Genomic DNA, 57,671 nt, shown 5'->3' on the forward strand with positions numbered 1-57,671 from the left:
GGGCTGACGCCGAGCTTCAGGTACAGCGGCAGCAGTGCGGCCGTCGTGATGATGAAGGTCGTGGAACCATCGCCGTCGAGCGACACGACGCCGGCGAGCACCGCGGTTCCGACCACCAGGCGTGCCGGGTCGTCGTGCACCGCGCGGACGACCGCCCGGACCACCGGATCGAAGAGTCCGACGTCGATCATGATGCCGAAGAAGATGATCGCGAAGAACAGCATCGCCGCGGTGGGTGCGAGGTCTTTGATGCCGTCGGTGATCATGTCGCTGATGCCGAGGCCGGCACCGGCGAAGATCATGAACAGCACCGGGATGGCGACGATGTCGGCACCGAGGATGGCCAGCAGGGCCACGGTGAGTCCGGCATTCACCCAGAAGAGCTTGGGGCGCAGGGTTTCCCGATTGGGGTCGAGGACGCCCGAGAAGGATGCGTCGCGGTCGTCGTCATCGGCGCCCGCCACGGGGCGGCTGAGATCGTGATCGCCGGTGGGAGCGTCGTCGTAGGCGCCCGGGCCCGTTCCCCTCGAACCCGAACTGCTTGCCCGACGACCCTTCGGCGGCAGGCCGGTTCCGCCACCGGCGCCGACCAGCACCTCTTCCTTCGGAGCGAGGATCGAATCCCGGATCTCCAGCTTGCCGATTCGCCGGCGTTCGAGCACACCGAGGTGATAGGCGAAGAGCAGCACGACGACCAGCGCCGCCACCAGCGCGGGGACCATCGGGACGAAGACGTCGTTGGTGTCGATGTTCAGCGCACTTGCGGCGCGGGCGGTGGGACCGCCCCACGGCAGGATGTTCATCGTGCCGTTGGTGAGTCCGGCGACGACCGTGAGGACGACCGGGCTGACGCCGAGCTTCAGGTACAGCGGCAGCAGTGCGGCCGTCGTGATGATGAAGGTCGTGGAACCATCGCCGTCGAGCGACACGACGCCGGCGAGCACCGCGGTTCCGACCACCAGGCGTGCCGGGTCGTCGTGCACCGCGCGGACGACCGCCCGGACCACCGGATCGAAGAGTCCGACGTCGATCATGATGCCGAAGAAGATGATCGCGAAGAACAGCATCGCCGCGGTGGGTGCGAGGTCTTTGATGCCGTCGGTGATCATGTCGCTGATGCCGAGGCCGGCACCGGCGAAGAATCGTCGCGTCGAGTTCGTGGGCATGGTCGGTGTCGAAGGGAAGCGTCAGCTGGATGCTGTCGTGGTCGTCGAGGTTGGTCAGCGACAACCCGACCAGGGTGCATCCCCGTTCGCGAATGATCGGCATCGCGTCGGCGAGGAGGCCGCGTGCCGACGCCATGATGAGGTCGGTGCGGTCGGTGGACTCCAGCAGGGTGCGGGACCGGGTGGCGCGGGTGAAGTCGTCGAAGCGCAACCGCAGAACGATTGTCCGACAGACCCGTTCGGCCGTTCGGAGTCGTTTGCCCAATCGTTCGACGATCGCGGTGATGGTCGCCTCGAGGTCGGCCTCGGACTTCGGGCGTCGGCCGAGCGCGCGTTGTGAACCGATCGAGCTGCGTCGTTTGCCGGTCTCCACCCGACGCGGGTCCTGGGCGAGTGACAGCGCGAAGAGGTGCCGGCCGGCACCCGACCCGACGATGCCGCGCAACGACCGCTCCCCGAGGGCGGCCAGCTGGCCGACGGTCTCGACTCCTGCGTCGTGCAGCTTGGCCTCGGTGACCGGACCGACCCCCCAGAGTCGACGGACCGGGAGCGGATGCAGGAAGTCGAGTTCGGTTCCCGGCTCGACGATGAGCAGGCCGTCCGGCTTGCCGACGGCGCTGGCGACCTTGGCGAGGAACTTGCTGCGTGCTCCGCCGACCGTGATGGGGAGACCGACCTCCTCGCGGACGCGGCGTCGGATCGTCGATGCGACGTCGTGCGGCGTACCGCTGATCCGGCCGAGCCCCCCGACGTCGAGGAAGGCCTCGTCGACCGAGATCCCCTCGACCACCGGAGTGGTGTCGTGGAAGATGTCGAAGACCTCCCGACTCGCCTCCATGTAGGCCTCGAACCGCGGCCGGACGACGATCGCGTCGGGACAGAGTGCCCGCGCCTCGTGGCCCGGCATCGGCGATCGCACCCCGCGGGCCTTGGCCTCATAGCTCGCCGCGAGGACGACGCCGCCGCCGACGAGAACCGGACGGCCGCGAAGCGAAGGGTCGTCCCGCTGCTCGACCGAGGCATAGAATGAGTCGAGATCGGCATGCAGGATCGACGGATCCCGCCGTTCCCGCCGCTCGATGCGCATAGAACACATGTTCGCATGAGGGTCGGACATGCACCAGCGCGTCCGAGGCAGCCGACGCGAGCTATGGGCCCATCGGCTTGGTGGGGTCGTCGATGCCCGCCAGGCGGCGCACCGCGACCAGACCGTCGTCGCTGCCGGGCCAGTGGCGCCGGAGCGCATCTTGGCCGGCACGGCGGACGACCGAGCGCAGCGCCAACACCACGATGATCGCGTCGTCGGCGTAACCGAGGACAGGGATGAAGTCGGGAATCAGGTCGATGGGAAGCACCAAGTAGACCAAAAGCAGCACCAACCGGACGCGGACACCGCGGGGGAGTTCTCGGTCAGCGGCCAGCCGTCGCAGCAGTACGACGGTGTCGGGCAGTAGACGAAGGAGGTCTTTGGCCCGCAAACCGGGTGGGCGAGTGACGAGGAGAACGATCACCAGGATCACCCACAGCAACAGCACCCCACCTGCGACGGAGATCCCGACGGCGACGAGGCGTTCCATCAGGACGGCTCCGTTCTCTAGGCGAAGGGTGAGACGTCCGCCACTTTATCGGGAACCGTTGTCAACACGTCTACGCTGAATCCATGCCAGGACCGAGCATCGCCGAGATCTTCAATTCGACCAGTCCCGATTTCGACCTGGTGACTCCCCTCGTCTGGGGTCCGGCGGGCGAGACCCTCGTTGCTCGGGCACGGGTTTCGCTGGGCGATGAGGTTCTCGACATCTGTTCCGGCACCGGTGCCAGCGCGCTCGCCGCCGCGCGGGTCGTCGGACCCGACGGGCATGTCACGGCAGTCGACTTCGCCGCCGATCTGGTGGAGCGTGGCCGAACCAGCGCCTATGCGGCCGGTCTGCGCAACATCGACTTCCGGGTCGACGACGTGACCGCGCTACCCGGCCGAGGGCACGGCGAATACGACGTGATCACATGCGGTTTCGGCGTGTTCTTCCTGCCGGACATGGACGACTCGGTGCGCAATCTGCTGCCCCTGCTGCGCCCGGGGGGCCGTCTCGCCGTCGCGGTGTGGCACGACGACGCACTCTACGACTTCACCGGCGCCTACTTCGCCGAGGTCGCCCGCGTGACGAACACGCCGCCGCCTCCCGGCCCGCGCGCCCCGTCCGACGGATCGCCTCACCCCATCACGCGGATCGACACCGAGGAGAAGATCGTCAGGTGGCTCGAATCGCTTGGCGCAGAAGAGGTGTCCGCATCGGTTCTCGACCTGCGCGTACCACGGACCGACGAGTTCTCCTGGTCGATGGTCCTCGGCAGCGGGTTGCGCGGCGCACTCGCCGAGCTTGACGCCGACGCCGTCGAGGACGTGCGAGTCGGGTTCCTGCAGCGGCTGGCGAACGAGGGGATCACCGAAGTCGACTGCGACACATTGATTGCCGTGGGCGAACGACCGGCCGACTGATCTCGCGGCGCTTCCACCGCCGGGCGTCGACGGCTTCGCGCGATTGGGCTGCAGACGCCCAATCCGTGGTGTGACCGCGGGTACAGTCGCATTCGCGCTACGCGATCCCGCGGTCAGCGGAAGCGGATCAGGCCTGGCTCATCAGCCGGTGCGGTCCATCCGTCTCGCGCGAAGTCGGCCCAGATCCGGCGCAACGTGCGGCCGTCCTCGGCAGCCCGATCGGCGTCGTGGCCGGCAAGGATCGGGGCACCGGCCCAGATCTCCGGGGTTCCGAACAGCAACGGGATGTCGACGGTGTGCACGGCGCGCAGCGGGTGATCTGCTGCACCCCAGTCGATGACGTACTGCGCGGCCTTTCCTCCGGCGCGTCGGTGGCGTCGGGCGAAACGGTCGGCGGCCGACGTGTAGATGGCACGGGTGAGTTGCTGGACAAGACATTCGTACAGGCGGGTGCCGACCACCGGAACCGCGGGGAGCGACGACACCCCGTCGATCGCCGCGGTGAAGAACGCGGCCTCGCGGCTGCACCAGCCGATGAGGACCTCGACGTCCCGCGCTCGACTCGCCCAGACCCCGTCCACCTCGTTGTCGGGTGGCAGCGGGTGGTGACCATACTGTGGCCCAAAGGACATGAAGGCCGGAAAGCCATGTTGCAGAACCGCTTTGAGTCCCATCATCGACTCCTGGACGGCCAGGACCTCGTCGACGGTCGCCGACGCCGACACCTGGTGCGACGCAGCGAACATGTCCGCATGCAACCGCTCGCGACGTCGGGTGATGCCGAGCGGCGCACTCTGGATGATGGCGCGGCGGAACAGGCCCGTCACGCCGTCGGCCGCCATCAACTGTGCAACCGCGTCGCCGCCGGCTGACTCGCCGAAGACGGTGACGGCGTCGGGATCGCCGCCGAAGGACGCGATGTTCCGCTGAACCCACCGCAGGGCTTCGATCATGTCGAGGAGGCCGAGATTCGCCGGCCGACTGACACCGTCGCCGAGAAATCCGAACAATCCCAGTCGGTAGGTCACTGACACGACGATCACCCGTTGCTCGGCGACCAGCGCCGCCGGATCGTGGCAGGGCGCGTCGGCGGCGCCGATGATGTACGACCCGCCGTGAATCCAGACCATCACCGGGAGAGCCTCGTCGGGTCGACGGTCGACCGGCACCGTGACCGACACGTACTGGGCGTGCTCGTCGCCGACCATCTCGCCCAGCGCGGCATCGCCGAAGGTGTCGTGGACGATCCCCTCGCCGTTGCGCTGAGGACAGGCGGGCGACCACGAGGTCGCATCGATCGGCTCGTCGGCCGGCGGCTGCGGGGACGGAACCTCGAAGCGCGCCGCCTGCGCATAGCGGATACCGGTGGCGCGCACGACCTGTCCGTCGGTGCGAGCGATGATCGTCCCGGCCGGACACTCGAAGGTCGCGGTCGTCGTGGGTACCTCGGTCATGAGCGGGCGTCCCCGGCGGGCGCTGACGAAGCCGGTTCGACCTGATACCGGATGAGCCGAGAACTGTTGAGCACCACGGCAACCGACGAGGCGTTGTGCAACACGGCGGCGAGGACCGGTGAGAGCGCGCCGCCCGCACCGATCACCAGCCCCAGGGCGTTGACGGCGATCGACATCCCGTAGTTCTGGCGTATCACCTCGACGGTGTGCGAACCCAGATCCCGGATGTCGAGCAGCTTGCGCAGATCGTCCCCGGCCAGGGCGACGTCCGCGGTCTCGACGGCGACATCCGTGCCGGCCAGCCCCATCGCGATGCCGATGTCCGCGGCGGCCAGCGCAGGGGCGTCGTTCACACCGTCACCGACCACCGCGACGACGTGACCGAGGGCCTGCAACTCACGGACCACCGCGAGCTTGTCGTCCGGGGTGACCTCTGCGGCCCACCGCTCGATGCCGAGTTCGGCGGCGATGGTCGTCGCGGTGACCGGGTGATCGCCGGTGAGCATGGCGATCTCGGTGACCCCGTCGGCACGCAGCGCGTCGAGCACCTCACGCGCCTCGGGACGCAGCTCGTCGGACAGACTCACCAGACCGACGAGCGTGCCGTCGACGGCCAGCAGCAGCGGTGTCTCGCTCACCTGCCGCAAGCGGTCCACCCAGCCGATGACGTCGTCGGAGATCGCGACGCCGTGCCGGTCGAGGAGCGACGGATTACCCAGCAGGAGCACGCGCCCGTCTTCGGCGCGGGTGCGCATGCCGAGTCCGACGATGACTTCGCATTCCGCATGCGTCGGGATCTCGATGCGGCGTTCCTCCGTGGACCGGATGACCGCTTCGGCGAGCGGATGACGCGAATGGATCTCGGAGCTGGCCGCGTAGGCGAGGATCTGTTCGGGCTGCCAGTCGTCGGAGAAGGACACGACGTTGGTCACGACCGGGCGCCCGACGGTCAGCGTGCCGGTCTTGTCGAACACCACCGCCGAGATCCGTCCCGAAGCCTCGAGATGCGATCCGCCCTTGATGAGGATTCCGCGTCGCGCGCCGTTCCCGATGGCGCCGCTGATCGCGGTCGGTGTGGACAGTCCGACGGCACATGGACACGCGATCAGCAGCATCGTCATCGCTCGACGGAGGTCGCGCGTCACCAGCAGCGTCAGCGCCGACAACGCGAACGACGCGGGTACGAACCGCCGGGAGAAGTTCTCCCCGACCGTCTGGATGGGAGCGCGGTCGCGCTGAGCCTCCTCGACCCGGCCGATGATCCGACCGATCGAGGTGTCGTCGCCGACCGCGTGGGCCTCGATGACGATCCGGCCGGTGAGTACCACCGAGCCGGCCTGCACGCGGTCGCCGACGTGCTTGGTCACCGGGAGGTTCTCGCCGGTGAGCGCGGACTGGTCGACCACCGCTTCACCGTCGACGACCACCCCGTCGACCGCGACGGCGACCTGTTCGTGCACGATCACCGCGTCCCCGACGTGGAGCGCGTCGATGGCCACCTGCACCTCGGTGCCGTCGGCGAGGCGGACCCACGCCGTGTCCTGGGTGCCGCGGAGGAGGTCGGCGATGGCGCGGCGGGTGCGTCGTAGCGTGAGGTCCTGGAGGGACTCACCGATGTTGAGCAGCCACAGCACGGTCAGCGCGACCACGTTCTCGCGAAGGAGCAGGCTCGCGATCGTGGCGGCCGAGACCAGCGCATCGGTCCCGGCCCGGCCACCACGGAGCGAGCGGAGCGCGCCGCGGAGGAACGGGTAACCGGAGAAGATGGTGACACCGGTGGCGACGGTGCGCGAGGCCGGCCCGAGCAGCGGCGGGCGGCGGAACCCGTACCGTCGGAAACCCAGCAGGACCAGGGCTCCCGCGCCTATCCCCATGCGCAGCAGGTCGGCATTGGTGACGTCGGCCGAATGCGGTGCGCGGTCAGGAAGATTCGCGGGGTCGGCGTGAGTGGCCGCCGCGATCGCATGATCGATGGCATCCCGGTCGGTGTCGGCCCGAAACCATACGACGACCGAGGCGGTCCGCGGGTAGGCGTGCACGGCGCGCACACCGGTCACCCGGGCAACGCTCTCCTCGACGGCCACGGCACGACGTTCTGCGACAACCCGATTCGTTACCCGCAGCCACGGAACAGTCATGCGGACCCGGCCCGCCGCCGACGACCGGACGACGATGTCGGTCGGTGGCAGCTCGGGAGAGTACGTCGGCGCGGACGTGCTCACGATTCAGTGATCGTGGTCGTGGTCGTGTGCGACGGCGGTTCCCGGCGGTGTCGACTCCTCGCCCAGCCGTTCCTTCGCCTCGGCGACGATGTCGGCGGTGTTGAGTCGCACCGACTCGGCGACCTCCTCGGCCTTGCGTGTGCCACGGATACCCCACGTGGTCGCCACGACGGCTCCCTCACGCAGCGGGGCGCGTCGGGCGACGGTGCGTACGGCGTCGTAGGCGACGGCTCCGACGAAGCCGGTGGCGACCGTCGCGCCGGCCTTGGCGAGCAGTGCATGAAGTGCCATGTGGGGTCCTCGCTATCCGATGTGCTTGCACACGTGGTGACAGGACACCACGCTACAGGCGTACCGCAACTCACATGGTGTGGCCGCGGGTGCGGTTGTCGGACATGCGGTCCCGCTTATGTTCACGCCGGCAACGCTCCCCGCGCGGAATGTTCCTCCGCCCACCGGAGCGCGTGGTCGGCGACCTTCTCCCACCCCGGCTCACCGCAGGTCCAGTGCGACCGCCCGGAGAACTCGTGGTACTCGGTCAGCGCCTTGGACCGGCGGTACTTCTTCGCGTTCGACTTGTTCACCGCGGGCGGCATGATGTGGTCGGCCCCGCCGGCGATGAACAGCAGCGGTGCACGGTCGTTGCGCCGGTAATCCACCCAGGTCTCCTGATATCCCGGGGTGAGGTTTGCGAACACGCCGTACTTCCAGACCCACGATCCGGGCGCGGCGATCGCGTACCGGTCGTACACCGCGCGCGAGTCGTCGTCGTTCAGGGTGTTGGTGAAGGCGTAGTGCCACTCCTTCGGTGTGAAACCGGCCGCCTTGTGGCGGTTCGAGAAGCGCTTGAGGATCGGAAACAACGACTTCACCTGCGAAAGGGGCTGCGTCCGTACACCTTCGGTCGGCGCGGAGTTGATGGCGACCGCAGCCGCGCCGAGCCCGCGGTCGACCAGCAGCTGCGTGAGCACGCCACCGAAGGAATGCCCCATGATGATCGGCGGCGACGGCAGTTCGCGGATGATCCCGGCGAGGTGCTCGACCGTCGCGGGTACCGTCAGATCCGCGATCACGTCTGAGTTCTCCCTCAGGGACTCGACTTCCACCTCGAAGCCGGGGTAGGCCGGGGCGATGACCCGATACCCCTTGTCTTGGTAGTAGGTGATCCAGTCTTCCCAGGACCGGGGCGTCACCCACAGGCCGTGGACGAGGACGATGGTGTCGGGCGGCGGTGTGGTCATGTGCAGTCTCCGATTGTCAGGGCCCGGCGTGGGCTCAGGGGGCGGTGTAGGTGTCGAGGAAGGCGAGCAGATCGTCGTTGAGCTCGCCCCTGTGCGTGTCGGTGATCCCGTGGGGTGCACCGGGGTAGACCTTCAGCTCGGCGCCGTAGACCAGTTCGGCGGACGCCTTGCCGCCCACCTCGAACGGCACCACCTGGTCGTCGTCGCCGTGGATGACGAGGGTGGGGACGTCCACGCGTGCGAGGTCGCTCCGGAAGTCGGTGGCCGAGAACGCGGCGGTGCTTTCGTAGGTGTTGTGTGCGCCCGCCTGCGGGCCCTGTCGCCAGAAGGCATCGCGCATGCCCCGCGACGCATTCTGGCCGTCCCGGTTGTTGCCGAAGAAGGGCCCGTCGGCGAGATCGCGATAGGCCTGCGAGCGATCGGCGGTGGGTGCCGACCGGATGCCGTCGAACACCTCGATCGGGACCCCACCGGGGTTGTCGTCGGTCTGGAGCATGAACGGGGGTACCGCGGAGACCAACACGAGTTGCGCCACGCGATCGGTACCGTGCCGCCCGATGTACCGGGTGACCTCATCGCCACCCGTGGAGAACCCGACGAGCGTGAGCTCCTGCAGATCGAGATGCCGGATCAGCTCCGCGAGATCGTCGGCATACGTGTCCATCTCGTTGCCCGACCACGTCTGCGACGAACGGCCGTGTCCGCGACGGTCGTGCGCGATCGCCCGATACCCGTTGTGCGCCAGGAAGAGCTGCTGAGCTTCCCAGCTGTCGGCGTTGAGCGGCCACCCGTGGCTGAGCACGACCGGACGTCCGTCGCCCCAGTCCTTGTAATAGATCTCGGTTCCGTCGAGCGTGGTGACGTAGGGCATGGGTCCTCCGGTGTCGATGTGGGATCACCGTAGGAGGAAACCGGATCGCCGATCGTGTCGAGGCTGCACGGTTCTGTGCTGTCCGTGACGCGGACCGGTTGTGAAGGCGGTAATGGCTCGGCGCCGTGTGCCCGCGCAACGTCTCTCAGTGTGGGGCGAGCGAGCTCCGCAGACTCCGCCGGACCGCGGCCCGGACGTCGGCGTCCGGGTCGTCGGCGGCGCCCTCGAGGATCCGCCGGACCTCCGGATCGTCGCTCCACTCCGCGAGGGTGAGTGCGGCCGCCCGCCGGACGTCGTTGTGGACATCTGCGATCGCCTTCTCCAGCGCCGAGACCGTCGCCTCGTCGCGCGCGATCGCGAGCCCCCGCGCCGCACCGACGCGCACCTGCCATGCGGTCTCGCGTAACGCACGGACGAGGACCGGGCCGTCGACAGCGCCGTCACCCACGACCGCCATCGCGGAGAAGGCCGCGGCCCGGACGAGGGGATCGCGGTCGGCTCCGAGTGTCCGCACGACCTCCACACCACCGCCGTCGACCGTCGCGAGCCCGTCGGCCACCGCGATCCGGACCTCACGATCGGGATCCGTTGCCAGGCCGGCGATCAGCTCGGACTCGTCCCGTGACACCAGCGCGCGGATGGCCTCGATCCGGACGCGGTGGTCGGAATCCTCTGTGGCGGAAGCGAACAGGTCGACCCGATCGGCGCGCACGGCCCGCAGCAGGTCGACGACGGTCGCACGCACGACCGGGTCCGGGGACTCGGCGTGATTGGCGAGCGCGGACACGAACTCCGCGGTCGGATCGATGATCTCCACGAGTTCCCGCAGCCCCTGCGTCGCCGCTCCGCGGACCGGTGCCGCGGCGTCGGCCAACGCCCGGACCACGGCCATCTCGAACCCGTCCGGGGTGTTCTCGGTCAGCACCGCGATCGCGGTCCGGCGGACCGTCGGATCCGGGTCTGCCAGATAGCCGGCGAGATCGGCGGCGTGGGTCACCGCGGTTCCGAGCAGTTCGACGATCCTCGGTGACGCCGTTGCCGTGGACTCGTCCTTCCTCGTGGTCTCGCGCACCGGGCTCTCGACACCGCGGTAGCCCGGGCCCGTCCACAGGACAGGTTGCTCGATCGCGATCACCGTCCGGTCGGCCGGCGGGATGTGGTCCAGCCCCTCGACATAGACCAGGAAGGGTTCGACCGGCCGACCGAGGAACTCCATCGTGCCGTCGGCGGCCTTGCGGACGTTCAGGTGGTAGCCCCACTCGTCGTCCCGGCGCTCGGGCAGATCGGCACGCTCGTGATAGAGACCCCAACGACTCTCTGTGCGCGTCAACGAGCTCCGGGCCGCCAGTTCGGCGCAGTCGCGGATGAACGACACCTCCGCACACCGCATCAGTTCGTGCGGGGTCCGCCCGCCCATCTGCTCGATCTCCGAGCGCATGCGCTCGAAGGTCTCGATGGCGATGGCGAGCTTGTTCGACGTCTTCGGCGGCGCCACATAGTCGTTGACGAATCGGCGCAGCTTGTACTCCACCTGTGGCTGGGGTGGGCCGTCGGGGTGGGTCAGCGGTCGGTAGATCAGCTCGTGGGCGGCGCGCAGCTGGTCCATCGGCAGTTCCGCGGGCGCGGCCAGGTCGCGGGCGGTGTCGCTGGCGTGCTGACCGGTGAGCTCCCCGTAGACGAATGCGCCGATCATGTAGTTGTGCGGCACGCACGCGAGGTCGCCGGCCGCATACAGGCCGTCGACGGTGGTGCGTCCGTGCTCGTCGACCCAGACGCCGGAAGCGGAATGTCCACTGCACAGACCGATCTCGGAGATGTGCATCTCGATGTCGTGGGTCCGGTAGTCGTGTCCCCGGTTGCTGTGGAACGTTCCCCGCGTGGGTCGTTCGGTGGTGTGCAGGATCGACTCGAGCGAATCCAGCGTCTCGTCGGGAAGGTGACTGACCTTGAGATAGATCGGGCCGCGCGCCGACTCGATCTCGGACTTCACCTCCGCCATCATGTCGCCCGACCAGTAGTCGGAATCGACGAACCGCTCGCCGTCGGCGTTCACCTGATACCCGCCGAACGGGTTCGCCACATACGCACACGCGGGGCCGTTGTAGTCCTTGATCAGCGGGTTGATCTGGAAGCACTCGATGCCGCTGAGCTCCGCGCCCGCGTGGTAGGCCATCGAGTAACCGTCGCCGACGTTCGTCGGGTTCTCGTAGGTGCCGTAGAGGTATCCGGAGGCGGGCAGGCCCAGGCGACCGCACGGGCCGGTGGCGAGAATGACCGTCTTGGCTCCGATCTCGACGAACTCGCCGGTGCGCGTGTGCAACGCGGCCGCACCCACCGCGCGCCCGCCCGCGGTCAGGACCCGGACGGGCATCAGCCGGTTCTCGATCGTGATCTTCTCGCGCATGTCCCGCTTGCGCAGGACGCGGTACAGCGCCTTCTTCACGTCTTTGCCCTCGGGCATCGGCAGGACGTACGACCCCGACCGGTGCACCCGGCGGACCGCGTACTCGCCGTACTCGTCCTTCTCGAACTTCACGCCGTAGCGTTCCAGACGACCGATCATTGCAAAGCCGCGAGTCGCTGTCTGATACACCGTCTTCTGGTTCACGATGCCGTCATTGGCTCGAGTGATCTCGGCGACGTAACTCTCGGGGGTGGCCTTGCCGGGGATGACCGCGTTGTTCACCCCGTCCATCCCCATGGCGAGGGCCCCGGAGTGGCGGACATGCGCCTTGTCGAGCAGCAAGACCGACGCGCCGTTCTCGGCGGCGGTGAGAGCGGCCATCGTCCCGGCTGTCCCGCCGCCGATGACCAGCACGTCACAGTCGAGCCGACTCCGGTCGGCGATGTCTGGGATATCCACTGCCGGTTCACTTCTCCAATGCATCGAGGATGGTGCGGCGAAGCCGCCGGGTGGCGTCGTCCCCGCGGCGTTCCGGGTCGCGAGGGTGCGGGACGTCGACGGTGGCGCGGACGGTCTCGCCCGCACGGCCCAGTACGACGACCCGGTCGCCCAACAGCAGCGCCTCGTCGACGTCGTGGGTCACGAAGACCACGGTCGACGGGTGCGCCGACAGGGTCTGCAGCAGCAACCGCTGCATGGCGGTCCGTGTCTGCGCGTCGAGCGCCCCGAAGGGTTCGTCCATCAGAACCGCTCTCGGCGACCCGGCGAGGCCACGGGCGAGCTGCACGCGCTGACGCATGCCGCCGGACAACGACTTCGGCAGGTGGTCGGCGAAGCCGTCCAGGCCGATCTCGGTGATCCACTGCTCGGCCTGATCCCGGCGGTGTCGCCGCGGGACGCCGCGTAATGTCAGCGCCAGCAGTATGTTTCCGCGTACCGTCCGCCAGGGGTGCAGCGCATCGTCCTGGAACACCATGGCCCGATCCCGCGACGTGGTGACGACCGGGTCGCCGTCTGCGAGGATTCGACCGCCTCGGACCGGCAGGAGACCCGCGATGGCGCGGAGGATCGTGGACTTCCCGCACCCGGACGGTCCCGTCAGGACGACGATCTCGCCGGCGCCGACGACGAGGTCGAAACCGTCGATCACCGTCGAGTCCCCGTAACCGATCCGGATGTCCTCGAGATCGAGTCGCATCGCGGCGACCGAGTCCGCCGTCAATGCCGTTGTCGTGGGGGGCATCGTCGCTCCTGCCGTCGTCGGGGTCATCGTTGCTCCTGCCCTCGCGGCAGCCAGCGGGTGACCCGCCGACCGATCACCTCGATCAGCCCCGACGTCAGTGCGCCGAGCACGCCGATGGTCAGCATGCCGACGAACACCTGCGGGTAGTCGACCACCGTGTACGCCTGCCACGTCCGGTATCCGACCCCGAGCCGGCCGGAGATCATCTCGGCGGAGATGAGGCAGATCCAGGCGACGCCGACCCCGACCGACAGCCCGCTGAACACACCCGGCGCGATGCCGGGCAGGATCACCCGGAGGACGACGTCTCGACGGGTGCCGCCCATCGTCCGCACCGAGTCCTCCCAGATCGTGGGCAGCGCCCGGACGGCATGGCGGGTCGCAACGAGGATGGGGAAGAACGCCGCGGCGAAGGTGATGAAGACCATGCCGGCCTCGTCGGTCGGCAACACCAGGATCGCGACCGGTACCAGGGCGATCGCTGGGATCGGACGGAGCACCTCGGTGAGGGTGCCGACCGTGAGTCGCGCTGTCCCGGAGCGGCCGAGGGCGATTCCCACCGGGATGCCGACGCAGACCGCCAGCGCGAATCCCGTACCGATCCGGATCAGCGACTGGCCGAGATCCAGGTAGTACTGCTCGGTGCCGAGAGCTGCCCAGAACGCATGGCCGACGTCGGTGAGCGAGGGAATGGTGTCGAACCTGGCCCACAGAACCACATCGTGCGTGGTCAGCAGCTGCCAGACGACACCGGCCACCACCAGGACCAGTATCCGGACTCCCCAGTGCCAGTATCGGTTCGACCCGTCCGGGGTCCGGGCCGGCACCGAATCGGTGGCCGTGTCGTCGACGGCGACCGATCCGATCGTCGCGGTGGTCATGACACGACTCCGGCAAGTGCCTGCTCGTACGTCACGTCGACGGCACCGGGATGCGTCGCGCGGTACTGTCGCGCGCTGTCGGTCGTGGTGAACGCGACGTACCGGTCACCCTCCCGCAGCCACACCGCCTTGTCGGCGAACCAGCGGGTCCCGAGCTGCGGGTCCGAGATGTAGGCGGCCCGGACTTCCTGCCCTTGTCGTCGAGCCTGTGCGACCCCGCGCAGCAAGCAGGTCGGATCAGCGGCGGGCTGGGTCCGCTCCTGTCCGCGCAACCAGATCTCACCGGCGGTCGCCGGGTCGACCGCGACCCCGCAGACCGGGTCGTCACCACGAGTGACGGAAGCATTGCCGCTGCGGCTCAGGGCTTCCGAGTAGTCGACGCCGGCCGCGGCGAAGGTCTCCTGCAGCGGCCCCGGATCGACGAAGGTGTCCAGGTCGATCTCGTGGGGGAAGCTGCCGATGGACTTCAGGTAGGGGACGTCGTTGCGCAGCGCCTCGACGAGGCCCGACTTGATGGCCGGATTGAAGTCCGTTCCGCCCGGGCCGTTGTAGAGGTAGACGACCTCGGCCGGGAGACCGCTGTTCTCCGCGACGAGTTCGGCGGCGGCGAGCGGGTCGCGGGTCAGGGACTCGGTCGAATCGAGCTGCGCGCGCAGGAAGGCCTGGACCACGTCCGGGTTCTCCTGCGCGTAGGCAGATCTCGCGACGACGCCGTGCAGGGTCGGAACCCCGAGCTGGGCTCCGTCATAGAGCAACCGAGCCTTGTCCTGGAAGACCAGGAGTCCGGGCCAGGCCACGAACTGGGCCAGGGCATCCGCCTTGCCCGACTCGAGCGCCGACGCGCCCACCTGCGGCTGTTGGTTCTGCACCTGCACCCCGGTGGTGGGGTCGATCCCAACGCGGTCGAGGGCCTGCACGAGCGTCCCGTGACCGGCCGATCCGACGCTGGCCGAGATTGACTTCCCGCGTAGATCGGCGATCGTCGTGGCCGGTGAATTCTGCGGGACCACAACCATGTTCAGCGAACCCCGCGGGCTGGATCCCGTGACCGACAGCATCTCGGTGCGGGTCTTCTCCTCGGCACCGGCACGGGATCCGTTGATCAGCAACGGATAGTCACCCATCGACCCGATGTCGATCTTGCCCGCGATCATCCCGGTCGTGATCGGCGCGCCGGTGTCGAAGTCCTGCCACTCGACCGTGTACTCCTGGCCGGTCCGCTCGGTGACCGCGGCGAGCCGCTTCTCGAACTGACCTTCCGCGCGTAGCAGGGTCCCGGCGGTCACCGTGTTGATCGTCTTCGACTGATAACCGACGACGACCCGGATGGCGTCGGTGTCACCGGTGTCCTCCAGCGAGCAGGCGGCACTGCCGAGGGCGACGGCGAGCGTGACGGTGATCGCCGCCAGTTGTCGGGATCGGAGACGTGTTCTCATCGGACGTCCTTTGGGCTGGGACCATGGGCATGGGTGATCGCCGCCGGTTGCGTTGCAGTACCGGCGTTGTGGGGCAGGAGATTTCAGCGGAGCAGATAGGGCATGTTGACGGTGACCGCACCCGTCGGGCATCGGACCGCGCACGGCCCGCAGTACCAACACTCGTCGACATGCATGAAGGCCTTGCCCGATTCCGGGTTGATCGCCAGCGAGTCGAGAGGACAGACCTCGACGCAGAGGGTGCAGCCCTCGATGCACAGCGATTCGTCGATGGTGACCGGCACGTCGACCCGGTTGTTGACCTGACTCATGAGCCGGCCGCCTCGCGTCGGGCGGTGCTCCGCAGACAGACTCGGTCACTGCGCATCCGGATGTACTCGAGATCGACGGGGCGGCTCTCGTGCGCGAGATGGGTCAGTCGTTCGAGCAGCAGCAGCGAGGTACCCGAACCGATCTCGAGATGCGCCGCCGAATGCGGGTCGGCGTCGACGGCCTCCACCGTCATCGTCGCGTGTCCGAGGGGGCCGTCGGCGATCTGCTCGAGAAGCGTGAACACGTCGTTGTTCTCGAGGTCGTGCTCGAGCAGGGGGATGCCGAGGTCCGGCACGAGATACGTGATGTCCAGGCTGATCGGCTCGTCGTCGAGGTAGCGCAGCCGTTCGATGTAGACGGCCTGCGCGTCGGCGAGTTGCAGCCGTCTCGCGACGGCGCGGGGGGCATCGACGAGGGTGGCGATCTTGACCGTGTTGCGCACCTCGCCGTGCATGCGGAATGTCTCTTTCAGTCCCTGCAGTGCATCGAGTCCATGATCGAGTTTGCGAGCCACGACATGGGTGCCGACCCGGGGCGCGCGCTCGATCAGTCGTTCCTCGGTGAGGATCGCGAGTGCATCGCGGATGGTGTTGCGGGAGACGTTGAAGTCGGCGATGAGGGTGCGTTCGTCGAGCGAATCGGCGAGGTCGCCGTCGTGGATCTGTCGCCGGAGCACGTCGGCGACCATACGGGCGTTGTCCGCCCGGAGCCGTCCGGCTGCTGTGGTCCTGAGCTGCATGAATGGCACGATAACGCGATCGGGCCGACCCCGGAATGCCTGTGGGCGGCGCTGCTCGCGGCCCGGGGCGAATGCGCCACCGGCGGTACGCCGTGACCTGCGGCCCGCGCTCGGCCGCAGGTCATTGCGCCACCCTCGTCGGCCTCGGTCCGATTAGAATCACCGCGCTCACAATGCGGGGACGGACACCCGGGGGTCAGCGCGGTTGCGTCGCGTCGACCGCTCGGAGCACCATCCGCGAGACCGCGTCGGGGCGAGAGACCAGTGAGGCGTGCGAGGCGTTGACCTCCGCGGTGCGCCCGGGTGCGGCTCGTCCGGCCAGGAATCGCTGCAGCGCCGGTGGGATCACCCGATCCTGCTGCGAGACGAGGTACCAGCTGGGCACCCGTGCCCACGACGGCGGTCCGGACGGTTCCAGGTTGGCGCGGAGCGCGGCGGATTTCTGGTGGGCGAACATGTCGGCGGCGACCGCGGGCGACACGTCCTGCGCGAAGATCTCCCGGAAGTACGGGCGCGCGATGTAACCGTCGACGTTGCGTCCGGCCACGCCGGTCGGGTCGTTCTCGACCACCGTCAGCTGCAGGGCCGGCGGAAGGAGCCGGCTACCGGGATAGGTGATCGGGTTCAGCAGCCCCTGGACGAACTCGCCCGTGGTGCATCGGGTGTTCCGACCACTCGCCGGCGATGACCACTACTCTTGCCCTCATGACCAAGCGAACCGAACCGGACGCCGAGATCGACATCAAACCGCGTAGTCGCGACGTCACGGACGGCTTGGAGAAGACCGCGGCCCGCGGCATGCTCCGCGCGGTGGGCATGGGCGACGACGACTGGGTGAAACCGCAGATCGGCGTCGGGTCGTCGTGGAACGAGATCACGCCCTGCAACCTGTCGCTCGACCGGCTGGCCAAGGCGGTCAAAGAAGGCGTGCACGAGGGCGGCGGGTACCCGCTCGAGTTCGGCACCATCTCGGTCTCCGACGGCATCTCGATGGGTCACGAGGGCATGCACTTCTCGCTGGTGTCCCGCGAGGTGATCGCCGACAGCGTCGAAACCGTCATGAGCGCCGAGCGCCTGGACGGTTCGGTCCTGCTGGCCGGTTGCGACAAGTCCCTGCCCGGCATGCTGATGGCCGCGGCCCGACTCGACCTCGCGTCGGTGTTCCTCTACGCCGGGTCGACACTGCCCGGATACGCGACGCTGTCGGACGGCAAAGAGCGTCAGGTGACCATCATCGACGCCTTCGAGGCGGTCGGGGCGTGCTCGCGCGGACTTATGAGCCGGGAGGACGTCGACACCATCGAGCGCGCGATCTGCCCGGGTGAGGGTGCGTGCGGCGGCATGTACACCGCCAACACGATGGCCAGCGCGGCCGAGGCACTGGGGATGTCCATCCCGGGCAGTGCCGCACCCCCGGCCCCGGACAAGCGTCGCGACCAGTTCGCCCGCCAGAGCGGGGTCGCCGTCGTCGAGATGCTGCGCCGCGGGATCACCGCGCGCGACATCATGACCCGCGAGGCCTTCGAGAACGCGATCGCCGTGGTGATGGCGTTCGGCGGCTCGACCAATGCGGTGCTCCACCTCCTCGCCATCGCCAACGAGGCCGAGGTCGAACTGTCGCTCGACGACTTCATCAGCGTCGGCAGCCGGGTTCCGCACCTGGCCGACGTCAAGCCGTTCGGCCGGCACGTGATGACCGACGTCGATCGCATCGGCGGTGTGCCGGTGGTGATGAAGGCACTCCTCGACGCGGGCCTCCTGCACGGCGACTGCCTGACGGTGACCGGATCGACGGTCGCCGAGAACCTGGCGCACATCGCGCCGCCGGACCCGGACGGCCAGGTCCTGCGGGCCACGAAGTCGCCCATCCATCCCACCGGCGGCATCACCATCCTCAAGGGATCGCTGGCCCCGGAGGGCGCGGTGGTGAAGTCCGCAGGCTTCGACTCCGATGTGTTCGAGGGCACGGCACGGGTTTTCGACCGCGAACGCGCCGCGATGGACGCGCTCGAGGACGGCACGATCACCGCCGGGGACGTCGTCGTCATCCGGTACGAAGGCCCGAAGGGCGGACCGGGCATGCGGGAGATGCTCGCGATCACCGGCGCCATCAAGGGCGCGGGTCTCGGCAAGGACGTGCTCCTGATGACCGACGGCCGGTTCTCCGGCGGCACCACCGGTCTGTGCGTGGGTCACATCGCGCCGGAGGCCGTCGACGGCGGACCGATCGCTCTGGTCCGCGACGGCGACCGGATTCGGCTCGACGTCGGCCGCGGTCTCCTCGACCTCCTCGTCGACGACGACGAACTCGCTTCGCGCGCACAGGAGTTCACTCCCCTGCCCCCGCGGTACACGCGCGGCGTGCTGGCGAAGTACTCCAAGCTCGTCACCTCGGCGTCGCAAGGGGCGGTCTGCCGCTGAGCGCGGTACCGGTCCCGCTGGACCCCTTGAACCCCGGTGCCGGCGTCAGGTTGCGGTTTGTCCCGGATTGCGGGACAAATCGCAACCGGATCTCCGGTGACCGCCGTCGAATGCGCCTACAGTCTCTGGCATGGCCAAAGACCGTGGCACCCCGAAACCCACCACTGGGAAATCGTCCGCGCTGTCGAAGGTGTCTCTGCCGCAATGGATTGCGCTTGGACTGACCGTTCTCGCGGTGGTCTTCATCGTGCAGAACCGGACCACGGTGCGCATCGACCTGTTCTGGGTGAGTGTCGAGTCCCCGCTGTGGTTCATCCTGGCCGTGGTCTTTCTCGTCGGATGGGTCGTCGGCGTACTCGCCGCGCGCGGACGTTACCGGCAGCGCCGTCCGCACTGAGTTCGACGCCGCTTCGTCGGCGAAACCCGCGCGGTCTCACGACGATCGCCCGGGCGGCAGCTCCTTTCGCGGGATGAGGTGGCCGAGCAGCCACTCGTAGATCGCGTCGTCGTTCAGCAGGGTGAAATGGTGTGCGTTGCCGATGTGGAACCCCTCCTGGAACTTCAGCCCGCGACGCTGCCGCGTGTGCTGCCCGCGCCCACTCGGCGCGAGCACCAGGCCGTCACCCAGCAGACGCCCGACCGGGTGGTCGGGGTCGCGGGTGATCGTCGCGGTGACGAAGAGATGGCGAGCGCCCGCCAGCAGCGGCACGTCGGCGCCGGGCGGCTGCGACCACGCGTCCGGGTCGTGACCTATCCAGTCGTCGTCGGTCAGGCTGCCGTGGAACAGGTCCCGCACCCCGGCACTCCGACGACGCAACAATGAGCCGATCGGGCGGGTGACCGGCGTCCGGTTCAGCGCATTCGTGGCCAGGTGGACACCGCGGGCGAGTGGAGCCCCGAGGTGCGGCGTGCCGAGGCACACTGTCTCCGACACCAGGCCCGTCCAGTAGTCGCCGCGCTGATCGGCTGCGTGGCAAGCACTTCGGACGACCAGCCCACCCATCGAATGGCCGATGAGGGTCAGTCGTGTCACCGGCGTCGGCCAGAGCAGGACGAGTGCGTCGAGAAGGTCGGCGAGGGCGCGGCCGTTCTCGCTGATGTGGCGACCGGTGTTGTAGCGGACCTGGACCTCGGTGGCGCCGATGTCGTCGGTCAGCCGCTCGCCGTATGTGGGTTGCTCACCTAGAGACCACGCGAACTCCGACTCCATCAGGCCGTGCAGGAACACGACGACGTGTCCACCCGCGTCGGGGAAGCCATCGCGGAGCGACTCGGCGTCGAGGGAGACCGGCCAGCCGTCGACGCGGATCGACATGTCGGCCGTGAGGGGCGAGTGCACGGTGTCCAGTTCATCGCCGATGAGACCGTTGAGAATGCCGAGGAGCACCGCGCCTCGAGTAGTATGCGAGGGCGCGCGGCCCTCCGACCAGGGCACATGGTCCGCAGCCGACCGGCCGGCGTCGAGGGCAGCGGTGATCGAGTTGTACGTCCCCTCGCTGACGGCGTCATGCACCATCCGCGCGGTGTCGACGGAACTCCCCAGGACAGGCCGGAGCATCCGGAAGACGCCCCCGGCGATGACGCGGTGCATCGCTCCGACGCCGCGCGTCGCAGCGCCGGCCTCGTACAGCCCGAGGTCGGTGAGCGCCCGCAGCTCGGACTCACGCGTGGTCGTGGCGGTCATGCCCCGAGTGTACAGATGTGCACTCAATCTGGGCGGAGCGGAAGTCACGACCGCCACCCGTCAGATCAGGTTGCGCCTTGTCCCGGCTACCGGGACAAAACGCAAGGGGATCTCAGGCGGCCCGGCGTCGCGCCCGGAACACCACGTCGTGGGTGTGGTGGCCGCCTCCCGCGGCCTTGCCGCGTTCCCGCGTCTCGTCGGTGACGATTTCCCAACCGTCGCCGAGCAAGGCCACGAAGTCCTTGGGCTGCACATAGGCATCCGGGTTGAAGCCATGTGCACGCACACCCTCGGGGGCGTGTGCCACGACGAGCAGGGACCCGCCGGGGCCGACGGCATCGACCAGCCGGCGGGCCGCGTCGACATTCTCCTTCGGGATCGGGAAGTAATGCATGGTCACAAGGTCGACGTCGGTCGCCGGCACGTCCTCGGCGATCACGTCGGCACGCAACCACGTGATCGACGGCCGCGGGTCGATCTCACGAGCCCGATCCACCGCGACCTGCGAGATGTCGAGGGCCGTGACCTGCCATCCGCGGTCGGCGAGCCATCGGGCGTCGGCCCCCTCGCCCGACCCGACGTCGAGCGCGGTGCCCGGCTCGATGTCCGACACCTCGGCGACGAGCGCAGGGTTGACGTCGGAGGTCCACAAACGGTCCGCGCTGCGGTACCGCTCGTCCCAGCCTTCGGCGGTTCCCGGATCGTTGCTCCCCCGGGACTCGGTGGCGGCCTCGGGGCGGTGGCTGTTCTCGGTGGTCATGTCTTCGACTGTGGCACGCACCGTCGTGAGCGGCAAGGACGGTTGCCGATCCGGCAAGAAGTGATGGTGGAGCGGAGACCCCGGGTCAGTGCACCACGCCCGCGATCCGCCGGATGGCCTCGGTCAGCACGTCGGCGGAGCAGGCGGCGTTGAGTCGAACGAAACCGGCACCCGGATTCCCGAAGGCGTGTCCGTAATGCAGGGCGACGCGGGCTTTGTCGAGAATGACGAGCCCGGGGTCGTCGCCCAGCCCGGTCTCGCGGAAGTCGAGCCAGGCGAGATACGACGCCTCCGGCCGCGTGTACCGAACCGTCGGAAGATGCTGCGCGAGCAGCTGTTCGAGGAGATCGAAGCTCTCCCCGATGACCTCGAGGGTGGCGTCGAGCCACTCGTCACCGTGCGCCAATGCCGCTTCGGCCGCAGCGCGGCCCAGAATGATGCTCGTGCGATAGCGCACCTCGTCGGGTTGCCGCGCGATCAGAGCCCGGCCCCGATCCGACGCGACAACCGTGAGCGCGCACTTGGCACCGGCGAGATTGAAGGCCTTGCTCGCCGAATGTGCGGCCACGCCGACGTCGCGCGCCGTGTCGCTCACCGCGAGGAACGGGACGAACTCCACGCCGGGGTGGACCAGCGGCGCATGGATCTCGTCACTGACAACGGTCGCCCGCGGCCAAGTCGGCCAGTCGCGCGAGGTCGGTGGCGTCGTGGACGAGACCGAGCGGATTGTGCGGGTGACACAGTAAAACCGCGCGGGCCCCGGCGGCGAGGGCGCGTTCGATGCCCGCCAGATCCATCCGCCAGGTCGTCGACGACGACCCGCGTTCCTCGAGAAGGGGCACCTCGACGACGCGACCTCCGGCCTCCGGGATGAGTTCGAAGAACGGCGGATAGACCGGGGGCATCAGCACGACACCGTCGCCGGGACTGATCGCGACACGCAGACTCTCGACGATGACGACGCTCACGTCGGTCGTCGAGTTGACGTCAGCCGGATCCACCCGCCACCCCCACCGACGGTCGGCGAACCCGGCGAAGGCCTCCCCTGCCGAACCCGAGGTCGCCGCGTAACCGATGTCGGACGCACGTACCCGGTCGATGATGGCGTCGGCGACCACCGGTGCGAGCGGATAGTCCATCTCCGCGATGAACAGCGGTAGTACGTCGTCGGGGTGCGTGTTCCACTTCGCGCTGGTACGACGGCGTAGTTCGTCGAGCGGCGGCGCGACCGGTCTGATGCTCACCGCTACTTCGTACCGCCGATGCCAACGCCGCACCACCACTGCGCGGCCACCATGTCCGTCGACGATTCCGCCGTCAGCGGGCAGACTGGTCGGCATGGCCTCCCCCATTCGCATCGGTGTCCAGATCCAGCCCCAGCACGCACCCGAGTACTCGCTGATCCGTGACGCGGTCCGCCGCGCCGAGGACACGGGCGTCGACATCGCGTTCAACTGGGATCACTTCTATCCGCTGTACGGCGCCCCCGAGGGCGAACACTTCGAATGCTGGACGATGCTCGGCGCCTGGGCCGAGCAGACCTCCCGGGTGGAGATCGGCGCGCTCGTGACCTGCAACTCTTACCGGAATCCGGAGTTACTCGCCGACATGGCCCGCACCGTCGACCACATCAGCAACGGCCGTCTGATCCTGGGCGTCGGGGCCGGCTGGTTCCAGAAGGACTACGACGAGTACGGGTACGACTTCGGCACCGTCGGTTCCCGGTTGAACGATTTCGGTGCCGCCCTCCCGCGGATCAAGTCGCGGCTGGCCAAGCTGAATCCGGCTCCCACCCGCGACATCCCGATCCTCATCGGCGGCAGCGGCGAGAAGAAGACGCTGCGCTACATCGCCGAGCACGGCGACGTCTGGCACGGCTTCAACGACGTCGAGCAGTACCGGCACAAGTCCAAGGTGCTGGCCGAGCACTGCGCCGCCGTGGGTCGCGATCCCGAGACCATCGAGCGGTCGTCGGGCGTGCAGTTCGACGGGGACACCGACGCGCTGCTGCGCGATGCCGATGCGCTCGCCGACGAGGGCGTCACGCTGCTGACCGTCGGCGTCACCGGCCCCGACTACGACCTCACCGCACTCGAGGCGCTGTGTCGGTGGCGCGACTCGCGGAACTGACCGCGTAGCACCCGGGCGCACCCGCGCCCGGGTGCCGACACTCCCCCGAAGGCGTCGACGACACCGCACGCCCGCACGGCTAGGTTTGTGATCATGCATCGAGTGCCGGCACTTCGGGAACTGCTGACACGCGCGGCTTCGGCGGTCGCGCTGACGGGACTGCTGGGCGTCCTCATGGCCCTGGCGTCCCCCGGCGCGGCGTCGGCGGAGCCGCCCACCCGGCTGCCGAACTACGTCGTCGACTCCGCCGACGCGATCTCCCCGGCGCAACGCACCGAGCTAGAGACCGCGATCGACTCGCTCTACAACGCCCACGCGGTCCAGATGTGGGTCGTGTACGTCCGCGATTTCGACGGTCTGACCAGCGAGGAATGGGCGGATCGCACCGCCGCCGCCAGCGAGCTGGGTGACCATGACGCCCTGCTCGCCGTCGCCACCGAGGACCGGGCGTATCGGTTCTTCGCACCCGACAGCGTGGGCGGCCTCGATCAATCGACACTCGAAGAAGTCGCGAACGACGACGTCGTCCCGCAGTTGCGCGACGAGAACTGGGCAGGTGCGGGCCTGGCGGCGGTCAACGGACTCTCCGGCGCACTAGATCCGAACCACACCGGCCTCATCGCAGCCGGCGTCGCCGGCGGCGTGGCCGTCCTCGGCGGCGGCGGCGCGTACCTCTACTCCCGACGCCGCAGGCAGCGTCGTATCGACGACAGCGTCGAGACCCTGCGCGAGCAGGAACTGACCGTCGACCAGTTGGCCGCGCAACCCGTCGAGGTGCTCGACCCGTGGTCGCGTGAGGTGCTCACCGACCTCGACAACGCCATCCGTACCAGCAAGGAGGAGCTGCAGCTGGCGGTCGGCGAGTTCGGTGAGGCCGAGACGGCTCCGTTCACCGACACCGTGCGGCACGCCGAGCAGGCGCTCGGACGGGCGTTCGCGCTGCGCCAGCGTCTCGATGACAACGTTCCCGAGACCGACGACGAACGACGCTCGATGCTCGTCCAGATCATCACCACCTGCACCGAGATCGACAGCACACTGGACGACCACGTCGAGAACTTCGACGCGATGCGCAACCTCCTCATCAATGCGGACTCGCGATTCGACGCCATCACCCAGCAACTCATCGGTCTACGCGCCCGTCTGGAGACGGCGTCGCAGCAGCTGACCGAGCTCATCGGCAAGCACGGCGAGGCCACGTTGACCTCCATCCTCGACAACGTCGATCTCGCCCGAGCCCAGATCGACTTCGCCGAGGCGACCGCGGATCAGGGGCGCGCCGCCATCGCCGCACCGGTGGGTCAGCAGGGACCGGCCGTCGCTGCGATCAGGTCGGCCGAGGGATCGATCGAGCAGGCGACCACGCTGCTCGACGCCATCGATCACGCAGATGCGAACATCGCCGTCGCCCGCTCGCGAATGCCGGCGCTCATCGCCGAGGTGGACGACGAACTGGCCGAGGCCAACGCCCTGGCACAGACCGGCGGGACCTCGCTGGTGACTGCGATCGAGGTCGCGAGCGCCGCGGTCGCCAATGCCCGCAGCAACTTCGACGCCGATCCGCTGGGTACCTTCACGGCGCTCGTCGACGCCGATGCCGATCTCGACGACGCACTCGCCGCGGCCCGGGACGCCGCGGCCGAGCGCATCCGTCGAGCACAGGTCCTCACCGCGGCACTCGAATCGGCGGAGGCCAAGGTGACGGCGGCGGCCGACTTCATCGGCACCCGGCGGGGGGCCGTGCAGTCCACGGCACGTACCCGACTGGCGGAGGCGCAGCGCCTTCTGCAGTCCGCGATGGACGCCGCAGCCACCGATGCCCCGGTGGCGACCGCGACCGCACGTCGCGCCGGTTCCCTGGCCAACCAGGCGCTCATGGCTGCTCAGACCGACGTCGTCGACTGGCAGTCGCAACAGCGACATCCGGGCGGCTCGTCCACCGCCGGTGCGGTCCTCGGCGGAATCCTCGTCGACAGCTTTCTACGCGGCACCGTCGCGGGACGCGGGGGCGGCTTCGGTGGCGGCGGTTTCGGCGGGGGTTTCGGCGGGGGCGGTTTCGGAAGCGGCGGACGCAGCCCCGGTTCCTTCGGCGGCTCCGGGTCCTCGGGCCGGATCGGAACCGGCGGGCGCTTTTAGGCCCCGGCGCCGGGAGCGCAGCGAGCGGGCCGGATCAGCACGGCCGCGTGATGTTCCACGTGGAACCAACAGGGGTGTTGGGCTGCCGTTAACGCTCGGGTAGCCATCGGTTCGTTTCATCCTCCTAACGTGCTCCTCGTCGTGCGCCGGCCCCGTGGCGCGACCATGTTTTCAGAGGAGCCCGTGTGCGTATTCCGTTGCAGCTGTTCATGTCCACCGGTGAGGATGCCGGACGTTCGTCCCGCGCCAACGTGACCTGCCGCTACAAGTGCGGCGACGCGTGCCGCCACGATCCCGGGAACACCAGCGACAACAACTACTTCCGGGACGTCGTCCGCACCGCGGTCTCGCGTCGAAGCGTTCTCAAGACCTCGGCCGGTGCAGCGGTGGCCGTCGGTGCGACCTCGCTCCTCGCGGCGTGCGGTGATTCCGGGTCGTCAGGGTCGGCCTCGTCGTCCAGCGGTGCGGCATCCGGAGATGCGATGCCGGGCATGAACTTCGCCGCCGTCGCGCCGAACACCGAGGACGCCGTGGTGATCCCGGACGGGTACCGCCAGGAGGTGGTGATCAGGTGGGGCGACCCGATCCTGCCCGGCGCTCCCGAGTTCGACTTCGCCAATCAGACGCCCGAGGCGCAGGCCGGGCAGTTCGGCTTCAACAACGACTTCGCCGGCCTGATCCCGGTCGACGGCGTCGCCGATCACCACTACCTGGTCGCCAACCTGGAGTATCCGACCGAGCCCTTCATGTTCGCCGGCTACAAGGAAGGCGAACCCACCGAGCAGCAGGCCCGCATCGCCATGGCGTCGGTCGGCATCGCAGTCGTCGAGGTCACCGCGCAACCCGGCAGCGGAGCTCTCAAAACCGTTGTGGGCCCCCGGAACCGACGTCTGACTGCCTCGAGCCCGTTCCGCCTCACCGGCCCGGCCGCGGGCAGCGAGTTCGTCAAGACGGCCGCGGACCCGGCCGGCACCACTGTCCTGGGCACCTTCGCCAACTGTTCCGGAGGTCTCACCCCGTGGGGCACGATGCTCTCCGGGGAGGAGAACTTCAACAACTACTTCGCGAACCCGAGCGCCGTCACCGACGCCAAGGCCAAGGAGCGGCTCGAGCGCTACTCCTTCGAGGACGACGGCGACGAGCACTACTGGGGACGGTTCGACAAGCGCTTCGACCTGGCCGTCGAGCCGAATGAGGGGAATCGCTTCGGTTACATCGTCGAGGTGGATCCGCACGACCCGAATTCTGTTCCGGTGAAGCACAGTTCGATGGGCCGGTTCAAGCACGAATCGGCGAACATCTACGTGGTCGGGAGCGGGCCGGACAAGGACACCGTCGTCGCCTACAGCGGTGACGACGAGAGGTTCGAGTACATCTACAAGTTCGTCTCCAGCCGCAAGATGAAGTCCGGCCTGTCGAAGACGGCCCGCGACCACAACATGGGCATCCTCGACGAAGGCACGCTCTACGTCGCCACCTTCACCGGGGACTCCCCCGACCCGGTGGACGGCACCGGAACCCCGCCCGCCTCAGGCAAATTCGCCGGGAAGGGGTCCTGGAAGCCGCTGCTGACGGTCAATGCCGACGGTTCGGCACGCTCGTACATCCCCGGCATGTCCCCCGCCGAGGTCGCGGTGTTCACCCGGCAGGCCGCCGACACCGTCGGCGCGACCAAGATGGACCGACCCGAGGACATCGAACCGAATCCGAAGTCCGGCAAGGTCTACTGCGCGCTGACGAACAACGATGATCGCGGCACCGATGGAGAAGCCCCTGCCGATGCGGTGAACCCCCGCAACGAGAACAAGAACGGTCAGGTCCTGGAGATGACCGACGACCACACCGGCACCGAGTTCACCTGGGAACTCCTGCTGGTGTGCGGCGACCCGGCTGCTGCCGACACCTACTACGGCGGGTTCGACAAGACCAAGGTCAGTCCGATCTCCTGCCCCGACAACGTCGCGTTCGATCCCCATGGCAATCTGTGGATCTCCACGGACGGCAATGCACTCGACAGCAACGACGGGTTGTTCGCGGTCGCCCTGGACGGCGATCGACGCGGGGAGACCAAGCAGTTCCTGACCGTGCCCAAGGGTGGCGAGACCTGCGGCCCGATCATCGACACCAATCGTGTCCTGATCGCGGTTCAGCACCCCGGTGAACTCGACGACCACTCCGCGGACAACCCGGCGTCGCACTGGCCCGACGGCGGACAGTCGCAGCCCCGGCCCTCCGTCGTCGCCGTGTGGCGGGACAACGGAGGCGAGATCGGCGTCTGACCGCGCCCCTTCATCCGAGCACCCTCGAGCCCCGGCCCTGCGGCCCGGCTCGGGGGTGTTCTGCATCTCCCACCAGGACTGTCCAGCGGTACCGCGCCGTTGAGCTGGATCTTTCATGGACCGCACCCCGATCGTGACAGTCGTCAAGGTTTTTCTTGACGACTGTCAAGACTCACGCTTAGTGTGGCGTGCAGCACATGTCGTCCCGACTGTGTCTTGCTTCTCCGCCTCGGCCGAGGCGGTCTCACGGAGGTGGAACGATGACGAGTTATGACCTGACCGGGCGGACGGCACTGGTCACCGGTGGCGCGCAGGGCCTCGGCGCCGGGATGGCCGAGGCGCTCGCCGCAGCGGGCGCGTCCGTCGCGATCGGCGACGTGAACTCCGACGGCGGTCGGCAGACGGTCGAAACGCTTCGGGCACAAGGCGCGAAGGCCGAGTTCGTCGCGCTCGACGTGACCGACGACGCGGCCTGGGAGTCGGCCGTGGCGTCGACTGTCGAGTCGCTGGGCGGCCTCGACATCGTCGTGAACAACGCCGGCATCGAGGTGACGAACCTCCTGGTCGATCTCGACGCCGGCGAGGCGTCGAAGATGCTGGACGTCAACGTGCTCGGTACTGCCCTCGGCACCAAGCACGCGTTCCGCGCGATGCGTCCCGGCGGCATCGCGGGCAAGGGCGGAGCCGTCGTGAACATCGCATCCGTCGCTGCGACAATCGCATTCCCCGGCATCAGCGTCTACTCCGCGACGAAGTCGGGTATCGACCGCCTCACCCGGGTGGCGGCCGCCGAATCCGGCAAGCTCGGCTACGGAGTGCGCGTCAACTCGATCTATCCCGCCCTCACCCCGACCGCGATGGGCAACAAACTCGCCGTCGAGACCGCGGCACTGGGCCTGTTCGAATCCCCGGAGGCCGCTGCCCAGGCGGTCGCGGAGCTGACACCCCTGGGCCGACTCGGACAGGTCGACGACATGGCCGACGCCGTGGTCTTCCTCGTCTCCGACGCCGCGAAGTTCATCACCGGTGCCGGACTGCCGGTCGACGGCGGCATGGGGATGTGATCCCGCCGACGTCCACTGCCGCAACGCTTTTCCGAACACCCGCATCGAACACCAGAACCAGACACGAGGAGTCCCACCATGCCCACTGACAAACGCGTCGTCGTCTACGGAGCGTCCGGATACACCGGCCGACTGATCTGTGAGTACCTGCGCGAGTACAACATCCCGTTCCTGGCCGCGGGCCGCGACCACGCCCGGCTGAAGAGCGCCGTCGAGGCGGTGCCGGGCATCGACACGGTCGCGTACGACATCGTCGAGGTCGAGCACACGGTCGAGGCGCTGACCGAGGCCTTCCGCGGCGCCGACGTCGTACTGAACACGGTCGGGCCGTTCGCCCGCTACGGTCACGAGGTCGTCCAGGCGTGCCTGGAGATCGGGGCCCACTACACCGACACCAACGGTGAGCAGAACTGGATGATCGATGCCGAGGCGCAGTACGGAGCCGAATTCGCCTCTCGCGAACTGGTGTTGACGCCGGGCCTGGCGCAGATGTACTCCATCGGCGAGATCGCCGCGAACATCTGCCTGGAGAACCCCGGACTGGACACCCTCGACATCCAGGTGTTCTGGAAGGGCCACCCGACCGTCGCGTCGACCAACACGATCCTCACCAATGCCGCATTCGCGAAGGCGTACTACCTCGAGGAGAACGAGTACGTCGAATGGCCGGCGGACGCGGGTCTGTACACGGTCAGCGTGCCCGGTCAGCACGACCTCGGTCTCGCTCTGCCCTGGGGCGGTACGTCACACCCGGTGTGGTTCAAGAACGACCCGCGCGTGGCCACCGCCAAGGCACTCGGCGGCGTCTTCAATCGGCCACTGATGCAGGGCGTTCCGGTTCTGGTGGCCGCCGCGCTCGAACAGATGGAGGGCAAGTCCGAGGAGGAGAAGTACCGGATCATCGACGAGCAGTCGGCCGCCATCCGCAGCGAGATGCCCCCGCGTGAGAACCCGCGCCTGAACACCTCGCTGGACTCGGTCTACGCCTCCGGTCCGCTCGGCCGCGCGCACTGCGTGATCCATGGCAACTCCAACTACAAGCAGACCGCCCTGCTCAACGCGCACGCCGCGAACGAACTGCTCCAGGCCCGCCCCCGCCGTGTCGGCTTCGTCTCGAGCTGCCAGGCGTTCGGCCATCGCGAATTGCTCGGCACCCTTCGCGCTTTCGGTCTGGTCCTGGACCCGATCGTCACCGTGCACCGCTGAGGACGACATGCGACTTTCGGAGTACCTCGACAAGGGCGCCTCGCTGGGGCGCGACGCGCCGTGCCTCACCGCCGGCGGGGTCACCTCGACCTACGGCGAGGTCCAGGATCGGTCCACTGCCATCGCGGGTGCGTTGCAGCACAACGGGATCGAGGCCGGTGACAGGGTCGCCGTCCTCTCGGCCAACGATTCGCTGGCCCTGACGTGCGTCTTCGGCATCTCGCGTGCGGGTGCCGTGTGGTGCCCGGTCAATCCGCGCAACGAGGCCGAGGAGAACCGACAGCTGTTCGATCTCTTCGGGTGCCGGCTGCTGTTCTTCCAGGCGAAGTTCGCCGGCCTGATCGAGAAGATCAAAGATCAGCTCCCGCAATTGGACCGGTTGATCTGTCTGGACGGCGACGTCGACTGGGCGACGCCGTTCGACGGCTGGCTCGACGAACATCGGGCCGAACCGGACGAACGCCGACGACCAGATGGCGGTCTGTGCATGCTCGCCGGTACCGGCGGGACGACCGGCCGACCGAAGGGGGTGCGGCTCACCGAGGACAACATGATGACCTCGACGGCACTGGCGTTGATGAGCTACCCGTTCGGTGAGCGCCCCCGGTATCTGGCGCTCGCCCCGCTGACCCACTCGGCGGGGGTGCTGACATTCCCCATCCTCAGCCTCGGCGGTGAGGTCGTGATCATGGCGGCACCTGACATCGGGGAGTTCCTGGCGCTGATCGAGCGGCATCGCATCACTCACGCCTTCCTCCCGCCGACGGTGATCTACGGGGTGCTCGACCATCCCGACCTCGACAGTCGGGATCTGAGCTCGCTGCGATGTCTGTGGTACGGCGCGGCGCCGATGTCGCCCACGCGGCTGGAAGAAGCACTGACGCGTATCGGACCGGTGCTCGGCCAGTTGTTCGGGCAGACGGAGGCGCCGAACATGATCGCCACCCTCGCGCCCGCCGAGCACTTCCACGACGACGGGTCGATGGCCACCGAGCGGTTCGGATCGGCCGGTCGGCCGACACCGCTGACCACGGTCGCGATCATGGCCGAGGACGGGTCGCTGCTGAGTCACAGCGAGCGCGGGGAGATCGTCGTGCGGGGACCGCTCGTGATGGACGGTTATCACGAGAACCCCACGGCCACGGCCGAAGTGAGCGCGCACGGCTGGCATCACACCGGCGACATCGGCTACCTCGACGACGACGGCTATCTCTTCGTCGTCGACCGCGCCAAGGACATGATCATCACCGGCGGGTTCAACGTGTACTCGGCCGAGGTGGAACAGGCGTTGCTGGCCCATCCGGCGGTGAAGGACTCGGCCGTCATCGGGCTGCCCGATCCCAAATGGGGCGAACGAGTGACGGCCGCCGTCGAACTGCGTGCGGGGTACGACGCCGACACCGAGGAGCTCATCGCCTTCGTCAAGGAACGGATCGGCAGCGTCAAGGCGCCGAAGGAGATCGAGATCTGGACCGAGCTGCCACGGTCCAAGGTCGGCAAGATCCTGAAGACCGAGGTCCGGGGCGCATTCAGCTGACCGGATCGAGGCCTCACCCGGTGCCCGCCCGGCCGGCGCCGACAAGCGTCGAACTCGGCCGGGTGGGTACACTCGGGTCTCGAACTCCATCACTCCCCGAGCAAGGGAATCCCCCGGCAAGGACGGCGAGATGACACAGGTCGTCGACCGACAGGCCCGCATCGAGGCCCGCGCACGAGACAAGTTCCAGGCCAAACGCGACGAGCTGGCCATGGCGACTCTGACGACGCTGGCCGAACTGGGGTACGCGCGGACGAGCCTGCGCGAGATCGCGCAGAACTCCGAGTACTCGCACGGGGTCTTGCACTACTACTTCACCGACAAGCTCGACCTCATCGCCCACGCGGTCCGGCAGTACGAGGCCGTCTGCGTCACCCGCTACGACGAGGTCGTGGCCCACGCGGCGACCGCGGACCAGTTGCGCGACGAGTTCGCCGACACCTTCTTCGAAGGCATGCACTCCGAGGCAGCCATTCATCGGCTCTGGTACGACCTGCGCAACCAGAGCATGTTCGACGACTCCTTCCGCGCGGACGTGATCGAGATCGAGCACCGGCGCGAAGAGATGATCTGGCGCGTGGTGGAGAGATTCTGCGAGTTGTCGGGGACGCAGCCCGCGGTGACACCGGCGGTCGCCTACATCGCGCTCGACGGCATCTTCCAGCGCGGACTGCTCAGCGAGATCGACGGCCGGCCCGACGGCGTCGCGACTGCACGCCAGGACCTGATCGCCTTCTTCGGAGTCGTGGGGCACCACTGACCGTCTGACGAGTGGAGTCGCACATTCGTGCGCAGCGTCACAGGCTCCCGCCCTAATACTTCGAATTCCTAAGTATTAGACTCTCTAAACGTGTCCGCTTCCGACCCCGCCCAGCTCGCCCAGACCCTGCGGCCGACGATCACCAGGCTCTACCTGGCCCTTCGTCGTCGCGCACCGTCGGTCGAGCTGACCGCGGCGCAGACCTCCGCCCTGAGCGTCCTCGCCGATCACGGGCCGATGCGGATGGGTGAATTCGCCACCCGCGAATCCATCCGCATGCCGACAGCGACGTCGGTGATCGACGGACTCACCAAGCACGACCTGGTCGAACGCAGACCTGATCCAGACGACCGCCGAGCCGTGCTCGTCGGCCTCACCGACCACGGGCGCACCCTCGTGCGACAGATCCGCGAGGAGCGTGACGTCATCCTGACCGGTGCGCTCGCCGCACTCGACGATCAGCAGCGCGAAGCCATCGCCGCGGCCGGGCCGGCCCTGCAGGCCCTGCGCGACCAGCTCGACAATCACCCGGTATCGCACCCCGCCCGCCCGGCGAGTGCGTGAGCGGCCCGGTCGCGGTTCGGACACCGCCGGCCGTCCGCCTGATCTGGCAGAGGAATCAATGACCGTCACCGAACACACCCCGGGCGACATCGCCGCGGTTGCGCGCGACACCACCGCAACCGAACCGTCGATGCTCGCCTCCCTGCGTGCCCAACCGCGCGCGGTGTGGATCACCGCCTTCGCCGCCGTCATCGCCTTCATGGGCATCGGCCTCGTCGACCCGATCCTGCACAGCATCGCCGAAGCGCTGAACGCCCCACCGGAGAAGCTCACGCTCCTGTTCGGTGTCTACGTCGGCGTCCAGTGCGTCGCGATGCTGCTGACCGGTTGGGTCGCATACCGTTTCGGGCCGCGACGCACACTCACCGTCGGGCTGGGACTCATCGTCGTCGCAGCCGGCGTCTCGGCCTTCGCCGACAACATCGACCAGCTCATCGCCTACCGGGTGATCTGGGGTCTCGGCAACGCACTGTTCCTCGCCACCGCACTGGCTTTCATCGTCCAATCGGCGGTGGGCAACCGCAACAGCGCCATCATGATGTACGAGGCCGCCCTGGGCATCGGGCTGGCCGTCGGACCGCTCCTGGGTGCGACGCTCGGTGAATGGACCTGGCGCGCACCGTTTGCCGGTACCGCCCTGCTGATGCTGGCCGGAGCCATCCTGTGCGCGTTCATGCTTCCCGCCGACGGCCCCCGGTCCGAACGAGTGCGGGTCCGGATCGTCGACCCGATCAAGGTCCTGCGCAACCGCACCCTGTTCGTCACGTCCGTCGGTTCCGCCTTCTACACGGGCGCCCTCTTCACCGTGATCGCCTGGGCGCCGATCGCGATGGGCCTGCGACCCATCTACGCCGGACTCGTCTTCTTCGGCTGGGGTCTACTCACCGCGGTCGCCGGAGTCTTCGTCGCGCCGCTGCTCGCTCGGGTCGTCGGTGAGAAGGCCGGTGTCATGGTTGCCATCTCGACATACGGACTTGTCATGGTGCTGGCCGGGATCGGCACGTTCACCGGACAGATCTGGCTGATCGGCCTGGCCGTAATCCTCTCCGGCTTCCCCTCGGGCGTGCTCAACACCCTCTTCACCGACGTCGCGATGTCGGCCGTCGGCGGCGACACCCCGCGCTCGGTCTCGAGTGCCGGGTTCAGCTTCCTCCGCTGGATGGGCGCCGCGATCGCGGCCGTGCTCGTCGCCTACCTCGCGAAGTGGACCGGCTCGGAGGCGACACCGTGGTGGTTCGCCACCGGATACTGCGTCGTCGCCCTCGGCGCGGTGTCGTTGGCCAAGGTCGCCCACGACCACAAGGTCGCCGACGATGCCGCCCTCATCGGGGCCGAGGAGTTCTGAGGCTCCCGCGCACGCAGCTTCACGCTCCTTGAGCACGGGCGCAAGGAGCACGGCCCCCTCCCGCTCCCCGAGGTGCGACGAGCGCGACGCCTCCGCTCCCTGAGGAGCGGCCGGACGGCCGTCGTGGACCACCGAGCGAACCCTCCTGGGCGCCCGAATTCTATGCTCCCTGAGGTGCGAGCGAAGCGAGCCACGAAGGGCTCCGCAACGTGTCTCACCAGGCCCTTCGTGGCTCGTCGCTATCGCTCCTCGCACCTCAGGGAGCAGGGGGCTGTCGCTTGCGCTCCTCGCACCTCAGGGAGCAGGGGCTGTCGCTTGCGCTCCCCACAGCTCAGGGAGCAAAAGCGCGGATGGATCTGCGAATCGGCGACCGGCGCGCGGAACGCCCGGTACCGTCCGCGGGATGACGGATTCGAAGGTGATCGTCGCCATCCGGGGCGGCGGGCCGACCCGTGCCGACGCCGACGATCTCGTCGAGCGCTGTATGGCAGCGGGGGCAACGCGCATGCAGGTCAACCTCAGCGACGACGCGGTCTCCGGGGCCATGCGCATCGACGAACTCGACCCGCCCATCGTCGCGGTGCTGTCCTTCTGGGCGCCCGACCCCGACCCGGTCCTCGCCGTCGTCGATGACGAACTCGACGGTCCGATCGCCGTCTGGGAGGTCACCGCGCGGGCACCGCTCAATCCGAACCTGCCCGCCGACGGGACGCGGATCGACGCGCTGTCCAATATCGCTTTCCTCCGTCGCCCCGACGAACTCGACCACGCCGAGTGGTTGCGCCGCTGGTTGGACGATCACACCCAGGTCGCCATCGACACCCAGGCCACGTTCGGTTACGTCCAGAACATCGTCGAACGACCGTTGACCGAGGACACCCCGCCGGTCGCGGCCATCGTCGAGGAACTGTTCCCGATGGCGGCGGTCAGCGACATCCACGCGTTCTACGGAAGCGGCGGTGATCAGCGGGAACTCGAGCGTCGGATGACCCTGATGCTCGAGAGCGTGTCCCGCTTCGGCGCGGACCGCCACCTCGACGTGGTGCCGACCTCGCGCTACGACTTCGACCTCAGCCGGTCGCGAACCTGAATCGTGCTGTCACACGGCCGAATCCGGGAACGCGATCACCGACAGGAAGCGCACCGGCAGCTCGACGAGTTCGACGGGTCCATGCGCGCCCTCACCGTCGAGCTGTAGCGAGTCGCCCGGGTGCATCCGGTACACCGAGCGACTGTGGGCGTAGTCCATCACGCCCTCGAGGACGTACAGGAACTCGGTTCCCGCATGCTGGAACAACGGCTGGGTCACCGACTTCTCCGTCAAGGTGACGAGGAGACATTCCAGGCGTTTGTGCTCACCGCGCAGCGAGCCGAGCAGCTCGTACTCGTGGCCCTCCCGGGACCCCTCGCGCACTATCTCCGAGCCCTCGCCCGCTTTGACGAACACCGCCGACCGCTCCATCTCGGCGCCGCGGAACAGCGAGGTGACCGACACGTCGAAGCCGTTGGCCAAGCGGGCGAGCGTGCTGAGACTGCACGAGGTCTGAGCGTTCTCGATCTTCGACAGCATCGCCTTGGAGATGCCGACGCGAGTGGCCATGTCTCCCACCGACAGTCCCTGCTGACGTCGCAGGCGCCGCACGTTGTGCGCGATCGCCGTCTCGAGCTCCAGCTCCTCGACCGACTGGTCGACAGGTCTCTCTCGCGCAGTGCCGGACTGATTCCGGATCAATGGGTCGTCCGTCACGCCGCCAGCATAGTGAGAAACAACGTTTCCTGACAGTTGACACACGATTCCACCCCTGTCGACGGCCACGGCCTCGGATCATCCAGCGCCCCGGTCAGCGCATCTCGCCGGCTCCCACATACGGGAAGCGCGTCGTCAGCAGGTCACCCTCAGCGAACCGCGTGAACCGGAAGTCCGACTCCGGGATACGCGGGTCCGCGCTGCGTCCGTCGACGACGAGGTCGGCGATCAACCGGCCGACCGCCGGCGAGATCTTGAAACCATGGCCACTGAACCCGGCCGCCAGGACGAGCCCGTCCAGCGGCCCGCGGGAGATGATCGGATTCCAGTCTGGTGTGACGTCGTAGCACCCGGCGTAGCTCGTGGTGATGGCCGGATCGGTGAACCCGGGGAACCGGGTACCGACCTTGTCGACGGTGAGGTCGATGAAGTCCGAGTCCGCGCGGTTCCGGTAGTCGTCGGGATTCGCTATGTCGAGCGCCGCGAGATCGCTGTTGCCGAACAGGATCTCGCCCCGGACGTCCGGTCGGACGTACTGCAGCGACACCAGATCGGAAAAGACCGGCACCTCGCCGAGGTCCTCACCGGGGTGAATCATCACGATCTGTTCGCGGTGCACCTCGATCGGGATGTCGACCCCGTAGGGCGCGAGGAACGGTTTGGACCAGACACCGGTGGCAACGACCACGGTGTCTGCGGAGATCGTCGAACCGTCCGCGAGTCGGACTCCCGCCACCCGGTCGGCGTCGACGATCAGTCCGGTGACGTTGGTCCCCTGACGAATTCGGATTCCGGATGCCCGCGCCGAGGCCGCGAAGGCCTGCGCGGTCTGATAGGCGTCCCCGTACCCACCGCGCTCTTCCCAACCGAAGGCCGCGAAGGGTTCGAGGTCGGCGGTCGGCCACATCGCGGCGACGTCGGCGGCGTCGATCTCCTCGGTCTGCACGCCGACCGCACGTTGCGCCGCTAGGCTCTTGCGCATGTTCTCGACATTGGGCTCGCCGACGCCGACGACATACCCGGTCTGACGGAATCCGATGTCGGAGCCGAAGATCTCCTCCGCCTTCTCGAAGACCTCGAGTCCGACCGCGGCCATCGCCGCCAGCGAACCGACGCCGTAGTGGCAGCGCACGATGCCCGACGACTTGCCCGTCATCCCGCCGCCGACGGTGTCCCGCTCGCAGACGATCACATCAGTGATGCCGCGTTGTCCCAACGCCCAGGCGGCCGCCGCGCCCTCGAGGCCGCCACCGACTATGACGACCGAGGCGGTCTCGGTGCTCACAGGCCGGCCCCCGGAATCCAGTTCGTCCCGGCGAGCGGAACGCGGGCCATCGCCGACGCCTCGATCGAGATGGCGACGAGGTCTTCCGGTTCCAGGTGCTGCAGGTGCGCCTTGCCGCACGCACGGGCGATCGTCTGGGCCTCCATCGTCATCACGCGCAAGAAGTTCGCCAGGCGCTTTCCGCCGAGGACTGGGTCGAAACGCGCCGACAGTTCCGGGTCCTGCGTGCTGATGCCCGCGGGATCACGCCCGTCCTGGAAGTCGTCGTAGAAACCTGCTGCCGATCCCAGCGCCTCGTACTCCGCGGCGTATCGGGGATCGTTGTCGCCCAACGCGATCAGCGCAGCGGTGCCGATGGCGACGGCGTCGGCACCGAGGGCCATCGCCTTCGCGACATCGGCGCCGTTGCGGATTCCGCCCGACACGATGAGTTGGACCTCCCTATGAACGCCCAACTCCTGCAGGGCCTGCACCGCCTGCGGGATGGCAGCGAGGGTCGGGATGCCGACGTGTTCGATGAAGACGTCCTGGGTCGCTGCCGTTCCGCCCTGCATGCCGTCGACCACGACGACGTCGGCGCCGGAATGCACCGCGAGTTTCACGTCGTAATACGTGCGGGTGGCGCCGACCTTCACATAGATCGGCTTCTCCCAGTCGGTGATCTCGCGCAACTCGCTGATCTTGATCGCCAGGTCGTCCGGTCCGGTCCAGTCGGGGTGACGGCACGCGCTGCGCTGGTCGATACCCTGTGGCAAGGTCCGCATCCCAGCCACGCGTTCGGAGATCTTCTGTCCCAGCAGCATTCCCCCGCCGCCCGGTTTGGCACCCTGACCGAGCACGATCTCGATCGCGTCGGCCTTGCGCAGGTCGTCAGGGTTCATCCCGTATCGCGACGGAAGGTATTGGTAGACGAGGTGTTTGGACTGACCCCGCTCTTCGGGCGTCATCCCGCCGTCACCGGTGGTGGTGGAGGTACCGACCTCCGATGCGCCGCGCCCCAGCGCTTCCTTCGCCCCGGCCGACAGCGCGCCGAAGCTCATCCCGGCGATCGTCACCGGGGTGGAGAGATGCAACGGGTACTTCGCATTTCGCGAGCCGAGGACGACGTCGGTGTCGCAGCGCTCGCGATAACCCTCGAGGGGGTAGCGGGACATCGACGCGCCGAGGAACAGCAGATCGTCGAAGTGCGGCAGCTTGCGCTTGGCGCCCCAGCCACGGATGTCGTAGATGCCGGTCTCAGCCGCGCGCTGGATCGCGGCGATGGTGGTGCGGTCGAACGTGGCCGACTCGCGCAGGCCGCGCTGTTCGACGCTCAGGTTGTCGGTCATGGTGGTTCTCTTTCGTCGTGTGGTCGTGCGACGTTGCGGCCCTTCGTGGCTCGTCGCTAACGCTCCTCGCACCTCAGGGAGCAGGTGGTCGGCCGCGCTATCGCTCCTCGCACCTCAGGGAGCAGGGGTTGCGCCTCCGCAAGCTCCGGGCGCTCCTCAGGGAGCGGAGGACGGCTCAGTACGCGGAGGTGTTGTCGACCTTGAAGTGGTAGAGCTCGCGGGCGGAGCCGTAGCGGGTGTAGTCGCGGGGGTCGTCGTCGCCGAAACCGGCCGCCTTGAGCAACCCGGCCAGTTCCTCGAGGTGCTCGGCGCGCATCGGTTTGGCGATGCAATCGGCACCCAGCGAGGCGACCTCGCCGCGCACGTAGATGCGGGTCTCGTAGATCGAGTCGCCGAGACCGTCGCCGGCGTCGCCGCGGACGACTAGGCGGCCCGCCTGAGCCATGAAAGCGCTGTTGTGCCCGACGTTTCCGCCGACGACGATGTCGACGCCCTTCATCGAGATGCCGCAGCGTGCCGCGGCATCGCCCTCGACGACGAGGAGTCCACCGTGCGCGGTGGCGCCGGCCGACTGCGAGGCGTTGCCCTTCACGATCACACTGCCGCTCATCATGTTCTCGGCGACGCCGGTGCCGGCGTTGCCGTCGATGGTGACCTCGGCCTGCTGGTTCATGCCCGCGGCGTAGTAGCCGACGTGGCCGTTGATCGTGATCTTCACCGGCAGGTTGACTCCCGCGGCGACGCTGTGGGCTCCGGCCGGGTTGTCGATGACGATCTCGCCGGACATGTCCCCGTGCAGCATCGAGTTGATCTCGCGCAACGGGGTTTCGGCGAGGTCGAAGGAGTGATTGGGGTTCATCGTCTCAGCTTTCGCCGTGTCGTTCGAGGCGGGAACGGTAGGGGTGGAGGGAAACTCGGCGGTCATCGAGTCCATGCGTAGACGACCTCCGGCTCGGGCTCCCAGATGCGGGCGTTCTCCACGCCGGGCAGTTTGGCCAGTGCGCGGTACTCACTCGCCATGGCCACCCAGTCGTCGGTCTCGGCGATCACGGCCGGTTTGCATGCGATGGCGTCGCGCACCACCGCGAACGAATCGCGATTCGACACCAGCAACGTGTAGAAACCGTCGAAGTTCGCGCAGACCTCTTTCAGTGCTGTTTCCACGTCCTTGCCCGCCGCCAGCTGGTGTGCGACGAAGCGCGCCCCCACCTCCGTGTCGTTCTCACTGTCGAACTCCACTCCGGCAGCGCGTAGTTCACGCCGGATGGTCGCGTGATTCGCAAACGAACCGTTGTGGACCAGGCACTGTTCGGGGCCGACCGCAAACGGATGTGCGCCCGAGGAGGTGACCGCCGATTCGGTCGCCATCCGGGTGTGCCCGACGCCCTGCCATCCCGACGCCGCGGCCAGGCCCCAGGATTCGGTCAGGTCACGGGGTGCGCCGACGCCCTTGAGGACGGTCAGGTCCGACCCGAAACCGGCCACCAGGGCCTGCGGGTATGCGGCCCGGGCGGCGGCCAGCAGCTCGTCGGCCGGCGCCGGGGCGGAGGCCACCAGCGTCACGTCGATCGTCTGTGCCGCGACCGGCACGCCGAGGGCCGCGCCCAGCGTCGTGGACACCTCGTCGGGAAGAACGTCGAGTTCGAGGAGGGAGATGCAGCCGTGTCCGGGCGGTGCCCACGTGGGGTTGCCGTAGACGGCGATACCCGCCGAATCCGCGCCACGGTCTTGCATCTCGCCGAGCATCCCGGCGAGCATCTCGCCCAACCGGGGGTGAAGGTCAGGGTTGCGCAGGTGCAGCCCGACGATTCCGCACATGATCAGTTCCTTACGTCGATCGATGAATCTCGTTGAGAGATCTTGTGTTCTGGGGGAAGGACGGTCAGAACGCCGTCAGGTACTTGTCGACCTCCCACGGCGTGACCGCCGCGTGCCAGTCGAAGAACTCGTCGCGTTTGAGTCCGGCGAAGTATGCCGAGACCCGCTGCTCGTCCTCGGGCCAGTCCTCGGGAAGCGCGGCGTCGAGCGTGCCGGCGACGACCCCGTCGGCCTCCAGCGCCTCCACCGCGTGCAGGAGGGTGAGCGGGAGTTCGGCGATGTGGCCGGGGCAGTTGCCGACGGCGCCCGGGTCCAGACTCCGCTTGATGCCGTCGAGTCCCGCACCGAGCAGCGCGGCGACGGCCAGGTACGGATTCGCCGACCCGTCACCGCCACGGAGCTCCACGCGCTGCTCATCGGGCACCCGGATGTAGTGGGTGCGGTCGTTGCCGCCGTAGGTCGCCCGCCGCGGAGCCCAGGACGCACCCGAGCGCGTCGCCGTCGCACCGGTTCGCTTGTAGGAGTTGACCGTCGGTGCGATCACGGCTTGGAGCGCGGGTGCGTGTTCCAGAATCCCACCGATGAACCCGTACGCCGTCTCCGACAACCCCAGTCCTCGCTCGTCGTCGGTGACCTGCGGGAACACCGGGTCGCCCGCCTGCGTAAGGGACAGGTGGAAGTGCAGACCCGACCCGGTGCGCTCTGCGAAGGGTTTCGGCATGAAGGTCGCGATCATGCCCTTCTCCGCAGCCAGGGCGGAGAGCAGGTACCGGAGCGTGACGACGCGGTCGGCGGTCGTGAGCGCGTCGGAGTAGGCGAAGTTCTGCTCGAACTGGCCGTTCCCGTCCTCGTGGTCGTTGGCGTAGTTGCTCCAGCCGAGTTGGTTCATCGCGGTGGACACGGTGGTGAGGTGGTCGTACATCCGGGTGAGACCGCGGACGTCGTAGCACGGCTGGTCGGAATCATCGGCGGCGTCGGCGGTCACCAGCGAGCCGTCGGCGGCCCGTTTCAGGAGGAAGTACTCGACCTCGGCCCCGACCCACGGCTCGAAACCCGCGTCCGCGGTCTGCGCGATGAGCGCCTTGAGGATGTTCCGGGGCGCGAACGGCCACGGCTTGCCCTCGACATGGGGATCACACTGGACGACCGCGAGGCCCTCCTTGATGAACGGGATGGGCAGGAAGGACCGGACATCGGGGATCGCGATGAGATCGGGATCCTTCGGCTCCTGGCCGATCGCGCCGACCGCATATCCGGCGAAACCTACGCCCTCGGTGGCCAATTCGTCCACCGCTTCCACCGGCACCAGTTTGGCGCAGGGCTTGCCGCGGAGGTCGACGAACATCGCGAGGATGAACTTGGTGCCGTGCGTCGCGCAGAGATCGGCGAGTTCGCCGGTCGTTGTCTCGGTGGTTGTCATCATGTGCTCCGGGGTCGACTCTAAGGGCTTTCGTTCCGCATGTCCACTCGCGTGAACCACTGTCTACTATTAGTAGACCTGGTGGATGTTTCGTCCCTGTTTCGACTCCGTGAGCGGTGGGTGTCAATCTGTCCGGCAACGTTTTCCACGTCCTCGGACGCACAGCGCTCGGGGGCCCACCGTCGAACGGTGAACCCCCGAGCAGTTGCCAACCGATGACCGGTATGGATCAGACCCCGGCCGGTGGCGCCGAGGCCGGAGTCGACGGCGGCATCGCCTCCTCCACCTTGTCCGCGGCGCGGGCCGGCGACATGGTCGCGAGTCCGCCGGCGTGACCGACCGAGGCGGCGGGGATCTCGTACGCCGTCTCCGCGTGGACCGCGGTGTCGAGGCCGACCATCTCGGTCTCCTCGTCGACGCGCATGCCGATGAGCTTGTCGAGTCCCTTGGCGATCAGCCAGGTCATCACGAACGAGTACGTGCAGGTGATGACGATGCCGGCGAGCTCACGCCAGACGATGTCCACCGGACCGCCGAACAAGATCCCCTGGACACCGGCCGGCGCGGCCTCGGTGGCGAAGAGCACGATGCAGATGGTTCCGACGATCCCGCCGATGCCGTGCACGGCGAAGGCATCCAGCGTCTCGTCGATCTTGAGCTTGCTCTTGAAGCTCAGCAGGAACGCCACGACCGCCGCGGCGAAGATGCCCACGAGCAGCGCACCGAGCGGTGCCATGCTGCTGGCCGCGGGGGTGATCCCGACGAGGCCCGCGACGGTGCCGGTGATCATGCCGAGCGAGGTGACGTGCCCCTCGCGCCACTTCTCGATGATCGCGAACCCGATCATGCCCGCCGAACCGGCCAGCAGTGTGTTCAGGATGACGGCCTGCGCGAGGAAGTTGGCGCCGAGCGCGCAACTGCCGTTGAACCCGAACCAGCCGAAGAACAGGATGCCGCCGCCCATGATCGTCATCGGCACGTTGTGCGGGCGCTCCATCCGCCGCTTGCGCGCACCGAGCACCACCGCGAGGGCAAGGGCCGCGACACCGGCATTCATGTGGACGGCGGTGCCGCCTGCGTAGTCGACGATCTCGAGATCGTTCAGCAGGAAACCGCCGCTGTAGTTGTCGTCGACGTCGGCCGCGAAGACCCAGTGGGCGACCGGGAAGTACACCACGATGAGCCAGATCGGCGCGAAGACCAGCCACGCCGAGAACTTCATCCGGCCCGCCGCGCCGCTGGCGACGATCGCGATCGTGATGGCCGCGAACAGGATGAACCAGGCTGCGAAGTAGAGCGTCTGGGTGGCGCCGGAAGCGTCGTCGGTGAGCCAGTTGGTCAGGCCGATGTAGTCGGTCGGGTTGCCGATGAGGCCCCACCCGCCCACCGACGGACCGGACACCAGGCCGTGCCCGATCACGACGTACAGGACCGCCGTGATCGCCAGGGTGGACATGACCATCGTCATGATGTTGAGGACGTTCTTCGATCCGACCATGCCTCCGTAGAAGAAGGCCAGGCCCGGGAACATCAGCAGGACGAAGACGAAGGCCGCCAGCATCCATGCCAGGTCGGCATTGGCGGCGAGTATGGGTTCCATGAGCGATCTTTCGGTTCTGGGACTCTACGAGAAGTCGGGTGTTACGGGACCAGGGCTCACGGGCGACTTTGACCGCGGAGGTATGCGACGACGTTGTCGCGATAGTCGAGAAAACCCTTGTAGGCGGCGATGTCCTCGCCGAGCGTCTCGATGACGGTCGCCAATTGACCGGCCCACTCGGGTATGCGCTTCACGTCCTCGAGCGAGGCCATGAATGTCCGGATATTGAACGTCACCGCACCCGACATCGGCAACCGGACGAAGTGTTCCAGCTCGATGCGCAGTCGCGCGCGACCGAAATCGCCGTCGGCGATCATGCCCGCGACGTCGGCCGCCCACTCCGGCAGCTCCTCGAGGCTGACGTCGAGTTTGTGGGAGTCCGACGCCGACAGCGTCCAGTTCACCCTGCGGTACACCTGGTCTGCGGGTAGCCTCCGCAGGAATTGTTCGGCGCGGGCGACGATGCCTTCGCGGAGCATGCGGGGAACGGGCGCGTGGATCTCGTACATGTCCATCCCGACGTCGAAGGACACCGACCACGCGGCGGCGAAGGTGACCACGCCGGCGTCGAAGTACAGGTGCCCGTCGCGTTCGGTGACGAGCAGCAGGTCGTCGGGTACCTCACGCGCCAGGAATTCCATGGGGCCGTAGGGAAGGGTGGCCGGATCACCCAGGACGAACTCCTGATCCGTACCCAGAAGCCGGTTGCACCAACGGAATCGACCGTCACCGTGTTCGGTGAGCTCCATCGCCGCGGGGTAGGCGTGACCGAGATCGCGCAGGTAGTACAACAGCAGATCCCAGGAGGCCAGTTCCATCCCCGGGCGCACACGGACGCGTGTCGGATCGGCGTCGAGGATCCGCCGTCGCTCGGCCATGATCTCCGGATACTCGGCGCCGCCGAGATCGACGAGGTGCCTGCCCCATTCGCCGGCCCGGGTCGGACGCGGAATGCGTGCCGGTTCGACGTTCACGCTGTAGGAGAACTCCTCCATCTCGTCCGGAAACGGCCACGGCAGGTTCGCCAGGTGGTCGACCCGACGGGTCGGGAACGACTCGATGCTCACAGGTCCACCTCGATGTCCTGACCGCGCGAGACACAACACAGCATGGCGTCGCCCACGGTCTTCTCGTCGTCGGTCAGTACGAAGTCGCGGTGCTCGATTCGGCCGCTTCGCACCGGGATTCGGCATTCGCCGCACACGCCTTGGCGGCACAGACTCGGCACCGGGACGCCGTTGTCGAGCAACCGCTGCAGCAGCGACACACCCGGTGGCACGTCGATGCGGAGGCCCGAAGACGCCACCGTCACGGTGAAGGGATCGCCGGGATCCTGTTCGGGGGCGGTGAAACGTTCGAGATGTACTCGCGCGCTGGGCCATCCGGCGTCCTCCGCGAGCCGCGTGTACGCCTCCAGGAGTGACGTGGGACCACAGGCATAGGCGTGCGTTCCGAGCGGCTGCGCCCGCAATCGCTCAGCGATCACCCGCATGGTGGCCGCGGCCCCGGACACCTCGTGCAGCGTCACGGAGGGTTGCATGGCGAGCGCCCGCAGGTCCTCGGTGTGCGCACCGCATCCACGCCGATAGGAGTAGACGATGTCGGCCCGACGCCCGTCCCGAGCGAGGGCACGGGCGTGCGACAGCACCGGAGTGACCCCGATTCCGCCCGCGATCAGCAATGCGCCGCGCTGATCGAGCACCGGCGGGAACATCGAACGCGGACCCTCGATCTCGATGACGGCATCGACGACGAGGTTGTCGTGCAACCAATCCGAACCACCGCCCGCACCACGTCGCAACACCGAGATGCCGTAGCTGGTCGGGTACATCCCGTCGTCGACGAGCGAGTAGGCATTCCGCTGTCCGCCGGCCGAGATGATGAGATGGCTGCCCGGCTGGTACGCGGTCAGGACCGCGTGGGCGTCGTCGACGGGGCCGAACCGGAAATGCGTGACCTCGTCGGTGAGTTGTCGCACGGACATGACACGCATCGGTCGCGGACCGGTGGCATAGGCCGGATGAAGGTGGGCCGGGTACTGCCCTACGGCGACCGCGGTCATTCGTCGCCGCCGACCGCAGAGGCCAGGAAGCTGCCCATCACCGGTGAATGGTGTTCGTGCACCTCGAGATCCCGAGCGCAACCGGGGCACGCGACGACGCCGCCGACAACGGCCTCGGCGCGAAAGGTCTCGCGGCAATGCGCGCAGTAGAGCGGTAGGTCGCGGGTGTGCGTGACATAGCACGACAGTTCGGCCGCCACCGCCCCCGCGTTACGCGCCATGGCGAGTGCCGTCATGACGTCGTACTGCCCGCCGGTGACCAGGACTCGGGTACCGGTGCGGCACTCGTCCAGAGCAGACTGCAACGCCGATCTGTCGACCGCGTCGCCCAGTGAGTCCAGGACCACCAACCGCGTCCCTCCGGCGGCCTCGGCGGCCGCCACCCAGTTCCGTGACACGTGCGCGGCTGCCGGATCGTCGCCGATCGCCACCACGAGGAACGCCGCCCCGGTGGTGTCGACGGCCGGGGGCGAGGCGGGCCACCGCGGCATGCCGGCCCCGGTGGTCTCCTGCGTCGCCGGTGCGGCCGCGCGCAGCCACTGCGCCGCACGATCCCGGAACTTGATGATGCCCTTGTAATCGGCCATGTCACCGGGCAATTCGGCCAACACCTCCGCGGTGCGTCGGCGCCAGACCTCGACGGTGGCGAGTTGCTCGAGCGGAAGCATGTACGTCCGGATGAGGAACATCACCGCACCCGAATCCGGCAGCCGGATGAGGTGTTGCACTTCGACGCGGAGGTGTATCCGCCTGCCGAACTCGTCGTCGGGGACCTGTTGGATGACCTCCCGGTCCGGTCCCCACTTGTGATAGATCTCGGTCGAGACGTCGAGCCTGCGGTCGATCGTCAACGTCCAGTTGGTTCGTCGATACGGCTGATGAGGTTGGAGGCGCTTGAGGAACTCGTGCGCACGGGTGATAACGCCTTCGGGGTGGATGCGCGGCACCGGTCCGTGGATCTCGAGGAAGCTCATCCCGACGTCGAACCCGAAACTCCAATCGGCGGCGAAGGTGACGACCCCGGCATCGACGTGGAGTTGCCCATTGCGCTGATCCAGAAGGGCGATGTCCTCCTGGACCTGAGAGCTGATGTAGCGCAACGGTTCCTCGGGAAGTGACGCCGGGTCACCGTATCGGAAGTGTTGCTCGATCCCGAGGATTTCGTTGTGCCACAACCAGGTGTCGGGTCCGGTCGACGCGAGCCGGAACCCGGGACAGGTCGCGGCGAGCTCACCCATGACGGTCAACATCGCGTCCCACGCGGCCGGGACCATATGCGGCAACACAGCATGGCGGGTGGGATCGGCGGCCAGGATCACCGCGCGCTGATCGATCTCGGTGCGGTACTCCGAATCGATGTCGACCGCCGACGTCCCCCACTCGCCGGCCGCCGTGGTCACCGGGGTCCGGGCCGGCTCGACATTCGTGCTGTAACGATAGCGGTCCTCGGGGAACGGGAACGGGAAGCCCGCGAGGAGATCTGGCGCGACCGTCGTCGTCGCTCCGCCCGGGTCGAGAGTGTCTGTCACAGGGGAACCTCCAGGGTGCTGACGGCCGCGGCGCGCGAGACGCACGGCATGATGGCGTTGCCCGCGTCCTTCTCCTCGGGGCCGAGGTAGAGATCGCGGTGGACCGGGATACCGCCGGCGAGCGGGATGCGGCACTCACCGCACACGCCTTGCCGGCAGAGATTCGGCACGACGATGCCCTCGTTCTCGAGAGCCTCGAGCATGCTCGTCCCCGCCGGTACATCGACCGTCCGCCCGGAAGCGGTCAGCTCCACACGGAAGGGGTCGCCGGCGTCGAGAGCGTCGATCCCGAACCGCTCGAGATGAATCCGCGATTCCGGCCAACCGGCGTCCACCGCCGCAGCAGTGACCGCGTCGATCATCGCCGCCGGACCGCATACGTACAGGTGGGTACCGATCGGCTGGGTACGCAGGGTCTGTGCGAGGCGATCGGCGAAAGAGTGCCGGTCGGTGAACAGTTCGGCACGGGGTCCGGCGAGTGCGGTGACCTCGTCGAGGTGGGCGGCCGCCGAATCACGGAAGACATACAGCACTTGCACATCCCGGCGCCAGCGAGCCGCCGACCGAAGGTGGGACATCATCGGCGTGATCCCGATCCCGCCGGCGATCAGGAGATGTTTACGCGCCCGGGCGACCGGAGCGAACGCGCTGCGCGGCAACCCCACCGACACCGTTGCGCCGACCTCGAGTTCGTCGTGCAACCAACGCGATCCGCCCTTGCCGTCATCGAGTCGGAGCACCGAGATCGAGTAGTGCAACGGATGCGCGCCGTCGCCGGTCAGGCTGTAGGCGTTGGTGAAGGCACCCGCGTGCACGACGACGTGACTGCCCGGGATGTAACCGGGCAGCACGTTGCCGCCGGGGTCGGAAAAGGTGATCGCGCGGATGTCTCGGGCGGGGGCGTCGACAGCCGTGACGACGAGTTCCAGCGTCGTCGCGCCGGCTCCGGGACGCACGACGGACTCGGGGCTGCTCATCTCGGCCACTCCGGTGTTCATGAGGGATCCTTCGTGAGGGTGGGTACCTCGCCTGGTCCGGTTCCCGGACAGGCCGACTGGGCGGTCTCGGCGTCGGCCATGAAACCCAGATATTGTCCGGTTCGACGCGAGACATGGTGGTACACGCGCAGGTCGCGACGGCAACCGACGCACCCGACGATGTCATCGACGGCCGCGGCCGCGCGGGTGACCGATCGGCAGTGTGCGCAGAAGATCTGCACGACGGACTGCGGCGCGGAAGTCAGCGGCACGACGGCGATCTCGTCGTCCTCGAGTCCGGCACCGAGCGCGACCGCGCGCAGTGTCAGTGCCGATCCCGGCTCCGCCGCTATCCAGACTCGCACGCCGACAACGGCTTCGCCGAGGGTGCTGCCGAGCTGGGCGGCGACCGAGTCGGTATCCCCGTGGATACGCGTGGTGGCACGTGGAGGTAGTGATGACTCCCAGCGAGCCAGGGTTTCGGCGACATTCCCGACACCGACCAGGACGTACGAGTTGCCGGTCGGCGCGGGCGTCGTCGCCTCGATCGGTACGCCGGGACGTGCCCACGTCGGCACGCTGGAGAAGTCGATCTGCGACATGGCAGCGACTCAGAGGAGGGTGGCGTCGCGCAACCCGGTGTAGAAGGCGAGCGCGTAGTCGGGGGTGCTGAAGTAGATCTTGGACCCCTTCGGGAAGAAGATCGCGTCCTTGGCCTTGGCCACGGTCTTCTGCCCGGTCTCCTTGTTCTCCAGGAGGAACTCGCCTTCGAGCACGACCTTCATCTCGTCGTATTCGTACTCGTAGTACAGCGGTTCGTCGGTGTGGCGCAGCTCGAAGTACCCGCTGCACATCGGGCTTCCGTCCGGGTTCTCGTAGACGTCGCCGATGAAGCCCTCGGTGCCCGGGTACTCCGCCTCGGGCATCTTCGGCAGATCCTCGTATCCGCCGCTGGTCACGCGGAACTCCAGGGCCTTGGCACTCTCGATGGTCACGATGCTCCTTCACAGGTTCGATCTGGGCGTACTCGCGGGCGGCGGTACGTCGACGACATCCGGGTTCCGCGGCCCAATCGCCGCGACTCCCCGTAGTGGACTTTGTCCCCTGTTATGAAACAAGCGTCGTGTTTCGTAGGTGTGACGGCGCTGTAATGGCGTGCTACGGAACCGGCCCGTCCCGTGCAGGGCGATCGGACGGGCACGCAGGCATCGACCCGCTGGTGCTCACCGTTTCGGCCCCTGGTCGGTCGGGTACCGCGGTCGGCAAGCCGGTTCCGCCGCATGCGAGCGACCCGGCCCAGGCGCCCGGTTGAGAACCCAGCCGGGCGCCGTCTCATGTCTCCACTCCGCGGGCCTGCCAGGCACGACTGCGACCGCGCGGCAACGTGATTCACGATCGGTGTTGCACCTTCGACCAGACTCTGACAACATACGTTCTCAGTTTGATCGGAGGGATCAATGGGCCATCGGCGTCAGTGGGTGACGGTTGCCGGCGCAACCAGCACGACAGGTTGTGGACGAAGTGCGCGTCGGTGTCGGCGAGGTGCCTGACATGCGACCCACGTGTACCTCGAACCCGGACGCCTGGTTCCCGGAGCAGGCCGCCGGTGCCCGGAGCCTGGCCAATCGGCACGCTGTCGACGGGTGCGTCCGCTGTCCGATCCGTTCGCGCTGCGCCCGCCTCGCCCTGGACGATCCGACCCACCTGACCGGGATCTGGGCGGGTGTCTACGTGCCGCCGCCGGGCAACCAGCACCGGGCCCGTACCCATGCACTGAATAGATTGCGGTCCATCGGCTTTCCGCACGCACACCCGAACGAAGAGCACCGGACGACGGCCTGACCCGACGATGCGGTGGCACTCGCACACGACATCGGCCCGGGTGCGGCGACTACCTGAGAGGTAGTGGCTCTCACGACGTCTGACGCCGACACTGGGATCACGACGATCCGCAGAGGAGGTGTCCGATGACCGACCGACCGGCCGTCGTCGGCAGAAGGCCCGCTGCACTCCTCGCGCCCACGGGCTCGAGTCCGCGGTGGCTGACCGCGGWCATGCGGTGCGACCGCGCCCTGTCCTCGTGGTTCATCGGGGCGGGCTTCTTCTTCGCGCCGGTCTTGTTGATCCTCGACCCGTGGCCTGCCGCCGTCGTGATCGCCTGGGTGGCGATCTCGGTGTCCGGGCTGTGGCTTGGTCTGCTCGGCGTCTTCATGGCCGCCGGCCTGGCGCAGGTGCTGCGCGCCGGCGACGAGATCCCCGACGAGTTCTGGTCCGGTCTGCTGGATTACCGGATCCGGTGAGCCGGCCGGGCCGACGGTCGAGCGGCTAGGCCGACTCGGCGGCCCGGGCCGCCGGCGCACCCGTTCGGCCACGGACGAGCGCGGCCGCTGCGATGAGCACAAGCGACAGGCAGGCCGCGACGACGAAGGCCAGATGAATGCCGTCGGCCCCCGCCTGCAGCGGGTTCACCCCGTCGTCGATGGCCGACTGTGTACCCCGGGACATCAGCGTGATGAACAGCGCGGTGCCTGCCGCTCCCGCGACCTGCTGGATGGTGCTGACGGTCGCGCTGCCGTGCGAGTACAGCTCGGGACTCAGCGATCCCAGCGCCGAGGTCATGAGCGGTGTCAGACCGAAAGCGATACCAGCACTGAGGATCACGTGAGCCGCGATCACCATGCCCAACGACGACCCGGCGTCGAGCGTGGTGAGCAGCCACGTGCCGGCACTGACGGCCACAGTGCCCGGTAGCACCAGTGGTCGTGCACCCACCTTGTCGAACAATGCGCCGACGAACGGCGCCAGCAGACCCATCACCAGGCCACCGGGCAGGAGCACGAGGCCGGTGGTCAGGACGTCCTTGCCCATCACGTTCTGCAGGAAGAGGGGTAGCAGGATGAGTGCGCCGAAGAGCGTCAGCATGAACCCGGCCATCAGCACGACGGCCAAGCGGAACGGTGCGATCGCGAAGGTCCGCAGGTCAAGCAGCGCCAATCCCCGACCGGCGAGTTTGAGCTGCCGCACGACGAACAACGCGAGCGCGACGGCGCCGATGGCCAGCGGTACCCACGGCGGGATCGGGGCGTGCCCACCCGCCGACTCCCCGATGCTGCTGAGACCGTAGACGACACCGCCGAAGCCGAGAGCCGACAGCGGGACCGAGATGAGGTCGAGCTGCGCGGGCCGCCGTTCGGTGACGTTGCGGACGAACACCCCGCCGAGGATCAGCGCACCGATCGCGATGGGCAGCACGATCCAGAACATGGCTCGCCAGCTGAGGGACTGCAGGATCAGGCCGGACACCGTCGGACCGACGGCCGGCGCGACGGCGATGACGATGGAGACCAGTCCCATCGTGCGGCCACGATTCTGCTCCGGGACGACGTTCAAGATCGTCGTCATCAGGAGCGGGACCATGAGCGCGGTGCCGGACGCCTGCACCACGCGGGCGACGATCAGGAGTTCGAAGCCCGGCGCGAGGGCGGCGGCGAGGGTGCCGATCGTGAACAACGTCATCGCCGCGATGTAGATCGAACGCAGGGTGAATCGCTGCATCAGGTAGCCGGTGATCGGGATGACGATCGCCATCGTCAGCAGGAACCCGCTGGTGAGCCATTGCGCGGTGGCGGCGGTGATCTCGAGGTCGGCCATCAGGGTGGGCAATGCGACGCTCAGGATCGTCTCGTTCAGGATCACCACGAAGGCCGCGACCAGCAGGACCCCGATGAGCAGCACGGCGCTGCGATCCGTGCCGGTGTCGGTGCGGTTGTCGGTGCCCGGGAGGGCGGCGTTCTCGGTCACTGTCGTTCTCTCATCGCTGTGGTGGTCCGGGTCGATCACACGGCGACGCTACCGGAAAGTGGCAGCGCCTGCCAGAGTGGCACCGACTGACATATCGGCGGGTCGACCGCTAGTCTCGACCCATGCCGGAACCCTCCGAGACCGGCGGGTTGCGGGCCCGCCGTCGAGATGCGACGCGCCTGGAGATCCACGAGGCCGCAGTGGAACTGTTCGAGCGCAACGGATTCGACGAGACGACGGTCGACGAGATCGCCGCTGCCGCCGGGGTCTCACCGCGCACGTTCTTCCGGTACTTCCCGACCAAGGAAGAGTGCGTGCTCTTCGACCGCTTCGGTTTCGACCAGGCACTCGACGACCATCTGGCCGGCATCGACCCCGATGCCCTGTCGCTCGCCGACATCGAGGGCGTCTACCGGCAGCTCCTGGAGGGGTTCGGTGATCGCAGCGACGACGTGTCCGCCCATTTCATGCGCGTGCAGAAACTCGTACTCGCGACACCCACCCTGAGCCGAGCCGCCCTCGGCCGCTACGCCGACAAGTCACGCCGACGGCCCGAGGCCCTGGGCGACCGCAGCTCGGCGCGAACCCGCGGTCAGCTACGGATGATCCTGGAGATCGCCAATCTCGAGGTGCAGTGCGCCTTCGAGGAGTGGGTAGAGATCAACGAGCGGCCCGGGTCGTCGGGGACGCCCCGGCCGCTGGTGGACGTCTACGACGACGTGTGCCGTCGGATGCGGGAGCTCTAGTCGAGCCAGTCGAGCACCGACGCCGCGGTCCAGCTCTGCTGCATGCTGCCGAGCGGCTCCCCGGTGAACGGCTCGTAGTACTCGGCGAACGTCCCGTCGGTGGCCTGACGGAGTCCTTCCTCGCGCAGGCGCGCCGACCGCTCGGTCCAGCCGCGGCGGGCGAACGCCCAGCTGAAGAGCCAGGTCATCACCGGCCAGACGGGCCCGCGCCAGTACTCGCGCGGGCGGAAGTCGGCCGAGATCGGTGACGTCGACGGCGGGACCGCGTACCGCAGATCCGGGTGGCCGCAGTAGCGCGGGCCGTCGAAGAGTCGCAGCAGCGCGCGTTCGCGGTCCCGGGAGAGGCCGCCGCACAGCAGCGGCGCGAACACCGCGATCGTCTCGGTGTTGATCCACGAGTTCGCGCGCAGGTCGAAATCCCTTGCGGCACCGTTCCGGTCGTTGGCGGCGGACACGACCCCGGCCCGGAACCGGTCAGCCCACGCGCGGAGATCCCGCACGTCCGACCGCGGCTTGGAGTAATCCTCGCCGATCGTCGCCAGCACGTCGCAGGCAACGGCGAAGATCGCGCTGACGAACACATCCTCGACGGCGAAGCTCATCACCTTCGGGAGCAATTCGTCGTCGTAGTTCGCCCGCTTCATCTGCTCGACGAGCCAGATGTAACGGTCGTACTCGAGGTCGGTGGGTCGCATCGAGAAATCGTCGACGTGATCGAGGTCGGCGCGTCGGTACGGGGGGAGGTCCACCCCGGGAATCACGTTGGCGTATGCGGAATCCCAGCGTGGCGAGTTGTCCATCCCCGACTCCCAGCCGTGGAAGATGGTGATCCGCCCCCGGCCGTTGGGGTCCCGCGCGTGTGCCAGCCAGCGATGCCATCGCACCAGGGAACTCCAGCGCCGGTCGATGAACTCGTTGGCGACGGCGCGCGTGGTGCGACCGTGGCGTCGGGAATGGTCGAGGATGCGCTGCACCGCGATCGCATGCACCGGCGGCTGGGTGATACCGGACGTGTCGGGGAAGTCGGGCGCGCACTCGGCGAGGCGGGCGCACTCCCAGCGAGCCGGCCCCGGGAAGTAGCCGTCGCGGCCGTTCGCGAAGACGATGTGCGGAATCATCCCGTTGCGCCACTGCGCCGACAGCAGGGTGTCCATCTCGATGACGGCCCGCTCCACCGACAACGGTGCGAGACCGACCGTGACGAACGCCGCATCCCAGCTCCACATGTGCGGATACAACTTGGGCGCAGCGCTTGTCATCGTGCCCAGGTCATTGCCTCGGAGCAGGTACGCGGCACGTGCCGACAGCTGCGTTGGGGTGAATCCGTACCTGGCCACGTCGACGATTGTGCCCCGCGACGTCGGCGTCTGCTCATCGAGCCCGACGGGGCTGCCACCCACGGATTCGCAGTAGGGTCGAGAGGTGCCCACCGCGTTGATCACCGGGGCGAGCCGCGGCCTCGGAGCCGAGATCGCCCGCCAGCTCGCGCCCACCCACGACCTCCTGCTCGGCGGACGACCCTCCCCCGAACTCGATCGGCTGGCGACCGAACTCGACGGCGCGAGCACCTTCGCCGTCGACCTCACCGACTACGACGAGGTCGAAGCCGCGGTCGAGGCGATCACCGAGCTCGACGTCCTCGTCCACAACGCCGGAGTAGCCAGCAGTCTCGAGCACGTCGCGGAGACGCCGGTCGAGGAATGGCGTCACATCCTCGAGGTGAATCTCATCGCGGCCGCCGAGCTGACGCGGCTGCTGCTCCCCGCTCTGCGAGCGGCTGCGGGCCACGTCGTGTTCATCAACTCCGGCGCGGGACGTCGGGTCAACCCCGGATGGACCCCCTATGCAGCAAGCAAGTTCGCGGCGCGGGCGCTCGCCGACGGGCTGCGTGTCGAGGAACCGACCCTCCGGGTGACGTCCGTCTTCCCCGGCCGCATCGACACCGACATGCAGCGCGACATCGTCGCCATCGAAGGAGACGAGTACGACGGGTCGCGGTTCCTGCATCCCGCGACCGTCGCCCGAGCAGTCGTACACGCCATCGCCACCCCGGCCGACGCCCACCCCGAAGAAATCGTGCTGAGGCCGACGGGGCGGGGCTGACCCTTCCTGAGCGTCCGTATTCTCTGCTCCCTGAGGTGCGAGCGAAGCGAGCCACGAAGGGCCCGCAAGACGTCTGGGGGATCGCTAGAAACCGCCGTCCACCAGGCCCTTCGTGGCTCGTCGCTTGCGCTCCTCGCACCTCAGGGAGCAAGGCTGACTCGCCCTCCGCAAGCTCCGGGCTCTCTCAGGAGCGGAGGGATCGCGGTCAGAGTTGCTTGAGATCCGACTGCTGCCAGACCGCGCGCATCGTCGACACCTTGCCCTCGGCGTCGAAGACCATGATGTCGACGGGGGTGATCTCGAAGGCGAGTCCGGCGGTCTTGGTGACCAGGGTGAACTCGAAGACCGCGGTGTCGCCGGCGATCTTCTTCCACTTGAGCGTCGCGGTGCGCTCGTCCATACCGGTGATCACCGAGTAGAACTCCACCAGCTGCTCGCGGGTGTCGCGGATGTCCGCGCCGATGGGGTCTTCGACGGTCGCGTCCGCGGCGTAGAGGTCGGCGATCTGCTCTGCGGTACCCGAGTTGAGCAGCTCGATATAAGAGTCGACGGCCGCGTCGATCTTCTCGGCGAGCCCGGCTTGTTCCACGGTCATGAATCCTCCAGAAAAGTAGAACGTGTTCTAATTCGGCACGGTAGCACGGCGTCCGTCAACCGGTGGATGATTTCGGTGCCCGGTCGGAGTTGTTTGATACGTTCGCCGCACAGTTTCCCCGCGTGCGGAAAGGCCGGTGCACCTCTCGATGACCGAGCCGCCGCGCGTACCTCCACCACCGTCCGGCGAGCCCCCGTGGCAGCCGCCCGTCGTCTCCGACGAGTGGAGCCCGGTGCCAGATGCGGGACCGCCGCAGGGTCCACCCACACCGCGGCCGCCTACCGTGCCCGGACCGCAGCCGCAATGGGGTTCGGCGATGTCGACCCCACCTGGCTCGAGTGCTCCCCTTCCGGGGAACGGGTGGGCGGGGTGGATGCCGCCACGACGGCCGACGCCCGTCAGCGCACTGCTGCAACAGATCTTCTCGACCACGTTCGCGGCACCGCGTGTCTTCCTGGGCCTCGTCGGCGTGAGCTGGGGCGCGGCGGCGGCACCAGTCGCGCTCATCACCTGGTGGCTGGTGAGCGCCGAACCGACCCTCGACGACCCGGACGACTGGGCGAGCCTGGCACCGGTCACCGCGTTCGTCCTCACTGTCTTTGCGCAGTGGGCCGTCATGACGGGCGCACTCAGCGGTCTCGCCGCCCGTCCCCTGGCCCGCCTGCGCGCCGGGTCCGTACCGACGCTCGACGACGCCCTGCGCGCGGGTCGCCGGTCCCTCGCCCGACTGTCGGGGTGGACCGCCCTCCTGGGACTCGCCGTCGCGGCGGCGTTCACCCCGGGCATCGCACTCCTCGGTCTGGGCATCGCCTCCGACGGAATCGTGCTGATGGCCGGGAGTTTCCTCGTCTTCCTCGTCGCGCTCATCCCGGTGACGTGGTTGCTCGTACGCACGGTGTTCACGGCGCCTGCGATCGTGGTCGACGGCCTCTCCGTGCGAGGCGCGATCGCCCGCTCGGGGGCGTTGTCGGCGGAGCGGTTCTGGCGGACCTTCGGCATCCTGGCGGTCATGGCCGTGCTGGCGTGGGTCGCGATGACGACGATGATGTACCCGTTCGATCTCCTCGGATCGATCGCCGGCGTGTGGTTCGACGACTGGGACGCCGATGCCACCGAGACCGTCGTCGCGGTGATCGGCACCGTCGTGGCGTCGATGGTCGTGCAACCGGTACTGACCGTCGTCCCGGCCGTCCTCTACGACGATGCACGCGCCGAGGCGGCCCCGACGCCGTTCTTCTCCGGACAGGGCGACCGGTGATCGGAGTTCTCGCTGCGCCATTGGACCCCGGCAACGACGAAGCACGCCGGTGGGCCGAGGAGGAGCTGTCCGACTCCGAGTATCAACCGCCCGAACCGTCGTGGTTCGACCGCTTCGGTGAGCGGCTCTGGGAGTGGATCGCCGACAACGTTTTCGGCTGGTTCGGCGGCTCCGACACCCTTCGGGGCATCGTGATCGTCGTGGCGATCGCCCTCGTCCTCGGGCTCGTCGTCGCGGTCGTCCGGCATCTCCGACGCAACCCACGACTTCCCCGCGCCACCGCTGGCCCGCCAACGGGGTCGGTGCTGACAGGTCCGGCTCGGTCCGCGGCCGACTTCCGGTCCGACGCCGACGCCGCCTTCGCCGCGGGCCGGTACGACCAGTGCGTGCTCGCCGCCGTCCGCGCCATGGCACGTCGGGGTATCGAGCGCGGTCTGCTGGCCGATGAACCGTCTCTGACCGCCCACGAAGTCGCTGTCGACCTCGGACCCCGATTTCCCACCTACGACTCCGGATTGCACACGGCGACAGACCTGTTCGACGCCATCGCCTACGGCGACCGACACGCATCAGCCGAATCCGCGCGCGCGGTCCTCGACATCGAGCGCGGGGTCTCGTCCGCACGACCAGTCGACGAGGACGCGGTCCGGTCGAAGCGACTGGCGGTGCCCCGGTGACCGGCACCGTGCAGGCGACGCCATCCGGGCCCGTCGCGTCGACGCCGATGCGACCGGCGCCCGCGAAGAACAAGACGCCGGCGTGGATCTGGGTGACCATCGTGCTGGTGGTGGTCGTCGTGGTCGCCGGCGTCGGACTCCTCGGTGTCACGGCACTCACCGGGGTGCAGGGCACGCCCGGTCCCGGCGTCAGCTACGACCCCGACAACGCCCAACCCACCGGATCGCGCGCTCTCGCTCAGATCCTCGACGACCGCGGGGCCGACCTCAGGCAGGTGCGCGGCCTCGCGGAGTTCACCGATGCCCCACGTCCCGGCCGCGGGACCACGGTGGTGGTGAGCTCGACCTCATCGCTCAATCCCGGTACTACACA

The 57,671-nt window shown here is 68.1% G+C and carries 51 protein-coding genes and 3 pseudogenes (1 of these 54 running past the window's edge); 20 read left to right on the plus strand and 34 right to left on the minus strand.

From position 1 onward, the window contains the following. The 3 genes and pseudogenes from A9310_RS13620 to A9310_RS13635 all read right to left on the minus strand — a co-directional run. On the minus strand, positions 1-1,166 hold a 1,166-nt coding region (locus A9310_RS13620), incomplete at its 3' end, for an SLC13 family permease (protein WP_254661258.1). Continuing rightward, positions 1,150-2,253 (minus strand): annotated as a pseudogene (gene dinB, locus A9310_RS25220) (DNA polymerase IV); the annotation flags it as partial. The pseudogene dinB and the gene A9310_RS13620, both read right to left, overlap by 17 nt. A gap of 61 nt (positions 2,254-2,314) precedes the next feature. Beyond that, complete coding sequence (locus tag A9310_RS13635; RefSeq protein ID WP_065631095.1) at positions 2,315-2,743, minus strand: YkvA family protein; 429 nt, start codon at positions 2,741-2,743, stop codon at positions 2,315-2,317. Between the two features lie 83 nt (positions 2,744-2,826). Between A9310_RS13635 and A9310_RS13640 the strand changes: the two genes are divergently transcribed. Further along, positions 2,827-3,663: a class I SAM-dependent methyltransferase gene (locus A9310_RS13640; RefSeq protein ID WP_065631096.1), complete on the plus strand. Its 837-nt coding sequence runs from the start codon at positions 2,827-2,829 to the stop codon at positions 3,661-3,663. Positions 3,664-3,776: 113 nt separating this feature from the next. Here A9310_RS13640 and A9310_RS13645 read toward each other — a convergent pair whose 3' ends face one another. The 12 genes and pseudogenes from A9310_RS13645 to A9310_RS13700 form a co-directional block, all read right to left on the minus strand. Then, positions 3,777-5,117 carry a carboxylesterase family protein gene (locus tag A9310_RS13645; RefSeq protein WP_065631097.1) on the minus strand — a complete coding sequence of 447 codons (1,341 nt, stop codon included), beginning with the start codon at positions 5,115-5,117 and terminating at the stop codon, positions 3,777-3,779. Then, a complete protein-coding gene (locus A9310_RS13650) occupies positions 5,114-7,255 on the minus strand; it encodes a cation-translocating P-type ATPase (RefSeq protein WP_065631134.1) in 2,142 nt (713 codons plus the stop codon). Before A9310_RS13650 ends, A9310_RS13645 begins: the two co-directional genes overlap by 4 nt. An 87-nt stretch (positions 7,256-7,342) precedes the next feature. Beyond that, positions 7,343-7,630, minus strand: a complete 288-nt coding sequence (locus tag A9310_RS13655) for a DUF1490 family protein (RefSeq protein WP_058252919.1) — start codon at positions 7,628-7,630, stop codon at positions 7,343-7,345. A gap of 122 nt (positions 7,631-7,752) precedes the next feature. Continuing rightward, positions 7,753-8,580 (minus strand): alpha/beta hydrolase, encoded by an 828-nt coding sequence (locus A9310_RS13660; protein ID WP_065631098.1) that lies wholly within the window; start codon positions 8,578-8,580, stop codon positions 7,753-7,755. A gap of 34 nt (positions 8,581-8,614) precedes the next feature. Further along, a complete protein-coding gene (locus A9310_RS13665) occupies positions 8,615-9,451 on the minus strand; it encodes an alpha/beta fold hydrolase (protein WP_065631099.1) in 837 nt (278 codons plus the stop codon). 145 nt (positions 9,452-9,596) lie between these two features. Then, positions 9,597-12,314, minus strand: coding sequence for a fumarate reductase/succinate dehydrogenase flavoprotein subunit (locus tag A9310_RS13670; RefSeq protein ID WP_065631100.1), 2,718 nt, complete (start codon positions 12,312-12,314; stop codon positions 9,597-9,599). A gap of 7 nt (positions 12,315-12,321) precedes the next feature. Continuing rightward, entirely contained in the window at positions 12,322-13,098 is a 777-nt protein-coding gene (locus A9310_RS13675; RefSeq protein WP_065631101.1) for an ABC transporter ATP-binding protein, read from the minus strand. Positions 13,099-13,121: 23 nt separating this feature from the next. After that, entirely contained in the window at positions 13,122-13,979 is an 858-nt protein-coding gene (locus A9310_RS13680) for an ABC transporter permease (protein ID WP_065631102.1), read from the minus strand. Continuing rightward, positions 13,976-15,415, minus strand: coding sequence for an ABC transporter substrate-binding protein (locus A9310_RS13685; protein WP_065631103.1), 1,440 nt, complete (start codon positions 15,413-15,415; stop codon positions 13,976-13,978). The genes A9310_RS13680 and A9310_RS13685 overlap by 4 nt, the downstream gene beginning before the upstream one ends. Positions 15,416-15,498: 83 nt before the next feature. Next, a complete protein-coding gene (locus A9310_RS13690) occupies positions 15,499-15,726 on the minus strand; it encodes a ferredoxin family protein (protein WP_010843879.1) in 228 nt (75 codons plus the stop codon). Then, positions 15,723-16,415, minus strand: coding sequence for a GntR family transcriptional regulator (locus A9310_RS13695; RefSeq protein WP_083207377.1), 693 nt, complete (start codon positions 16,413-16,415; stop codon positions 15,723-15,725). Before A9310_RS13695 ends, A9310_RS13690 begins: the two co-directional genes overlap by 4 nt. 247 nt (positions 16,416-16,662) lie before the next feature. After that, positions 16,663-17,115: pseudogene (locus A9310_RS13700) on the minus strand (alpha/beta fold hydrolase); the annotation flags it as partial. Positions 17,116-17,171: 56 nt separating this feature from the next. On the opposite strand from A9310_RS13700, the gene ilvD reads away from it, so the two are divergent. After that, entirely contained in the window at positions 17,172-18,887 is a 1,716-nt protein-coding gene (gene ilvD, locus A9310_RS13705; protein WP_065631105.1) for a dihydroxy-acid dehydratase, read from the plus strand. A 130-nt stretch (positions 18,888-19,017) separates the two neighbouring features. Further along, positions 19,018-19,284, plus strand: a complete 267-nt coding sequence (locus A9310_RS13710; protein ID WP_065631106.1) for a lipopolysaccharide assembly protein LapA domain-containing protein — start codon at positions 19,018-19,020, stop codon at positions 19,282-19,284. A gap of 36 nt (positions 19,285-19,320) precedes the next feature. Here A9310_RS13710 and A9310_RS13715 read toward each other — a convergent pair whose 3' ends face one another. From A9310_RS13715 to A9310_RS13725, 3 genes and pseudogenes are all read right to left on the minus strand, one after another. Continuing rightward, positions 19,321-20,571 (minus strand): triacylglycerol lipase, encoded by a 1,251-nt coding sequence (locus A9310_RS13715; protein WP_065631107.1) that lies wholly within the window; start codon positions 20,569-20,571, stop codon positions 19,321-19,323. 112 nt (positions 20,572-20,683) lie between these two features. Next, on the minus strand, positions 20,684-21,331 hold the full coding sequence (locus tag A9310_RS13720; RefSeq protein WP_083207378.1) for a bifunctional 2-polyprenyl-6-hydroxyphenol methylase/3-demethylubiquinol 3-O-methyltransferase UbiG: 648 nt from the start codon (positions 21,329-21,331) through the stop codon (positions 20,684-20,686). Between the two features lie 85 nt (positions 21,332-21,416). Beyond that, positions 21,417-22,575 (minus strand): annotated as a pseudogene (locus A9310_RS13725) (MalY/PatB family protein). Between the two features lie 94 nt (positions 22,576-22,669). Here A9310_RS13725 and A9310_RS13730 point away from each other — a divergent pair. The 10 genes from A9310_RS13730 to A9310_RS13775 all read left to right on the plus strand — a co-directional run bounded on the left by A9310_RS13730 (position 22,670) and on the right by A9310_RS13775 (position 35,442). After that, complete coding sequence (locus A9310_RS13730) at positions 22,670-23,461, plus strand: LLM class F420-dependent oxidoreductase (RefSeq protein WP_065631108.1); 792 nt, start codon at positions 22,670-22,672, stop codon at positions 23,459-23,461. 93 nt (positions 23,462-23,554) lie between these two features. Further along, a complete protein-coding gene (locus A9310_RS13735) occupies positions 23,555-25,597 on the plus strand; it encodes a TPM domain-containing protein (RefSeq protein WP_065631136.1) in 2,043 nt (680 codons plus the stop codon). A gap of 185 nt (positions 25,598-25,782) precedes the next feature. Beyond that, positions 25,783-27,876, plus strand: coding sequence for a PhoX family phosphatase (locus tag A9310_RS13740; protein WP_065631109.1), 2,094 nt, complete (start codon positions 25,783-25,785; stop codon positions 27,874-27,876). A 260-nt stretch (positions 27,877-28,136) separates the two neighbouring features. Then, the gene (locus tag A9310_RS13745; RefSeq protein ID WP_065631110.1) at positions 28,137-28,940 is read left to right on the plus strand and encodes an SDR family NAD(P)-dependent oxidoreductase; all 804 of its coding nucleotides are present in this window, start codon (positions 28,137-28,139) and stop codon (positions 28,938-28,940) included. A 78-nt stretch (positions 28,941-29,018) separates the two neighbouring features. Then, positions 29,019-30,146, plus strand: coding sequence for a DUF5938 domain-containing protein (locus A9310_RS13750; RefSeq protein WP_065631111.1), 1,128 nt, complete (start codon positions 29,019-29,021; stop codon positions 30,144-30,146). A gap of 7 nt (positions 30,147-30,153) precedes the next feature. Then, positions 30,154-31,683, plus strand: a complete 1,530-nt coding sequence (locus A9310_RS13755) for a long-chain fatty acid--CoA ligase (protein WP_065631112.1) — start codon at positions 30,154-30,156, stop codon at positions 31,681-31,683. A gap of 130 nt (positions 31,684-31,813) precedes the next feature. Then, positions 31,814-32,443: a TetR/AcrR family transcriptional regulator gene (locus A9310_RS13760; protein ID WP_065631113.1), complete on the plus strand. Its 630-nt coding sequence runs from the start codon at positions 31,814-31,816 to the stop codon at positions 32,441-32,443. Between the two features lie 90 nt (positions 32,444-32,533). Further along, positions 32,534-33,007: a MarR family winged helix-turn-helix transcriptional regulator gene (locus A9310_RS13765; protein WP_058252932.1), complete on the plus strand. Its 474-nt coding sequence runs from the start codon at positions 32,534-32,536 to the stop codon at positions 33,005-33,007. 58 nt (positions 33,008-33,065) lie between these two features. Further along, complete coding sequence (locus A9310_RS13770) at positions 33,066-34,352, plus strand: MFS transporter (protein ID WP_065631137.1); 1,287 nt, start codon at positions 33,066-33,068, stop codon at positions 34,350-34,352. A 403-nt stretch (positions 34,353-34,755) separates the two neighbouring features. Next, positions 34,756-35,442, plus strand: coding sequence for an EthD domain-containing protein (locus A9310_RS13775; RefSeq protein ID WP_065631114.1), 687 nt, complete (start codon positions 34,756-34,758; stop codon positions 35,440-35,442). A gap of 9 nt (positions 35,443-35,451) precedes the next feature. Here A9310_RS13775 and A9310_RS13780 read toward each other — a convergent pair whose 3' ends face one another. The 13 genes from A9310_RS13780 to A9310_RS13840 all read right to left on the minus strand — a co-directional run bounded on the left by A9310_RS13780 (position 35,452) and on the right by A9310_RS13840 (position 49,113). Beyond that, positions 35,452-36,144, minus strand: coding sequence for an XRE family transcriptional regulator (locus A9310_RS13780; protein ID WP_065631115.1), 693 nt, complete (start codon positions 36,142-36,144; stop codon positions 35,452-35,454). 49 nt (positions 36,145-36,193) lie between these two features. Next, positions 36,194-37,384 (minus strand): FAD-binding oxidoreductase, encoded by a 1,191-nt coding sequence (locus A9310_RS13785; protein ID WP_065631116.1) that lies wholly within the window; start codon positions 37,382-37,384, stop codon positions 36,194-36,196. Continuing rightward, positions 37,381-38,712, minus strand: a complete 1,332-nt coding sequence (locus tag A9310_RS13790; protein WP_065631117.1) for an FMN-binding glutamate synthase family protein — start codon at positions 38,710-38,712, stop codon at positions 37,381-37,383. The genes A9310_RS13785 and A9310_RS13790 overlap by 4 nt, the downstream gene beginning before the upstream one ends. Positions 38,713-38,887: 175 nt before the next feature. Then, on the minus strand, positions 38,888-39,646 hold the full coding sequence (locus A9310_RS13795; RefSeq protein ID WP_065631118.1) for a protein glxC: 759 nt from the start codon (positions 39,644-39,646) through the stop codon (positions 38,888-38,890). Beyond that, a complete protein-coding gene (locus tag A9310_RS13800; RefSeq protein WP_065631119.1) occupies positions 39,634-40,530 on the minus strand; it encodes a glutamine amidotransferase in 897 nt (298 codons plus the stop codon). The genes A9310_RS13795 and A9310_RS13800 overlap by 13 nt, the downstream gene beginning before the upstream one ends. Positions 40,531-40,594: 64 nt before the next feature. Further along, positions 40,595-41,950, minus strand: coding sequence for a type III glutamate--ammonia ligase (gene glnT, locus A9310_RS13805; RefSeq protein WP_065631138.1), 1,356 nt, complete (start codon positions 41,948-41,950; stop codon positions 40,595-40,597). Positions 41,951-42,179: 229 nt separating this feature from the next. Then, on the minus strand, positions 42,180-43,550 hold the full coding sequence (locus A9310_RS13810; protein WP_065631120.1) for an ammonium transporter: 1,371 nt from the start codon (positions 43,548-43,550) through the stop codon (positions 42,180-42,182). A gap of 56 nt (positions 43,551-43,606) precedes the next feature. Then, a complete protein-coding gene (locus tag A9310_RS13815) occupies positions 43,607-44,617 on the minus strand; it encodes a DUF3445 domain-containing protein (protein WP_083207379.1) in 1,011 nt (336 codons plus the stop codon). Continuing rightward, positions 44,614-45,612 carry a PDR/VanB family oxidoreductase gene (locus A9310_RS13820; protein ID WP_065631121.1) on the minus strand — a complete coding sequence of 333 codons (999 nt, stop codon included), beginning with the start codon at positions 45,610-45,612 and terminating at the stop codon, positions 44,614-44,616. Before A9310_RS13820 ends, A9310_RS13815 begins: the two co-directional genes overlap by 4 nt. Beyond that, positions 45,609-47,141, minus strand: coding sequence for a DUF3445 domain-containing protein (locus A9310_RS13825; protein ID WP_065631122.1), 1,533 nt, complete (start codon positions 47,139-47,141; stop codon positions 45,609-45,611). Before A9310_RS13825 ends, A9310_RS13820 begins: the two co-directional genes overlap by 4 nt. Then, positions 47,138-48,139, minus strand: a complete 1,002-nt coding sequence (locus A9310_RS13830; protein ID WP_065631123.1) for a PDR/VanB family oxidoreductase — start codon at positions 48,137-48,139, stop codon at positions 47,138-47,140. The genes A9310_RS13825 and A9310_RS13830 overlap by 4 nt, the downstream gene beginning before the upstream one ends. Further along, entirely contained in the window at positions 48,136-48,720 is a 585-nt protein-coding gene (locus tag A9310_RS13835; RefSeq protein WP_065631124.1) for a dimethylamine monooxygenase subunit DmmA family protein, read from the minus strand. Before A9310_RS13835 ends, A9310_RS13830 begins: the two co-directional genes overlap by 4 nt. A 9-nt stretch (positions 48,721-48,729) precedes the next feature. After that, the gene (locus tag A9310_RS13840) at positions 48,730-49,113 is read right to left on the minus strand and encodes an ethanolamine utilization protein (protein WP_058252945.1); all 384 of its coding nucleotides are present in this window, start codon (positions 49,111-49,113) and stop codon (positions 48,730-48,732) included. Positions 49,114-49,669: 556 nt separating this feature from the next. On the opposite strand from A9310_RS13840, the gene A9310_RS13845 reads away from it, so the two are divergent. Then, entirely contained in the window at positions 49,670-49,960 is a 291-nt protein-coding gene (locus A9310_RS13845; protein WP_065631140.1) for a WhiB family transcriptional regulator, read from the plus strand. A 125-nt stretch (positions 49,961-50,085) separates the two neighbouring features. Beyond that, entirely contained in the window at positions 50,086-50,418 is a 333-nt protein-coding gene (locus tag A9310_RS13850) for a hypothetical protein (RefSeq protein WP_065631125.1), read from the plus strand. Between the two features lie 25 nt (positions 50,419-50,443). On the opposite strand, the gene A9310_RS13855 is transcribed toward A9310_RS13850, so the two are convergent. Further along, positions 50,444-51,919 carry an MDR family MFS transporter gene (locus tag A9310_RS13855; RefSeq protein WP_065631126.1) on the minus strand — a complete coding sequence of 492 codons (1,476 nt, stop codon included), beginning with the start codon at positions 51,917-51,919 and terminating at the stop codon, positions 50,444-50,446. A 122-nt stretch (positions 51,920-52,041) separates the two neighbouring features. Here A9310_RS13855 and A9310_RS13860 point away from each other — a divergent pair, with 122 nt between their 5' ends. Beyond that, on the plus strand, positions 52,042-52,665 hold the full coding sequence (locus A9310_RS13860) for a TetR family transcriptional regulator (protein WP_065631127.1): 624 nt from the start codon (positions 52,042-52,044) through the stop codon (positions 52,663-52,665). Here the strand turns inward: A9310_RS13860 and A9310_RS13865 are convergent. After that, on the minus strand, positions 52,662-54,002 hold the full coding sequence (locus A9310_RS13865; RefSeq protein ID WP_065631141.1) for an amylo-alpha-1,6-glucosidase: 1,341 nt from the start codon (positions 54,000-54,002) through the stop codon (positions 52,662-52,664). The two genes, A9310_RS13860 and A9310_RS13865, sit on opposite strands and share 4 nt — an antisense overlap. An 85-nt stretch (positions 54,003-54,087) precedes the next feature. Between A9310_RS13865 and A9310_RS13870 the strand changes: the two genes are divergently transcribed. Then, on the plus strand, positions 54,088-54,768 hold the full coding sequence (locus A9310_RS13870; protein ID WP_065631128.1) for an SDR family oxidoreductase: 681 nt from the start codon (positions 54,088-54,090) through the stop codon (positions 54,766-54,768). 205 nt (positions 54,769-54,973) lie between these two features. On the opposite strand, the gene A9310_RS13875 is transcribed toward A9310_RS13870, so the two are convergent. Then, complete coding sequence (locus A9310_RS13875; protein WP_065631129.1) at positions 54,974-55,363, minus strand: nuclear transport factor 2 family protein; 390 nt, start codon at positions 55,361-55,363, stop codon at positions 54,974-54,976. Between the two features lie 316 nt (positions 55,364-55,679). On the opposite strand from A9310_RS13875, the gene A9310_RS13880 reads away from it, so the two are divergent. The 3 genes in view from A9310_RS13880 to A9310_RS13890 are tightly spaced (each overlapping or abutting the next) and all read left to right on the plus strand, a layout consistent with a single transcriptional unit that may run on beyond the window. After that, positions 55,680-56,621, plus strand: coding sequence for a hypothetical protein (locus tag A9310_RS13880; RefSeq protein WP_254661259.1), 942 nt, complete (start codon positions 55,680-55,682; stop codon positions 56,619-56,621). Beyond that, the gene (locus A9310_RS13885) at positions 56,618-57,298 is read left to right on the plus strand and encodes a DUF4129 domain-containing protein (protein WP_065631131.1); all 681 of its coding nucleotides are present in this window, start codon (positions 56,618-56,620) and stop codon (positions 57,296-57,298) included. Before A9310_RS13880 ends, A9310_RS13885 begins: the two co-directional genes overlap by 4 nt. Further along, a protein-coding gene (locus tag A9310_RS13890; protein ID WP_254661260.1) for a DUF4350 domain-containing protein crosses the window boundary here: on the plus strand, positions 57,295-57,671 show its beginning. The gene runs 916 nt beyond the window's last position; 377 of the gene's 1,293 nt are visible here — the first part of the coding sequence; the start codon lies at positions 57,295-57,297; the stop codon falls past the right edge of the window. Before A9310_RS13885 ends, A9310_RS13890 begins: the two co-directional genes overlap by 4 nt.

This window comes from Gordonia sp. UCD-TK1, assembly GCF_001691435.1.
Lineage (GTDB): Bacteria > Actinomycetota > Actinomycetes > Mycobacteriales > Mycobacteriaceae > Gordonia > Gordonia hongkongensis.

Coding starts and splice junctions, on each gene's coding strand:
- A9310_RS13635 (WP_065631095.1), bottom strand. CDS start 2,743: ATGGAACGCCTCGTCGCCGTCGGGATCTCCGTCGCAGGTGGGGTGCTG.
- A9310_RS13640 (WP_065631096.1), top strand. CDS start 2,827: ATGCCAGGACCGAGCATCGCCGAGATCTTCAATTCGACCAGTCCCGAT.
- A9310_RS13645 (WP_065631097.1), bottom strand. CDS start 5,117: ATGACCGAGGTACCCACGACGACCGCGACCTTCGAGTGTCCGGCCGGG.
- A9310_RS13650 (WP_065631134.1), bottom strand. CDS start 7,255: ATGACTGTTCCGTGGCTGCGGGTAACGAATCGGGTTGTCGCAGAACGT.
- A9310_RS13655 (WP_058252919.1), bottom strand. CDS start 7,630: ATGGCACTTCATGCACTGCTCGCCAAGGCCGGCGCGACGGTCGCCACC.
- A9310_RS13660 (WP_065631098.1), bottom strand. CDS start 8,580: ATGACCACACCGCCGCCCGACACCATCGTCCTCGTCCACGGCCTGTGG.
- A9310_RS13665 (WP_065631099.1), bottom strand. CDS start 9,451: ATGCCCTACGTCACCACGCTCGACGGAACCGAGATCTATTACAAGGAC.
- A9310_RS13675 (WP_065631101.1), bottom strand. CDS start 13,098: ATGCCCCCCACGACAACGGCATTGACGGCGGACTCGGTCGCCGCGATG.
- A9310_RS13680 (WP_065631102.1), bottom strand. CDS start 13,979: ATGACCACCGCGACGATCGGATCGGTCGCCGTCGACGACACGGCCACC.
- A9310_RS13685 (WP_065631103.1), bottom strand. CDS start 15,415: ATGAGAACACGTCTCCGATCCCGACAACTGGCGGCGATCACCGTCACG.
- A9310_RS13690 (WP_010843879.1), bottom strand. CDS start 15,726: ATGAGTCAGGTCAACAACCGGGTCGACGTGCCGGTCACCATCGACGAA.
- A9310_RS13695 (WP_083207377.1), bottom strand. CDS start 16,415: ATGGTCGCCGACGTGCTCCGGCGACAGATCCACGACGGCGACCTCGCC.
- ilvD (WP_065631105.1), top strand. CDS start 17,172: ATGACCAAGCGAACCGAACCGGACGCCGAGATCGACATCAAACCGCGT.
- A9310_RS13710 (WP_065631106.1), top strand. CDS start 19,018: ATGGCCAAAGACCGTGGCACCCCGAAACCCACCACTGGGAAATCGTCC.
- A9310_RS13715 (WP_065631107.1), bottom strand. CDS start 20,571: ATGACCGCCACGACCACGCGTGAGTCCGAGCTGCGGGCGCTCACCGAC.
- A9310_RS13720 (WP_083207378.1), bottom strand. CDS start 21,331: ATGACCACCGAGAACAGCCACCGCCCCGAGGCCGCCACCGAGTCCCGG.
- A9310_RS13730 (WP_065631108.1), top strand. CDS start 22,670: ATGGCCTCCCCCATTCGCATCGGTGTCCAGATCCAGCCCCAGCACGCA.
- A9310_RS13735 (WP_065631136.1), top strand. CDS start 23,555: ATGCATCGAGTGCCGGCACTTCGGGAACTGCTGACACGCGCGGCTTCG.
- A9310_RS13745 (WP_065631110.1), top strand. CDS start 28,137: ATGACGAGTTATGACCTGACCGGGCGGACGGCACTGGTCACCGGTGGC.
- A9310_RS13750 (WP_065631111.1), top strand. CDS start 29,019: ATGCCCACTGACAAACGCGTCGTCGTCTACGGAGCGTCCGGATACACC.
- A9310_RS13755 (WP_065631112.1), top strand. CDS start 30,154: ATGCGACTTTCGGAGTACCTCGACAAGGGCGCCTCGCTGGGGCGCGAC.
- A9310_RS13760 (WP_065631113.1), top strand. CDS start 31,814: ATGACACAGGTCGTCGACCGACAGGCCCGCATCGAGGCCCGCGCACGA.
- A9310_RS13770 (WP_065631137.1), top strand. CDS start 33,066: ATGACCGTCACCGAACACACCCCGGGCGACATCGCCGCGGTTGCGCGC.
- A9310_RS13775 (WP_065631114.1), top strand. CDS start 34,756: ATGACGGATTCGAAGGTGATCGTCGCCATCCGGGGCGGCGGGCCGACC.
- A9310_RS13790 (WP_065631117.1), bottom strand. CDS start 38,712: ATGACCGACAACCTGAGCGTCGAACAGCGCGGCCTGCGCGAGTCGGCC.
- A9310_RS13795 (WP_065631118.1), bottom strand. CDS start 39,646: ATGGACTCGATGACCGCCGAGTTTCCCTCCACCCCTACCGTTCCCGCC.
- A9310_RS13800 (WP_065631119.1), bottom strand. CDS start 40,530: ATGTGCGGAATCGTCGGGCTGCACCTGCGCAACCCTGACCTTCACCCC.
- glnT (WP_065631138.1), bottom strand. CDS start 41,950: ATGACAACCACCGAGACAACGACCGGCGAACTCGCCGATCTCTGCGCG.
- A9310_RS13810 (WP_065631120.1), bottom strand. CDS start 43,550: ATGGAACCCATACTCGCCGCCAATGCCGACCTGGCATGGATGCTGGCG.
- A9310_RS13820 (WP_065631121.1), bottom strand. CDS start 45,612: ATGACCGCGGTCGCCGTAGGGCAGTACCCGGCCCACCTTCATCCGGCC.
- A9310_RS13830 (WP_065631123.1), bottom strand. CDS start 48,139: ATGAACACCGGAGTGGCCGAGATGAGCAGCCCCGAGTCCGTCGTGCGT.
- A9310_RS13835 (WP_065631124.1), bottom strand. CDS start 48,720: ATGTCGCAGATCGACTTCTCCAGCGTGCCGACGTGGGCACGTCCCGGC.
- A9310_RS13845 (WP_065631140.1), top strand. CDS start 49,670: ATGCGACCCACGTGTACCTCGAACCCGGACGCCTGGTTCCCGGAGCAG.
- A9310_RS13860 (WP_065631127.1), top strand. CDS start 52,042: ATGCCGGAACCCTCCGAGACCGGCGGGTTGCGGGCCCGCCGTCGAGAT.
- A9310_RS13875 (WP_065631129.1), bottom strand. CDS start 55,363: ATGACCGTGGAACAAGCCGGGCTCGCCGAGAAGATCGACGCGGCCGTC.
- A9310_RS13880 (WP_254661259.1), top strand. CDS start 55,680: ATGTCGACCCCACCTGGCTCGAGTGCTCCCCTTCCGGGGAACGGGTGG.